Source organism: Haemophilus parahaemolyticus (assembly GCF_002015035.1).
Lineage (GTDB): Bacteria > Pseudomonadota > Gammaproteobacteria > Enterobacterales > Pasteurellaceae > Haemophilus_A > Haemophilus_A parahaemolyticus.
Window position 1 is genome coordinate 115,343 of sequence record NZ_MUXY01000003.1, and the last position, 47,031, is coordinate 162,373.

Annotated in this window: 41 protein-coding genes and 5 pseudogenes (1 of these 46 running past the window's edge); 18 read left to right on the top strand and 28 right to left on the bottom strand. The window is 39.8% G+C overall.

Features of this window, described 5'->3' with window-relative positions; translation table 11 throughout:
* Positions 1-212: the final stretch of a permease-like cell division protein FtsX gene (gene ftsX, locus B0185_RS04915; RefSeq protein ID WP_005706794.1), read on the top strand. It extends 724 nt beyond the left edge of the window; 212 of the gene's 936 nt are visible here — the last part of the coding sequence; the start codon falls outside the window, past its left edge; the stop codon is at positions 210-212.
* A 67-nt stretch (positions 213-279) separates the two neighbouring features.
* Here ftsX and xthA read toward each other — a convergent pair whose 3' ends face one another.
* From xthA to B0185_RS04945, 6 genes are all read right to left on the bottom strand, one after another.
* Positions 280-1,083 carry an exodeoxyribonuclease III gene (xthA, locus tag B0185_RS04920; protein WP_005706809.1) on the bottom strand — a complete coding sequence of 268 codons (804 nt, stop codon included), beginning with the start codon at positions 1,081-1,083 and terminating at the stop codon, positions 280-282.
* An 87-nt stretch (positions 1,084-1,170) separates the two neighbouring features.
* Positions 1,171-2,544, bottom strand: a complete 1,374-nt coding sequence (locus tag B0185_RS04925; RefSeq protein ID WP_005706862.1) for a Na+/H+ antiporter family protein — start codon at positions 2,542-2,544, stop codon at positions 1,171-1,173.
* A 51-nt stretch (positions 2,545-2,595) separates the two neighbouring features.
* On the bottom strand, positions 2,596-3,534 hold the full coding sequence (gene ttcA / locus B0185_RS04930; RefSeq protein WP_005706792.1) for a tRNA 2-thiocytidine(32) synthetase TtcA: 939 nt from the start codon (positions 3,532-3,534) through the stop codon (positions 2,596-2,598).
* 137 nt (positions 3,535-3,671) lie between these two features.
* Complete coding sequence (gene secA / locus B0185_RS04935) at positions 3,672-6,362, bottom strand: preprotein translocase subunit SecA (protein WP_005706870.1); 2,691 nt, start codon at positions 6,360-6,362, stop codon at positions 3,672-3,674.
* 37 nt (positions 6,363-6,399) lie between these two features.
* The gene (gene secM / locus B0185_RS04940) at positions 6,400-6,714 is read right to left on the bottom strand and encodes a secA translation cis-regulator SecM (protein WP_005706831.1); all 315 of its coding nucleotides are present in this window, start codon (positions 6,712-6,714) and stop codon (positions 6,400-6,402) included.
* A gap of 99 nt (positions 6,715-6,813) precedes the next feature.
* Positions 6,814-7,200, bottom strand: coding sequence for a Cu(I)-responsive transcriptional regulator (locus B0185_RS04945; protein WP_005706907.1), 387 nt, complete (start codon positions 7,198-7,200; stop codon positions 6,814-6,816).
* Between the two features lie 86 nt (positions 7,201-7,286).
* Here B0185_RS04945 and B0185_RS04950 point away from each other — a divergent pair, with 86 nt between their 5' ends.
* The 4 genes from B0185_RS04950 to B0185_RS04965 all read left to right on the top strand — a co-directional run bounded on the left by B0185_RS04950 (position 7,287) and on the right by B0185_RS04965 (position 10,684).
* Positions 7,287-7,484: a heavy-metal-associated domain-containing protein gene (locus tag B0185_RS04950; protein WP_005706874.1), complete on the top strand. Its 198-nt coding sequence runs from the start codon at positions 7,287-7,289 to the stop codon at positions 7,482-7,484.
* Between the two features lie 14 nt (positions 7,485-7,498).
* On the top strand, positions 7,499-9,667 hold the full coding sequence (locus B0185_RS04955) for a copper-translocating P-type ATPase (RefSeq protein WP_005706871.1): 2,169 nt from the start codon (positions 7,499-7,501) through the stop codon (positions 9,665-9,667).
* Positions 9,668-9,747: 80 nt separating this feature from the next.
* Positions 9,748-10,356: a 16S rRNA (guanine(966)-N(2))-methyltransferase RsmD gene (gene rsmD / locus B0185_RS04960; protein WP_005706897.1), complete on the top strand. Its 609-nt coding sequence runs from the start codon at positions 9,748-9,750 to the stop codon at positions 10,354-10,356.
* 16 nt (positions 10,357-10,372) lie between these two features.
* Entirely contained in the window at positions 10,373-10,684 is a 312-nt protein-coding gene (locus tag B0185_RS04965; RefSeq protein WP_005706899.1) for an HI1450 family dsDNA-mimic protein, read from the top strand.
* Between the two features lie 199 nt (positions 10,685-10,883).
* Here B0185_RS04965 and nqrM read toward each other — a convergent pair whose 3' ends face one another.
* The 9 genes and pseudogenes from nqrM to B0185_RS05010 all read right to left on the bottom strand — a co-directional run bounded on the left by nqrM (position 10,884) and on the right by B0185_RS05010 (position 18,480).
* The gene (nqrM, locus tag B0185_RS04970) at positions 10,884-11,132 is read right to left on the bottom strand and encodes a (Na+)-NQR maturation NqrM (protein ID WP_005706910.1); all 249 of its coding nucleotides are present in this window, start codon (positions 11,130-11,132) and stop codon (positions 10,884-10,886) included.
* 9 nt (positions 11,133-11,141) lie between these two features.
* Positions 11,142-12,182 carry an FAD:protein FMN transferase gene (locus B0185_RS04975; RefSeq protein ID WP_005706890.1) on the bottom strand — a complete coding sequence of 347 codons (1,041 nt, stop codon included), beginning with the start codon at positions 12,180-12,182 and terminating at the stop codon, positions 11,142-11,144.
* A 230-nt stretch (positions 12,183-12,412) separates the two neighbouring features.
* Positions 12,413-12,595, bottom strand: a pseudogene (locus tag B0185_RS10135) (nucleotidyltransferase substrate binding protein); the annotation flags it as partial.
* 66 nt (positions 12,596-12,661) lie between these two features.
* The gene (nqrF, locus tag B0185_RS04985; protein WP_005706802.1) at positions 12,662-13,891 is read right to left on the bottom strand and encodes an NADH:ubiquinone reductase (Na(+)-transporting) subunit F; all 1,230 of its coding nucleotides are present in this window, start codon (positions 13,889-13,891) and stop codon (positions 12,662-12,664) included.
* A 10-nt stretch (positions 13,892-13,901) separates the two neighbouring features.
* Positions 13,902-14,498, bottom strand: a complete 597-nt coding sequence (nqrE, locus tag B0185_RS04990) for an NADH:ubiquinone reductase (Na(+)-transporting) subunit E (protein WP_005706892.1) — start codon at positions 14,496-14,498, stop codon at positions 13,902-13,904.
* 1 nt (position 14,499) lies between these two features.
* A complete protein-coding gene (locus B0185_RS04995) occupies positions 14,500-15,123 on the bottom strand; it encodes an NADH:ubiquinone reductase (Na(+)-transporting) subunit D (protein WP_005706902.1) in 624 nt (207 codons plus the stop codon).
* Complete coding sequence (locus B0185_RS05000) at positions 15,123-15,896, bottom strand: Na(+)-translocating NADH-quinone reductase subunit C (protein ID WP_005706787.1); 774 nt, start codon at positions 15,894-15,896, stop codon at positions 15,123-15,125. The genes B0185_RS04995 and B0185_RS05000 overlap by 1 nt, the downstream gene beginning before the upstream one ends.
* Complete coding sequence (locus B0185_RS05005) at positions 15,896-17,149, bottom strand: NADH:ubiquinone reductase (Na(+)-transporting) subunit B (RefSeq protein WP_005706906.1); 1,254 nt, start codon at positions 17,147-17,149, stop codon at positions 15,896-15,898. The genes B0185_RS05000 and B0185_RS05005 overlap by 1 nt, the downstream gene beginning before the upstream one ends.
* A 2-nt stretch (positions 17,150-17,151) precedes the next feature.
* A complete protein-coding gene (locus tag B0185_RS05010) occupies positions 17,152-18,480 on the bottom strand; it encodes a Na(+)-translocating NADH-quinone reductase subunit A (protein WP_005706887.1) in 1,329 nt (442 codons plus the stop codon).
* A gap of 198 nt (positions 18,481-18,678) precedes the next feature.
* Between B0185_RS05010 and B0185_RS05015 the strand changes: the two genes are divergently transcribed.
* Positions 18,679-18,906 carry a hypothetical protein gene (locus B0185_RS05015; RefSeq protein ID WP_039863295.1) on the top strand — a complete coding sequence of 76 codons (228 nt, stop codon included), beginning with the start codon at positions 18,679-18,681 and terminating at the stop codon, positions 18,904-18,906.
* A gap of 9 nt (positions 18,907-18,915) precedes the next feature.
* Positions 18,916-19,515 carry a Fe-S biogenesis protein NfuA gene (gene nfuA / locus B0185_RS05020; RefSeq protein ID WP_005706873.1) on the top strand — a complete coding sequence of 200 codons (600 nt, stop codon included), beginning with the start codon at positions 18,916-18,918 and terminating at the stop codon, positions 19,513-19,515.
* Between the two features lie 155 nt (positions 19,516-19,670).
* Here the strand turns inward: nfuA and putP are convergent, their stop codons facing one another.
* From putP to B0185_RS05070, 9 genes and pseudogenes are all read right to left on the bottom strand, one after another.
* Positions 19,671-21,161, bottom strand: coding sequence for a sodium/proline symporter PutP (putP, locus tag B0185_RS05025; RefSeq protein WP_005706775.1), 1,491 nt, complete (start codon positions 21,159-21,161; stop codon positions 19,671-19,673).
* Positions 21,162-21,174: 13 nt separating this feature from the next.
* Positions 21,175-24,626 (bottom strand): annotated as a pseudogene (putA, locus tag B0185_RS05030) (bifunctional proline dehydrogenase/L-glutamate gamma-semialdehyde dehydrogenase PutA).
* A 234-nt stretch (positions 24,627-24,860) separates the two neighbouring features.
* A pseudogene (locus tag B0185_RS05035) lies at positions 24,861-24,968 on the bottom strand (radical SAM protein); the annotation flags it as partial.
* A 152-nt stretch (positions 24,969-25,120) separates the two neighbouring features.
* Positions 25,121-26,278 (bottom strand): NADH:flavin oxidoreductase/NADH oxidase family protein, encoded by a 1,158-nt coding sequence (locus B0185_RS05040; RefSeq protein WP_005706904.1) that lies wholly within the window; start codon positions 26,276-26,278, stop codon positions 25,121-25,123.
* A gap of 73 nt (positions 26,279-26,351) precedes the next feature.
* The gene (locus tag B0185_RS05045; RefSeq protein ID WP_005706844.1) at positions 26,352-26,663 is read right to left on the bottom strand and encodes an ArsR/SmtB family transcription factor; all 312 of its coding nucleotides are present in this window, start codon (positions 26,661-26,663) and stop codon (positions 26,352-26,354) included.
* A gap of 302 nt (positions 26,664-26,965) precedes the next feature.
* Positions 26,966-27,592 carry a TIR domain-containing protein gene (locus B0185_RS05055; protein WP_005706785.1) on the bottom strand — a complete coding sequence of 209 codons (627 nt, stop codon included), beginning with the start codon at positions 27,590-27,592 and terminating at the stop codon, positions 26,966-26,968.
* A gap of 16 nt (positions 27,593-27,608) precedes the next feature.
* Positions 27,609-28,103 (bottom strand): TIR domain-containing protein, encoded by a 495-nt coding sequence (locus tag B0185_RS05060; protein WP_005706882.1) that lies wholly within the window; start codon positions 28,101-28,103, stop codon positions 27,609-27,611.
* Between the two features lie 6 nt (positions 28,104-28,109).
* Positions 28,110-29,507, bottom strand: a complete 1,398-nt coding sequence (locus B0185_RS05065) for an SIR2 family protein (protein WP_005706834.1) — start codon at positions 29,505-29,507, stop codon at positions 28,110-28,112.
* 254 nt (positions 29,508-29,761) lie between these two features.
* Positions 29,762-29,971 (bottom strand): annotated as a pseudogene (locus B0185_RS05070) (modulator protein); the annotation flags it as partial.
* A gap of 1 nt (position 29,972) precedes the next feature.
* Here B0185_RS05070 and B0185_RS05075 point away from each other — a divergent pair.
* Positions 29,973-30,469 (top strand): annotated as a pseudogene (locus tag B0185_RS05075) (GlxA family transcriptional regulator); the annotation flags it as partial.
* Positions 30,470-30,652: 183 nt separating this feature from the next.
* On the opposite strand, the gene B0185_RS05080 reads toward B0185_RS05075, so the two are convergent.
* Positions 30,653-31,231, bottom strand: coding sequence for an NAD(P)H-dependent oxidoreductase (locus tag B0185_RS05080; protein WP_005706824.1), 579 nt, complete (start codon positions 31,229-31,231; stop codon positions 30,653-30,655).
* Positions 31,232-31,341: 110 nt separating this feature from the next.
* Between B0185_RS05080 and yafC the strand changes: the two genes are divergently transcribed.
* The 8 genes from yafC to B0185_RS05120 all read left to right on the top strand — a co-directional run bounded on the left by yafC (position 31,342) and on the right by B0185_RS05120 (position 40,942).
* Complete coding sequence (yafC, locus tag B0185_RS05085) at positions 31,342-32,253, top strand: DNA-binding transcriptional regulator YafC (RefSeq protein WP_005706893.1); 912 nt, start codon at positions 31,342-31,344, stop codon at positions 32,251-32,253.
* 319 nt (positions 32,254-32,572) lie between these two features.
* Positions 32,573-33,877, top strand: coding sequence for an acetyl-CoA C-acyltransferase (locus B0185_RS05090; protein WP_005706828.1), 1,305 nt, complete (start codon positions 32,573-32,575; stop codon positions 33,875-33,877).
* Between the two features lie 14 nt (positions 33,878-33,891).
* Positions 33,892-36,039 carry a 3-hydroxyacyl-CoA dehydrogenase NAD-binding domain-containing protein gene (locus B0185_RS05095; RefSeq protein ID WP_005706863.1) on the top strand — a complete coding sequence of 716 codons (2,148 nt, stop codon included), beginning with the start codon at positions 33,892-33,894 and terminating at the stop codon, positions 36,037-36,039.
* 298 nt (positions 36,040-36,337) lie between these two features.
* On the top strand, positions 36,338-37,492 hold the full coding sequence (mnmA, locus tag B0185_RS05100) for a tRNA 2-thiouridine(34) synthase MnmA (protein WP_005706859.1): 1,155 nt from the start codon (positions 36,338-36,340) through the stop codon (positions 37,490-37,492).
* Positions 37,493-37,513: 21 nt separating this feature from the next.
* Complete coding sequence (trmL, locus tag B0185_RS05105; protein ID WP_005706797.1) at positions 37,514-37,993, top strand: tRNA (uridine(34)/cytosine(34)/5-carboxymethylaminomethyluridine(34)-2'-O)-methyltransferase TrmL; 480 nt, start codon at positions 37,514-37,516, stop codon at positions 37,991-37,993.
* A gap of 88 nt (positions 37,994-38,081) precedes the next feature.
* Positions 38,082-39,452 (top strand): glutathione-disulfide reductase, encoded by a 1,371-nt coding sequence (gene gorA / locus B0185_RS05110; protein ID WP_005706901.1) that lies wholly within the window; start codon positions 38,082-38,084, stop codon positions 39,450-39,452.
* A gap of 64 nt (positions 39,453-39,516) precedes the next feature.
* Positions 39,517-40,368, top strand: a complete 852-nt coding sequence (locus B0185_RS05115; protein WP_005706884.1) for a hypothetical protein — start codon at positions 39,517-39,519, stop codon at positions 40,366-40,368.
* Positions 40,369-40,390: 22 nt separating this feature from the next.
* A complete protein-coding gene (locus B0185_RS05120) occupies positions 40,391-40,942 on the top strand; it encodes a TIGR00645 family protein (RefSeq protein WP_005706852.1) in 552 nt (183 codons plus the stop codon).
* Positions 40,943-40,983: 41 nt separating this feature from the next.
* Here the strand turns inward: B0185_RS05120 and plsY are convergent, their stop codons facing one another.
* Complete coding sequence (gene plsY / locus B0185_RS05125) at positions 40,984-41,577, bottom strand: glycerol-3-phosphate 1-O-acyltransferase PlsY (RefSeq protein WP_005706816.1); 594 nt, start codon at positions 41,575-41,577, stop codon at positions 40,984-40,986.
* An 84-nt stretch (positions 41,578-41,661) separates the two neighbouring features.
* On the opposite strand from plsY, the gene folB reads away from it, so the two are divergent.
* On the top strand, positions 41,662-42,015 hold the full coding sequence (folB, locus tag B0185_RS05130) for a dihydroneopterin aldolase (RefSeq protein ID WP_005706795.1): 354 nt from the start codon (positions 41,662-41,664) through the stop codon (positions 42,013-42,015).
* 66 nt (positions 42,016-42,081) lie between these two features.
* Here the strand turns inward: folB and sohB are convergent, their stop codons facing one another.
* Together sohB and lpxB are read right to left on the bottom strand one after the other, a co-directional pair.
* Positions 42,082-43,134, bottom strand: a complete 1,053-nt coding sequence (gene sohB, locus B0185_RS05135; RefSeq protein WP_005706799.1) for a protease SohB — start codon at positions 43,132-43,134, stop codon at positions 42,082-42,084.
* A gap of 52 nt (positions 43,135-43,186) precedes the next feature.
* On the bottom strand, positions 43,187-44,350 hold the full coding sequence (gene lpxB / locus B0185_RS05140; RefSeq protein ID WP_005706896.1) for a lipid-A-disaccharide synthase: 1,164 nt from the start codon (positions 44,348-44,350) through the stop codon (positions 43,187-43,189).
* 455 nt (positions 44,351-44,805) lie between these two features.
* Here lpxB and glgB point away from each other — a divergent pair, with 455 nt between their 5' ends.
* The gene (gene glgB, locus B0185_RS05145; RefSeq protein WP_005706891.1) at positions 44,806-46,998 is read left to right on the top strand and encodes a 1,4-alpha-glucan branching protein GlgB; all 2,193 of its coding nucleotides are present in this window, start codon (positions 44,806-44,808) and stop codon (positions 46,996-46,998) included.
* Positions 46,999-47,031: the final 33 nt, after the last annotated feature.

Below are 47,031 nucleotides of genomic sequence, written 5' to 3' on the forward strand. Positions count from 1 at the left end.
GTAGTTTATTAGCAATCTTATTTAGCTCAGTTATCATTAGCTATTTAGTCAATATCGTAAAATATGTAACGGATATGTTCACAATGAAATTTACGCTAACAGGTTTAGATTTCAGTGAAATCTTTTTAATTGTCGTAATGTGTATTTTTATTGGCTGGGTCGCAGCAAATATTGCAACGAATAAGCATATTATTACTTTAGGACAGAGATAATATATCTTGAATTATAAAACAGGAGCGTCGCTCCTGTTTTATTTTATCTACTATGCCTAGAAATAGATTACTTAAACACCGCCCAAACAGGAGAATGATCAGAAGGTTTTTCCATTGCTCGTATTTCTAAGTCAATGCCAGTTTCTACGCAACGTACCGCCAATGGTTTTGAAGCAAGTACCAAGTCAATACGTAAACCACGATTGTCGTCAAAGCCTTTTGAACGGTAATCAAACCATGAGAATTTATCATCTACTTCTGGGTGCATTGCTCGAAATGTGTCTACTAATCCATAACCTTGTAAACGCTCTAACCATTCGCGTTCTTCTGGCAAGAAGGAACATTTTCCATCACGCAACCAACGTTTACGATTTACCTCACCAATTCCAATGTCTAAATCTGTTGGACTGATGTTCATATCGCCCATAATAACAATCGGATTTTCAGGTTTCAATTCGGTTTCTAAATAATTTTGCAAATCCGCATAGAATTTTTCTTTCGCTGGAAATTTAGTTTCATGCTTGCGGTTTTCACCTTGTGGGAAATAGCCGTTTAACACAGTAAGTACACCAAACTCTGTCTCAATATCTGCCATAATCATTCGTTTTTGTGCATCTTCGCTATCAGTTGAAAAACCTTTACGCACCGCAAGCGGTTGTTTTTTGGTTAAAAGTGCCACACCGTAGTGTCCTTTTTGCCCATGGTGGAATACGTGGTAGCCTAAGTGATTAACTAAGTCATAAGGGAAATCTTCGTCTGAAACTTTGATTTCTTGTAAGCCAATGACATCGGGTTGATGTTTTTCGATAATAGCTTCAAGTTGATGTGGTCGAGCACGTAAACCATTGATATTAAAAGAGATAAATTTCATAAATAGCCTTTTCGGAATATTTTTATATATTGAACGAAATAAAAGGGCGTGTGCAACACGCCCCAGTAAATGATTACATTATAATAATTACAACGTCATTGCCGCAATCCAACCAAACACTAACAACGGAATATTAAAGTGTAAAAAGGTTGGCACAACTGAATCCCAAATATGGTCGTGTTTACCATCAGCATTTAAGCCTGATGTTGGACCAAGGGTTGAGTCCGAAGCTGGTGAACCTGCATCGCCAAGTGCAGCGGCAACGCCAACGATAGACATTGTTGCAAGTGGTGAAAAACCGAAAGCCACACACAAAGGCACGTAAATAGAGGTAATAATTGGCACGGTTGAGAATGATGAGCCAATACCCATTGTGATGAATAAACCAACAACAAGCATTAGGAATGCAGCAGTACCTTTGCTATCAATTGCACCACGTAAGCCTTCTACTAATTCTGCTACGCCACCTGTTGAGTTTACTACGCTAGCATAACCAGAAGCTGCAATCATTACGAAGCCAATCATTGCCATTAAACGTAAACCATCTTGGAAGATGTCGTTCGATTGTTTAAGTTTGAAAACACCACCTAAAGCAAAAATCACTAAACCAACTAAACCGCCCATAATTGTTGAATTCGTCGCTAATTGCGTTGTACATGTTGCGATGATTGCAAAAACGCTTAACCAAATGTGGAATGGTTTTACATGTGCTACACGTTCGGCAATGTCGTCTGCATTTTTCTCTTGCACTTCAGCATAATTACGCGGTTTGCGGTAAGAGACGAAGAAAGCAAATAACAAGCCTAAAATCATACCAAGCACAGGGATAAACATCGCTTTGGTCATATCAGCAGTGGTTGCGACTAAACCGAATTGCGAGCCTACATTATTGATATTTTTGACTAAAATGCTCTCAATAAAGATTTGTCCGAAACCTGCGGGAATAAGCATATAAGTTGCAGTTAAACCAAAAGTTAAACCACAAGCCACCGCACGGCGGTCAATTTTTAATTGGTTCATCACACCCAAAAGCGGAGGTACAACAATGGGAATAAACGCAATATGAATTGGGATCACGTTTTGAGACGAGATTGCAAAAGCAGTTAATACAAATAAAATAATGTATTTGAACCAGAACACTGAACGACCAGAAGGGCGTTTACCAAAGTGAGAAATCACTTTGTAAGCTAATAAATCAGTTACACCTGAGCGGGATAATGCCACTGCAAATGCACCAAGTATGGCATAGTTCATTGCAGTTTCAGCACCGCCACCTAAACCGCCTGTAAAGCTACCGATGGTCTTCTCTAATGCTTGGAAAAGCGTGGCATTATCGACACCGTAATTGCCGATTGCCCCGCAAACCAAGGCTGCAATAATCAGTGAAACGACCACGTTAATTCGCATTAAACTTAATACGAGTAACGTAATGATCGAAATCACTACTTCGTTTGAAAACATAAAAAATCCTCTTAATCTAAGTTGTTTGCATTTTGCAAAGTTTAATCCAAATTAAACCGCTTTAAATTGGATCAACCCTTCCTGCGCAAATTCGTGTTCGTCTTCATCAATTCCTGCACCAACAGGAATTACAGGCATTTCTTCCTTATCAAAAGCAAGATCGCCTTCTACGCCTTCAATCACTTGTCCGTGTTTGATATTTTTAAAATCAAACAGATTCGGGTCACAAAGATGTGATGGGGTGACATTTTGCAAAGCACTAAACATCGTCTCAATTCGCCCTGGATATTGGCGATCCCATGTTTGTAACATCTCTTTGATTACTTGGCGTTGAAGGTTCGGTTGCGAACCACATAAGTTACACGGAATAATCGGGAATTGCTTTGCTTCCGCATATTTTTCAATGTCCTTCTCTTTGCAGTAAGCTAACGGACGAATCACTATTTGCTTGCCATCATCGCTAATCAGCTTTGGTGGCATCGACTTTAATTTACCACCATAAAACATATTTAGGAAGAGGGTTTCGAGCATATCATCGCGATGATGCCCAAGTGCAATTTTAGTTGCACCAAGTTCTGTGGCGGTGCGATATAAAATTCCACGACGCAAACGCGAACAGAGTGAACAAGTTGTTTTTCCCTCTGGAATTTTCTCTTTTACGATACCGTAAGTATTTTCTTCCACAATTTTATATTCCACGCCGATGCTAGCTAAATATTCGGGCAAAATATGCTCTGGGAAACCGGGTTGTTTTTGGTCTAAATTCACCGCCACCACATCAAAATGGATTGGCGCGTTGAGTTTTAAATTAAGCAAAATATCTAAAAGCGTATAGCTGTCTTTCCCGCCCGAAAGGCAGACCATGACTTTATCGCCCTCTTCAATCATATTGAAATCGGCAATCGCATTGCCCACATTACGGCGTAAACGCTTTTGTAGCTTGTTAAGATTGTAGGCTTGTTTTTTTTCTTTGTCGGTAAGTGTTGTCATAAAGTGAGTTTATAAAATAATAAAAAATGGCATTCAAATATAGAAACTATTTAGCGTAAAGATAACCCGAAATAATGAATGGGCGGGGATAAACCCCGCCTATACAATATGAAAGTCAATCTAGCTCAAATTAATGCTTACGCATATTTCGCTTTACTACCGTGGCAATGTTTGTATTTTTTGCCTGAACCGCAAGGGCATGGATCGTTGCGACTAATATGTAAGTTCGCTAATTGCTCTTCAGTCAGGTTGTCCATATCTACTGCTTGTTCAGCCTCTGTTGCTTCTTGTGCTTGTTGAGCAGCTTGTTGCTCTGCAGCAACCTCTTCTTGACTACGCACTTGAATACGGCTTAATACGCTGATGACGTTGGTTTTAAGCAGATCTAACATTTCAGTAAACATAGCAAACGACTCTTTTTTGTACTCGTTTTTCGGATCTTTCTGACCATAACTGCGTAAGTGAATCCCTTTGCGGAGGTAATCCATTGCAGAAAGGTGCTCCTTCCAAAGTTCATCGAGAGTTTGTAATACGATACCTTTTTCAAAGTTACGCATCACTTCTTCGCCTACAATGGCTTCTTTCGCTTTGTACTCTTCTTTCGCAATGTTCAGAATACGTTCACGTAAGGTCTCTTCGTGCAGATCTGGTTCTTCTAACCAATGTTGAATTGGTAATTTCATTCCGAATTGGCGATCTAAACGCACTTCTAAGCCTTCAATATCCCACATTTCTTCGATAGATTGTGGAGGAACGTACTGGCTAATGATTTGGTTGAAAACATCATCGCGGATGGTGTCCACCATTGGCGAAACGTTGTCTGTTTCAAGTAAATAATTACGTTGTTCGTAGATGACTTTACGTTGTTCATTCGCTACATCATCGTATTGAAGTAAGTTTTTACGACCATCAAAGTTATGTGCTTCTACTTTCGCTTGCGCAGAAGCAATCACTTTAGTCAGCAGTTTTGACTCCATCGCTTCACCTTCCTCAGTAAAGGCTTTACGCATCATATTGAGCTTGCCTTCGTTGAGGTAAATGCGCATTAAAGGATCGTCCAATGATAAGTAGAAACGTGATGAACCAGGGTCACCTTGACGGCCTGAACGACCGCGCAATTGGTTGTCGATACGACGTGATTCGTGGCGTTCTGTCCCGATTATATGTAAACCACCTGCTGCCATTACGGTTTCATAGCGTTCTTTCCACGTTGCTTTGATTGCTTCGATTTGCTCTTCGGTTGGGTTTTCTAGTTTCGCCACTTCAGCTTTCCAGTTACCGCCCAACACAATATCCGTACCACGACCAGCCATATTGGTTGCGATGGTTACCGCACCTGGTAAGCCTGCATCAGCAATAATTTCCGCTTCTTGTGCGTGGAATTTCGCATTTAATACGTTGTGTTTAATACCTGCTTTGTCTAATTCGCGAGAAAGTAGCTCTGATTTTTCAACCGATGCCGTACCCACCAATACAGGCTGATTACGAGCGATACAATCTTGAATATCTTTGATTACCGCTGAAAATTTTTCTGGCTCACTTTTGAACATTAAGTCTGTATGGTCTTTACGTAAGATTGGTTTATTAGTTGGAATCACCACCGTGTTCAAGCCATAAATTTGTTGGAATTCAAAGGCTTCTGTATCTGCTGTACCTGTCATCCCCGCTAATTTTTCATATAAACGGAAGTAGTTTTGGTAAGTGATAGAGGCAACAGTTTGGTTTTCGCCTTGAATATTTACGTGCTCTTTGGCTTCGATCGCTTGGTGTAAGCCATCAGACCAGCGACGTCCTGCCATTGTACGGCCTGTATGCTCATCGATAATCACGATTTCACCATTTTCAACGATATAATCCACATCTTTTTCGAACAATTTATGTGCACGTAACGCCGCATAAGTGTGATGTAACAACGCAATGCGAGCTGGCTGGTAAAGGCTTTCGCCCTCTTGCATTAAGCCCATTTGCGTTAAAATGTTTTCCACTTTCACCATACCGCGTTCGGTTAAATGTGCTTGTTTGTTTTTTAAGTCAAGCGTGTAGTCGCCTTCACCCGTATATTCATCGCTATCTTCTTTTTCTTGGAAAGTCAGATGTGGGATCACTTGGTCAATCGCTTGATAAATTTGGGTCGCATCTTCCGCAGGCCCTGAAATAATTAATGGCGTACGTGCTTCATCGATTAAGATTGAGTCCACCTCATCTACCAACGCATAATGCAATTCACGTTGGAAACGCTCATTTTTATCGTGGGCGAGGTTGTCGCGTAAGTAGTCGAAACCTAATTCACTATTGGTTGAATAAGTAATGTCAGCTTTGTAAGCTTCACGTTTATCCACTGGCAACATACCTGGTACGTTCACGGCAACGCTCATTCCCAAAAATTCAAATAATGGGCGGTTAGTTTCCGTATCGCGTCGTGCTAAGTAATCGTTCACGGTCACGACATGTACGCCTTTGCCTGTTAATGCGTTTAAGTAGCAAGGCAATGTCGCCGTTAAGGTTTTACCTTCACCTGTACGCATCTCTGCGATATTGCGGTCAGTCAATACCATCCCGCCAATCAATTGCACATCAAAGTGACGCATTCCCATCACACGCTTACTCGCTTCACGCACGGTTGCGAACGCTTCTGGCAAAATCGCTTGTAAGGTTTCGCCTGCACTTAAACGCTCTTTAAACTCAGTGGTTTTCGCTTGTAATTGCTCATCTGAAAGTTGCTCAAAGGCAGGTTCTAATTTGTTGATTTTTGCAACAATTTTGCGCAAGCGTTTTAATGTACGATCGTTGCTTGAACCGAAAACTGCGGTTAATACTCTTGAAATCATTGTTTATCCTTATTTTGTTTGAGTGAATACATAAAAATTAAGCGATAAACAACATAGGACCTGCTCGAATAGGATGGTTTAAATCACCATCAAAATGGAAAGCTTTTGCAAAAAATAGGGGGATTTCGACCGCTTGCACTGCATTTGTAAGGCTTTCAGGTTTAATTTCTGCTAGAAACAAGTGCTGTTCTTGCTTAGTTTCTTCAGTAATAGCTTGAACAAGCGGTTGATTTAGGATGGTTTGTTCACTTTCAGGGTAAGGCTGAATTTCAGGCAACGAAAAAATCGCAAGAATTCCTAAAAGGAACTGCGACAATAATGGTTTGCGATGAAAGTGATTAAATAAACTCATTAAAAATACCTAAAAAATCAGGTGGTATTATATGTTAATTTGCCTAGAAAGGCTAAGTTAATGCGGTCAAGTTATGTAAATTCAAGTTAATTTTAGCGGTTATTTGTGCAATCCGCTTAAAATGGCACATTCTGGATTGTCATTTCCGCAACAAGTTTTGTTCCAACCTTTCAATAACGTCAGCATCTGCTGTAAATCTTGGATTTTCTGTTCCAACGCTAAAATATGTTGCTCGGTAAGCTGTTTTACTTCGCGACTGGTACGATGCGGGTCATCATTTAATGCCAATAAATGTGTGATTTGAGCCAAAGAAAACCCTACTTTGCGCGCATTACAAATAAAATGCAATCGTTCCAAATCGGCTTCGGTATAAATACGATAGCCTGATTCACTTCGACAAGCTCTCGGTAATAAGCCCGCTTTTTCATAATCACGAATTTGTTTGGCGGAAAGCCCCGTTTTTTTCGATGCTTGACTAATATTCATTTTTCTTCTTGACTTTAACCTATGGTTAAGGTTTAGCATATACCCCATCTTTTGATTTGTCATTCACTATTTAACAGGAGTTTATTATGGCTATCATCTTAAAATTAGACGGTTTACATTGTGGAAACTGCGTGAAAAGCGTAGAAAAAGCCTTGCGTGAAGTTGCAGGCGTGGAAAGCGTGAGTGTTTCTCTCGAACCACAACAAGCGATTGTTGAAGGCAATCCTGAACCAAAAGCATTGATTGATGCAGTAGATGAAATGGGTTTTGAAGCGACTTTGTAATAAGGAGGGAGACAATGTCTAACTCAGAAACCCAACTTTTAATTAGTGGCATGCATTGTGCCGCTTGTGTTCGCCGTGTTGAAAAAGCACTTGGCAAAGTTGAAGGAGTCAATTTTGCCTCAGTCAATCTTGCCGATCAAACTGCCTTCGTAGAGGGGAATGCCGATCCTCAAGCGATGGTTCAAGCAGTCGAAAAAATGGGCTTTGGTGCAGAAATGTTGGAAAGCGAAGAAGAACGTCGTACTAAACAACAAGCCCAAACCAAAGCCATTTTAAGTCATAAAAAATGGCAGTTTGCTTTGGCGTTAATTGTTGGTTTTGACTTAATGGTTGTGGGAATGTTTATCGGTATGATGGTCACTGAACGCAATCATCTTACTTGGTTTGCACTTGCCTTTGTTAGCCTTACGACAATGTATTTTTCAGGTAAAGATTTCTTTATCGGTGCGTGGAAAAGCCTACAAAATCGAGCAGCAAATATGGACACGCTCGTTGCGGTGAGCACAGGTGTCGCGTGGTTTTATTCGTTCGGTTTGTTGCTTTTCCCGCAAGTACATGCCCACGTCTATTTTGAAGCCAGTGTGATGATTTTAGGCTTTATCAATTTAGGCAAATTTTTAGAGCTGAAAGCAAAACAACGCTCATCGCTTGCCCTTGAGAAATTGCTTGATTTAGCCCCAAAACAAGCGGTCATTTTTGAAGAGAGGATTGCAAAAACTATTCCCGTGAAAGGTATTAAACCTGAAATGTTGGTGCAAGCCTTGACGGGCGACCGACTTGCGGTTGATGGCATATTAACCGAAGGCGTGATTTGGGTGGACGAATCGATGCTCACGGGCGAAGCCTTTCCTGTTGAGAAAAAAGTAGGCGATAAAGTCCACGCTGGTACGCTGATTCAAGACGGTTCTGGTATTTACAAAGCCGAGCAAGTAGGCTCGCAAACCGCATTGGCACGGGTCATCAATGCCGTTCGCCACGCACAAAGTAGTAAACCGCCATTAGCACACTTGGTAGATAAAATAGCATCTATCTTCGTGCCTGTAGTTGTGATAATTGCCCTAATTAGCAGTCTGATTTGGCTTGCACTTGGCAAAGATTTTGCCTTTACGTTATCAGTCTTTACTACGGTGCTGATTATCGCTTGCCCTTGTGCTCTTGGTTTGGCGATTCCGCTGTCTACCATCGCAGGCGTTGCACGTGCAACAGAAATGGGCGTATTAGTCAAAAATATTGATGCTTTGCAAGCCAGCAGTGAAATCGATACGCTCGTGTTTGATAAAACAGGAACGCTTACCACAGGTGAGATGACTGTCACCCAATTTACCGCCTTGCAAGGAAATGAAAACGAAATATTGGGCTTAGCCAAAAGTTTGGAACAGCAGGCTTCTCATCCAATTGCTAAAGCCATTGTGCGATTTGCCGAACAAGCAGAAAACCTTGAAATCAGCAATATCAATGTGGTGAAAGGCTTAGGTATTGCGGGTGAATGGAATGGTCAGATGGTCAAAATGGGAAATTTAGCGTTCTTGGAACTTGATGAACGGTTGATTTCTTCACTTAATTTGCAAGCCCATAATGGTTCAACTCAAATTTATTTACGCGTGAACAACCAGCTCGCGGCAGTCTTCACACTTGCGGATGAATTGCGAGTGGAAAGTAAAGCAGTCATCGCCAAATTTCAGTCGGAAGGCTACCAATGCTATATGCTCACAGGCGATAGAAAATCGACAGCTGATTATTTCGCCAAAGAGTTAGGCTTAAATGGTGTAATTGCAGATGTCTTGCCAGAGCAAAAAGCAGAGAAAATCCAGCAGTTACAACAACAAGGCAAAAAAGTTGCGATGGTGGGCGATGGCATTAACGATGCTCCTGCTCTTGCCCAAGCCAATGTGGGAATTGTGATGCATTCAGGCTCAGATATTGCGATTGAAACCGCCGATCTTTCACTCTTACGAGCAGGGCTTGAACCAATTGCAGAAATTCTACCATTCTCAAAACATGTACTTCGCAATATGAAACAGAGCCTGACAGGGGCATTTTTCTACAATGTGATTGCCATCCCTGTTGCTGCAGGTGTGCTTTATCCCTTTACGGGCACATTACTCAACCCAATGATCGCCGCTGTTGCGATGACGATGTCATCTATTACGGTGGTGTTAAATAGCCAACGGTTGTTAAGATAGTTCATAAGGTCTAGTTAAGAAACTAGACCTTTCTACGTTCTCTAGGCTAAAATAAACCTCTTTTTACTTTCAATTTTATTATGCGAAAAACACCAAATTCAAAACCGCAAAAACAAACCTCAAAAGCAATGGGCGAAGTGCGTGTGATTGCTGGCTTATGGCGTGGTCGGAAATTACCCGTGCTCAATGCGGAGGGGTTACGCCCGACAACCGACCGCGTAAAGGAAACGTTATTTAACTGGTTGATGATGGATGTGGCGAATGCTCGATGCTTAGATTGTTTTGCGGGCAGTGGTTCGCTTGGGCTTGAAGCCCTTTCTCGTCAAGCACAAGCGGTCGTTTTTTTAGAAAAATTTGCTAATGCTGCTCAGCAATTAAAGAAAAATTTAGCCAGTTTAAAAACGGATAAAGGTACAGTGATTAACACCGATACGCTCACTTATTTATCGCAAAAAAACAGTACTGAGCCTTTCAAGATTATTTTTATTGATCCGCCATTCCATCACAATTTTGTCCCACATGTATTGACTTTGCTCCAGCAAAATAATTGGTTGGCAGAAAATGCGTTAATTTATGTAGAAACCGAGAAAAATCATCCACCTTTACTTTTAGCCGAAAATTGGCAAATCATTAAAGAAAAATCAGCGGGAATGGTAACCAGCCGTTTAATTCAAGTAAATTCTATTTAAACCTAAAGAGAACCTTATGAAAAGATTAACTCCAGATGAGGCAATTGATATTGCTTACGATATTTTCCTTGAAATGGCAGGAGAAAATTTAGATCCTGCCGATATCTTATTATTTAATCTACAATTTGAAGATCGCGGTGCAGTTGAAATGGTAGAAACTGCCGATAATTGGGATGAAGAAATTGGTACACTCATCGATCCTGATGCTTTCGCAGAAGTATGGGTTGGTTTGGTCAATGACCAAGATGAAATGGATGATGTATTTGCGAAATTCTTGATTTCTCACGAAGAAGAAAACCGAGAATATCACGTTGTGTGGAAAGAATAATCGTTAATACCGTATATAAAACTAACTTAATTTTTCATATTAACAGGAATGCTCTCCTATTAGGGGAGCATTCCTGCATAAGAAATATAAAGAAAAAGGCATAGTAGACAAAAAAGTTTCTAATCTGTCAAAAACTATGCCAATAACGAGCAAATTCACAGTAACGAAATAGCTCTAATTTACTCTAGATGAATAATACCTATTTTACTTCATAAAACTGTGGTTCGTTTTTATTAAAACGTGCCACCTCTTCTGGATCTGCGGTACCATCTGCGATTTTTGCTTTTAAGTTATCACAAGGCTCTTCACAGTCACACATTTTTTTCATACCTAAGGCCGTAATACCTCCACAGCTACCTTTGATAGTTTTACCTTTGATAATAAAGCCGATAGACATAGCAAAAATCACGGCAATGAAAAAGCCGAAAGTAATTAAAAGGGTTTCCATTATTCACTCCTATTTAGATTCGATAAGTTTTTGAAACTCGCTCGACATTTGGGTTTCGAAATTATCACCTTTTTTGAAGATTAAAAATACTGCTAATTTCTCTTTTTCAGCGATTGCTAATGCCTTTTCTGCACCAAGCACAAATAAACCTGTAGATAAGCCATCAGCGGTCATTGTAGTTGGCGCAAGAACAGTTATCGAAGCAAGATTATGACTGACAGGGCTAAGCTTTGCGGGGTCGATAATATGAGACATACGGCTACCATTTTCATCTTCGAAATAGTTGCGGTAGTTGCCTGAAGTTGCCATTCCTAAATTATGCAATGGAGCGATGATTTGCACTGATTCACCTTGAACTAAAGTCGGTTGCTCAATTGCAATTCGCCACGGCTCATTTTGTAAATTGTTGCCTTTGCCACGCAATTCTCCCCCTATTTCAACTAAGTAGTTACTTATGCCCAACTGCTCTAAATATTCGGCAAGTTTATCTACGCCAAAACCTTTGGCAATCGAAGAGAGATCGAGATAAAGCCCTTTTACGCTTTTAGTGAGCATTGGCTTTTCACTGGTCATATCAAGATTGAATTTATCAATCCCTACCAAGGAAGCCCGTTCTGCAATTTGTGCTTCGCTTGGTACTTTGTTTAAACGTTTATCTGGCCCGAAGCCCCATAAATTCACAAGAGGACCGACAGTCACATCTAAGGCTCCATCAGTCACTTTATTCAGTCTAATTGCTTCTTGCACTACTTTGGCAAAATCTTCAGAAATCGCAAAAGATTGATTGGCTTCAGTATTGTAATTAAACTGACTGATCTCCGAATCTTTTTGGTAAGTAGACATTTCGTCATTTACCGTTTTGAGCAAACCATCAAGTTGCTTTTGCACTTCTTCAGCTTTTGGGAGTTGTACCTTACCATCATCAATATATTTAACATGATAGGTCGTTCCCATCGTTTTACCTTCAAAAGAAATTTGTTCTGGGGCTTTTTCGCAAGCGGTTAAAAAAAGTGAACCGACTGCAAGAAATAAAAGGGATTTAAGTTTCATTATTCTACTGTCTTGGTTGATAAAGGTTTATCCAACAAAGGAAATTCTTCGTAATGAACTGAAATAATTTGTTTAAAATTGTCACTACAACTTGTCCAATCAATCAGATCCACTTTAAACGGTAAATCTGAATCTGAAAAAGCGTCTTATAATTCTCTCTGCTGGTGAATCATTCATGGTGTTTTCGTAAGCAATGCAAAATTTAAGTTAGATGAGAAGTGATGTTTTGCATATTGCATAGAAAGGCATAGCACATCTCTAAAATCAGCACTATCAATATCTAAATTATTTAAGGAAAAACGTTTTAATTGCCGTTTGAGAATTTTTATGTCTAATTCATAGACAAACTCAAATTTTTGAATTACTCCTGCGATCCAAATGCAGTTGTATCTAATATCTCTGTCATTGCTTATATGTAATAAGCGGTGCGATTTGCAAAACTTTTTACAAATCGAACCGCTTTTATGGATTAAGTGAGATTAACCACCGAAATCATCTAATAAGATGTTTTCGTCTTCCACACCTAAATCTTTCAGCATCTTGATTACCGATGCATTCATAATTGGTGGGCCACACATATAGTATTCACAATCTTCTGGTGCCTCATGATCTTTTAAGTAGTTTTCATAAAGTACATTGTGGATAAAGCCTGTGTAACCTGTCCAGTTATCTTCAGGTAATGCGTCTGACAACGCCACATGCCATACGAAATTATCGTTTTCAGCTTGGAGTTGGTCGAAGTCTTCTTGATAGAAAATCTCACGTTTAGAACGCGCGCCATACCAGAATGACATTTTGCGTTTTGAGTGTAAACGTTTTAACTGGTCGAAGATGTGTGAACGCATTGGTGCCATACCTGCACCACCACCGATAAATACCATTTCTGCATCGGTTTCTTTCGCGAAGAATTCACCGAATGGACCAGAAATAGTCACTTTATCGCCCTCTTTTAATGACCAAATGTATGAAGACATTTGACCTGGAGGTGCATCTGGATTACTTGGTGGTGGTGTTGCAATACGCACGTTAAGCATAATGATGCCTTTCTCTTCTGGGTATGAAGCCATTGAGTAAGCACGAATGATATGCTCATCCACTTTAGACACATAACGCCATAGGTTATATTTGTCCCAATCCTCATGATATTCTTGTGGAACATCAAAGTCTTTATAAGCCACTGTGTGAGGATCTGCTTCGATTTGAATATAACCACCTGCACGGAATGGCACTTCTTCACCTTCAGGAATCGCCAATTTAAGCTCTTTGATAAAGGTTGCTTTGTTATCGTTAGATATAACCGTACATTGCCATTTTTTTACGCCGAAGATTTCTTCTGGAAGTTCAACGTCCATATTGCCTTTTACATTTACTTGGCAAGATAAACGATAACCTTCTTTTGCCTCACGTTTGGTGATGTGAGAAAGTTCAGTTGGAAGGATTTCACCACCGCCTGATTTTACTTTCACGATACATTGACCACATGAGCCACCACCACCACAAGCCGATGAGACGAAAATCCCTTTGCTCGCTAAAGCACCAAGTAATTTTCCGCCCGCTGGAAGGGTGATTGATTTTTCAGGATCGTCGTTAATGGTAATGGTGATGTCACCTGAATCCACTAACTTAGATTTTGCTAAAAGGATAAATACTGCAAGCACTAATACAAGGGCAGTAAATACCACGATACCGAAAATAAAATTACTATCCACGATATGCTCCTTATAATTGAATGCCTGAGAATGACATAAAGCCTAATGCCATTAAACCTACAGTGATGAAAGTGATCCCCAAACCACGTAAACCTGCTGGCACATCTGAGTATTTCATTTTCTCAGTTAAACCTGCAAGAGCTACAATAGCCAGCATCCAGCCTGTACCAGCCCCAATACCGTAAACCACTGATTCTGTGAAATTATATTCACGTTGAACCATGAATGATACGCCACCGAAGATCGCACAGTTTACGGTAATCAATGGTAAGAAAATACCTAGCGCACTATAAAGTGCTGGGAAGAATTTATCTAAAATCATTTCCAACACTTGAACAAGTGCTGCAATTACACCGATAAATGTAATGAAGTTTAAGAAACTTAAATCAACACCTTCGATTAAAGCACCATCTTTTAATACATGAGTATAAACTAATTGGTTTGCTGGTACGGCAATACCTAATACAACGATTACCGCAATCCCTAAACCGAAAGCTGTCGAAACTTTCTTAGACACCGCAAGGAATGTACACATACCAAGGAAGAAAGAAAGTGCCATATTCTCAATGAATACGGATTTTACAAAAATACTGAGTAATTCTTGCATCTTATTTCTCCACTTGTTCTGGTTTCCATGTTCTGATACCCCAGATCACGAAACCAATGATAAAAAACGCACTCGGTGCTAAAAGGAATAAACCATTTGCTTGATACCAACCACCATCTTGGATAGTTTGGAAGATAGTCACACCAAAGAGTTTGCCTGAACCGATAAGCTCACGTAAGAAAGCGACAATAATTAACATTGCACCGTAACCTAAACCGTTACCGATACCGTCGACAAAGCTTTCTACAGGACCTGATTTCATTGCAAAGGCTTCTGCACGCCCCATTACGATACAGTTAGTAATGATCAAACCAACGAATACCGATAATTGTTTTGAAAGTTCGTAAGCATATGCACGTAATACTTGGTCAACCAAGATTACTAATGATGCAATGATCGCCATTTGCACAATAATACGGATACTATTTGGAATATAGTTACGGATCATTGAGATGAACATACTAGAGAAAGCGGTTACTAAACTTACCGCAATCGCCATTACCACCGCTGTTTGTAGCTGTGTGGTTACCGCAAGTGCAGAACAGATACCTAAGATTTGTAATGCAATTGGGTTGTTATCAACCACTGGCGATAACAAGAGTTTTTTAAGGTTGTTGCCTGCCATTAGTTAGCTCCTGCTGTTGCTTTAAATTTCGCTAAGAATGGACCAAAACCATTTTGACCGAACCAGTATTTGAATGAACCATCCACACCTTTTGAAGTTAAGGTAGCACCTGAAAGACCATCAATACCGTGTTCTTTATTTGCTGATGCACCTTTACCGATGGTTAAAGCCACATTGCCTTGTTCGTCAAATAATTTTTTGCCTACAAAGTGTTTTTGCCAGTTCGGATTTGCAATCTCACCACCAAGACCTGCGGTTTCACCTTGTTCATAGTAGGTAATACCATTGATGGTATTTGCATCTGGTTGAACTGCCACAAAGCCGTACATAATTGACCATAAACCATTACCATACATTGGTAATACGGCTTGGGTCACTTTACCTGTTTCATCTTTTACAAGATAAATTTCAGCATATTTTGCACGCACTTTAATGTTTGCTTTGTCATCTGCTTGGGCAATTTGCACGTTTTGTGCAGGATCTTTTGCTGCTGCTTTTGCATCAAAGTTAGTGATATCATCAGCATAATCACCTGTTGCTAAATCCACAATTTTTGGCTCAATGAATTTTGCGTAAGTGTCTTGCACATTGGTATTTTCTTGCATTAAACCAGCCGCTTGTAAGATGTTTTTCTGTTTATCAAGCTGTTTTTGGATCTCTTGGGTTGGTTTTAACAACACCGCAGCACCCGCTACGATAAGAGAACAAACTAAGCTCAACAACACAACGATAGTTAAAGTACCGCCAACGCTATCTTTATTAAATTTAGCCATTATGCAGTTTCCCCCGTTTTTACAGCAGTTCTCGCTTTTCTGCGTTTAATGTTACCTTGAACCACTAAGTAGTCGAAGATTGGTGCGAACAAGTTAGCGAATAAGATTGCTAGCATCATACCTTCTGGATACGCAGGGTTTACGACACGAACAAGCACCGCCATGAAACCGATTAAAATACCGTACCACCATTTACCTTTATTGGTAAATGATGCAGATACTGGGTCGGTTGCCATAAAGAACATACCAATTGCGAAACCACCTAACACGAAGTGCCAATGCCATGGCATTGAGAACATTGGGTTAGTATCTGAACCAATAATATTAAACATCGTTGCAGTTGCCGCCATACCGATCATTACACCAGCAATAATACGCCACGAAGCAATACGTGCAAATACAATGATTGCTGCACCAATGATTAAAGCAAGAGTTGAAACTTCACCCATTGAACCAGGTAAGTTACCTAAGAATGCATCCATCCAAGTAATAGGTTCGCCTGTTGCAACATGTTTTAATGCTGTTTCACCACCTGCAGCCCATTGTGAAAGTGCAGTCGCACCTGAGAAACCATCCGCAGCCGTCCAAACTAAGTCACCCGAAATTTGTGCTGGATATGCGAAGAATAAAAACGCACGACCTGCTAATGCTGGGTTCATAAAGTTTTTACCTACACCACCGAAGACTTCTTTCGCAACAACTAAACCGAAAGTAATACCAAGAGCAGCTTGCCATAATGGTAATGTTGGTGGAACGATTAACGCGAATAAAATGGTTGTTACGAAGAAACCCTCATTCACTTCGTGACCACGCACGATAGCAAATAATAATTCCCAGAACATACCCACTGTGAATGCGACGATATAGATAGGTAAGAAGAAAATCGCACCCAGTGCCATTTTGCTTCCCCAACCTGCTGCAGAAGTTAAGTCAATTCCGACCGCTTGTGCTACAGCATAGTGCCAGTCGTTTGCAATTACTTGTTGCAAGTTGCCTAAACTAGTAATCGCTTGAATTGATTGATGCCCCACGTTATACATACCGTAGAATAACGCTGGGAACAATGCTAACCAAACGATAATCATCATACGTTTTGAGTCTAAAGCATCACGTACGTGAGTCGTTTTTTGCGTTGCTGTACCTGGTGTATAGAACAAAGTAAATACCGATTCAAATAAAGGGTATAATTTTGCGTATTTACCACCAGGAAGAAACGCGGGTTCCATTTTTTCAAAAAGATTTTTCAAACCCATTTCTAACCTTCCTTCTCAATCTTGTCTAATGCTTGACGCAAGAAGAAACCGTAATCGGTTTTACCTGGACAGACGAAAGTACATAACGCCAAATCTTCTTCATCTAACTCTAATGCACCTAATAATTGTGCTGAGTCTGTATCGCCCACTTCTAAATCACGAAGCAAGTGTGATGGAAGAATATCTAACGGCATTACACGCTCATAGTTACCGATTGGTACCATCGCACGGTGACCACCATTTTCAGCTGTAGTGAAGTTAAATAACTTACGGCCGAAGTGACCTAATACCGTACGCGTAATTGAGAATTTGTTTGGCTGTGGAGAAATCCAGCCCATAAATTCTTTTGTTGTATCTTCAGCAACTACAGAAACTTGTAATGCATAACGACCTAAATAATCGTGAGCACCCGCGGCTTTCGCTCCATAAAGCACAGAACCTGAAATCACTCGATTGTTACCTGCATTTAATTCATTTGCAGTTAATTGTGAAAGATTCGCACCAATGCGAGTACGGATTAAACGAGGGTTTTTCACCTGCGGACCAGCAAGAGCCACCACTCGGTCTGTGAATAATTCACCAGTGGTGAATAATTTACCGATAGCGATCACATCTTCATAGTTCAAGTGCCATACTTGTTTGTTAATGCCTACTGGATCGATAAAGTGGATATGTGTACCCACAAGACCTGCAGGGTGAACACCTGCAAATTCGTGTACATTCACACCTGAAACAGATGGCACATTACTGCCTGTTGCTTTAACAAGGTTGATTTTGCCTAATTTGGTTAACACAGTTAAACCGTGCTCAAAATCTGCTTTATATTCGTTAATAATCACAGTTGGATCTGCCGCTAATGGGTTGGTATCCATTGTATTAACGAAAATAGAAGATGGCGTTGCATCTAATGTTGGCACCTTACTAAATGGACGAGTGCGTAACGCAGTCCATAAACCAGATTCCACTAAATTTTGTTTTACTTGCTCAGCTGTTAAAGAAGCTAATTGAGCCACTTCATAGCGAGTAAAGGTAACTTGTTCATCACCCTCAACATTGATCACTACAGACTGAAGAACACGCTTCTCACCACGGTTGATTGCAACCACAGTACCGCTTGCAGGAGAGGTGAATACCACGCCAGCGTTCTTTTTGTCTTCAAAAAGTACCTGACCTTTTTTCACCACATCGCCTTCACGCACTTTCATTGAAGGACGCATACCCACATATTCTTCGCCAAGGATCGCAACTTCCGTCACGGTATTGCCGTTATGGATTACTTGTGCTGGAGCACCTGCAATAGGTAAATCCAAGCCTTTTTTGATTGTAATCATATTATTTGCACTACTTCTCTTGGGTTAAAAAATGATTGCGAACAATCGCAATCGCGTATTGAGTCGTAACTAATTTAATCATAAGCGAATTCCCCCACTGATAATTAAAGGTTACAAAAAGTTCTCAAATCGTTTCTGCATCCTCTCGAAAATCAATCTCAAAGATGCAAAATAAAACGCCCCCCCATTCTACCTAAAATGGCAAAAACTTTCTATAAAATCCCTACTTTTTTACATTTTACTCTTGAAAAGTTTGAACTTTATCAACATTTTACTCAGAAAATTTTAACAAATACCTCAAACAAGGTATGCGTTTTTGAAATAAAAGCAAGTAAAACTATCAAAGAAATTGACCGCTTAACTAGCCTAAAACCGCTTTTAGGCGTAGAATATCCAATAGTTTTAGTCAAATATTTAGCAGAGTAGAGAGAAAAAATGGAACAAGAACAACTTACTCACATCACCATTTCTGAAGATGCCCAAGCCCACTTCCGCCGCTTATTGGAGCAGCAAGAAGAAGGCACAAATATCCGTATTTTTGTAGTTAATCCAGGCACACCTGGTGCAGAATGTGGCGTATCTTATTGCCCACCAAACGCAGTAGAAGAAACCGATAGTCAATTTGACTACAATGGCTTTTCTGCCTTTGTGGATGAAATTAGCTTACCATTCTTAGATGAAGCGGAGATAGATTACATCACCGATCCAATGGGCTCACAACTGACCCTAAAAGCCCCCAATGCCAAAATGCGTAAAGTGGCAGACGATGCACCATTTATTGAGCGTTTAGATTATGTAATTCAAACCCAAATCAATCCACAATTAGCTAGCCACGGTGGTAAAATTACCTTGATTGAAGTTACCGACAACAAAATCGCTATTCTACAATTCGGGGGCGGTTGTAACGGTTGCTCAATGGTTGATGTTACCTTAAAAGAAGGTATTGAAAAACAATTGCTTGCAATGTTCCCAGAAGAACTTGTAGGCGTAAAAGATGTGACCGAACACCAACGCGGAGAGCATTCTTATTACTAAAAATAAATAGAAATTCTGTAAATTGATCTGCCCCAAAAAGTTAGACTGTTATTTAAAGGACTGCTTTCGATCTTGTATTGGACTCAGTTCTTTAAATAACAGTCTAACTTTTTGGGGCAGATCACGTTTTGTTTAGTTTTTTTTGTTAAATGAAGTTAGCATCTTGTTTCAAATTCTGCTAGGGCTTCATCAAATTGTTGTAGCACTTTTGGATGAACAGGTGCAAAGACAGATGATGTCAAAGTAATAAATGAGCAAACTAAGAAACCAGGAATAATCTCATAAAGTTTGGATAAATCATCCCAGCCTAGATAGCGCATGAGTGGGCTCCATGCAACGACAGTGATAGCACCAGATAGCATTCCCCATAATGCAGCTTTTGAGCTAATGTTACGGTTAAAGAGAGAAAGAATTACAACTGGTCCAAATGCAGCACCAAAGCCAGCCCAAGCATAGGAAACTAATCCCATCACTTTTGAGTTAGGGTCATGTGCGATAATGATAGCAATGACAGAGATGAGTAATACCATTAAACGACCAACCCAAACTAATTCTGTGCTAGAGGCATTTTTACGGAAGAAACCTTTATAGAAATCTTCTGTAATGGCCGCAGAACACATCAATAATTGCGCAGATAAGGTACTCATAATTGCGGCAAGAATTGCAGATAATATGATGCCAACAATCCAAGGGTTAAACATAGCTTTGGATAATTCAATGAATACAGCTTCTGCATTCACAAGGTCGATATTTCTTTCAGTGAAATAAGCTAATCCAAAATAACCGACTGCAACTGAACCACCTAAGCAAAGGATCATCCAAGTAATACCTATTTGGCGTGCTTTATTTAAAGAAGCAACAGAGTCTGCAGCCATGAAGCGAGCCAAAATATGTGGTTGCCCGAAGTAGCCTAACCCCCATGCCAAGGCAGACACTACACCAATACCAGAAACGTTGTGCAACCAGTTACTATAAGGAATACCTGTTACAGCAGATTTTGCTTCAAGTGCCATTTTGAGATCATCCCAACTGATCGTGAGAATAACCATCACAGGCGCAAGAATTAGAGCAAAAATCATCAATGAAGCTTGAATGGTATCACTCCAAGAAACTGCTAAGTACCCACCAATAAAGGTGTAGCTAATAGTCGCAATCGCACCAAACCAAAGCGCGGTAGTGTAATCCATGCCTAATAGGCTTTGGAATAATTTTGCACCAGCCACTACTCCAGAAGCACAATAGATGGTGAAGAAGAACAAGATAATGCCTGAAGAGATGATTTTCAGTGCCTTTTTCTGACGTGGAAAACGTTGTGCAAAGAACTCTGGTAACGTTAAGGCGTTGCTATATTTTTCAGTAAAAATACGCAAGCGACCAGCAACAACACGATAGTTCAAATAAGCACCAATAGATAACCCAACAATAATCCAGGCTTCAGATAAACCAGAGAGAAAAATTGCTCCAGGTAATCCCATTAATAACCAGCCAGACATATCTGATGCACCAGCAGACATAGCAGTAACAAAACTGCCCATTTTGCGCCCACCTAGAATATAGTCGTCAAAATTCTGCGTGGAACGGTAAGCATATAATCCGATGCCTAAAATAACGAGCAAATAGAGCCCAAAGGTAATGTAGATTTGCATAAATCACTCCTTCTTAATGTTCTTCAGAAGACATTAACGAGGTGTTCCCGCCAGCAGCTGTGGTGTTGTAACTGCGAGAGAACTCATCGTATAACGGTAAAATATCTTGGGTAGTTTGCCAATCATAGCATTTAAAAATAGCTGAGCTGTTTTCTGCTAACCATTGGCGTCGTTCTTTACTTAATTCCGCTAAGTAGAACCTTTTTGGCAGTAGTCTAATTTAGTATCAACTCTTACGCCTGCTTTACCAGATTTAGCTAATGGATGACTTGGCTCAACTAAAATCGTAAAGCCTTTTGCCAATAGTTTATTTGCCGCTTTTTCTGATGCAGCTAAATCGCCATTTAAAATTGCTACTTCAGAAGGCAGGTAAGCTAATGAGTTGCGTTCACCAGTAATACTGTCTAAAACAGGTTGTGCATTACCTAGAGTGTTTTCGTCGCCAAATTGGCTGTAGTAGCGGTCTGTTTTTGTTAAACGTTGCAAATAGAATTCGCCACCGGCTTTCGGACCTGTACCAGATAAACCATGACCACCAAATGGTTGTACGCCCACAACTGCACCAACAATATTACGGTTAATATAGAAGTTACCGCAGTGGAGGTGTTTTTCAACTAAGTCCATCTGTTTACGGATACGGCTATGGCAACCACCAGTTAGCGCATAACCTTTCGCATTAACTTCATTGAGTACGTTAACCAAGTTCTCTTTTTTATAACGCACGATGTGTAAGATAGGGCCAAACACTTCACGTTGTAATCGGTTAAGATTATCTAAAAGATAGACTGCTGGTGCGACAAAATGACCATTGGTTGGTGCCTCTAATTCGACATAAGCACGAGCGACTTTCCGCATATTTGCTTTATGGTTTTCTAGATTTTGTTTTGCTTCTTGATCAATTACAGGCCCAATGTCTGTTGAGAGTAAACGAGGGTCACCAAGGCTAAATTCATTAATCGCTTCTGTAATCATTTTATAGTAATGATCTGCGACATCTTCTTGCAATAACAAGACACGTAACGCAGAACAGCGCTGACCAGCAGAGTCAAATGCAGAGCTTAAAACGTCTGCAACAACTTGTTCTGGTAATGCAGATGAGTCAGATACTAATACGTTTTGTCCACCAGTTTCAGCAATTAAAACAGGATCGTTATCCGCTTGTGCAATTCGTTTTTCAATCAATTTTGCAACTTCAGTTGAGCCAGTAAACACAACGCCATCAAAAGCTTGTTGTACTAATGCCGCCCCTAAATCGCCTGCCCCAAGCACCAATTGTAATGCCTCTTTTGGTACGCCTGCTTGGTGTAAAAGTTTTACTGCTGCATATGCAATAAGAGAAGTTTGTTCTGCTGGTTTAGCAATTACCGCATTTCCTGCTGCAAGGCTTGCAGCGACTTGTCCGGTAAAGATAGCTAAAGGGAAGTTCCAAGGCGAAATACAGAGAACTTTTCCGCGTGGTGCACCCAAGTGTTGATCTTTAGCGAGATATTCAAGCTGATTTGCATAATATCTGAGAAAATCGACCGCTTCTCGTAGTTCTGCAATGGCATTTGGTAATGTTTTACCCGCTTCAACAATGGCAAGTTTCATCAATAAGCCGAAGTTTTCTTCATATAAATCGGCGGCTTTTCGTAATACATTTGCTCGTTCAGTTGCACTTTGTGCTGCCCATGTCTCATTATTTGCCGCGTTAAACACAGCTTGTGCTTCAGTTGGGTTTAAGAAAGCAACTTCTGCTAAGTTCTCTTTCAGATTAGCTGGATTGACCACGGTATGTGCAACTAAGTTTTCTGCATTAGCCAGCACCGTGAGTGATTGCGCATTTTCGATAAGTGCTTCGTTTAATGCTTGTTCTAATTTAGCTAATTCAAATTCGTTGCTTAAATCAAAACCTGCAGAATTTCTACGATCATTAAATAGTTCAAGTGGATTGCGTACTAATTTATTCGGTTCACCATTAGATTTCTCATAGAGTTTCCAAGGCGGAATCACTAATTGTTCTACCGGAATATTTTCATCGACCAATTGATGAACAAATGATGAGTTTGCCCCGTTTTCTAATAAACGGCGAACTAAGTAAGCTAATAAGGTCGCATGTGTACCTACAGGTGCGTAAACACGGACTTGGCGATTGAAATTCTCTTTGCCAACAATGTTGTCGTATAAGCTTTCACCCATGCCATGTAAGCATTGGAATTCAAATTGTTTGCCTTGACCTAATTCGTGGATCGTACACATGGTTTGTACATTATGAGTCGCAAATTGTGGGTAGATCACATCTTGAGCAGCAAGTAATTTTTTCGCACAGGCAATATAAGAGATATCAGTATGATTTTTTCGAGTATAAAGCGGGAAACCATCTAAGCCATCCGCTTGCGCCCATTTTACTTCGCTATCCCAATAAGCTCCTTTTACAAGGCGAATCATTAAGTAACCGTCTTTTTCTCGGGCAAGATTGATTAAGTAATCCAACACAAATGGGCAACGTTTAGAGTAGGCTTGAACAACATAGCCAATACCTTTGTAACCTTTGAGTTCTGGCTCATCTAATAATTTTTCTACTAAATCCAGAGATAGCTCTAAGCGGCTAGCTTCTTCTGCATCAATGTTTACGCTGATGTTATATTTTTGGGCGAGTAAAAAAAGTGCTTTTACGCGCGGATAAAGCTCGTCGATAACACGATCATATTTCGCACGCCAATATTTTGGATGGATAGCAGAAAGTTTAACGGAAACACTGTTACCATTATAGATAGTGCGACCTGTAGCATCTTTCCCCACACTTTCAATAGCATGGAGATAATCATTAAAATAACGATCTGCATCCGCTTGGGTCATGGCTGCTTCACCAAGCATATCAAAAGAGAAGGTAAAGCCTTTTTCATAACGAGGTTTAATGTTCGTTAGCGCTTCTTGCATGGTAACGCCAGTTACGAATTGTTTCCCTAAGATTTGCATGGATTTTACAATGAGCGTACGCATAATCGGGGCAGAAAAGCGAGCAAAGCTACGGCTTAACGCATTTGCGAGGCTTTTTTCGTCTAAATTTTCACTAATTTTTTTACCGAAAACTAAGCCATAACTAGCTGCGTTGATAAAAAATGAGTTAGCGTTACCAATGTGTGATTTCCAGTTGCCATCACGTAATTTTTCATAAATCAAATCATCACGGGTTTCTGCATCAGGAATACGTAACAGCGCTTCAGCTAAGCACATTAGTGCCACACCTTCTTCACTGCTTAATGAAAATTCTTGCATTAAGGCATCTGCACCATATTGTTTTTGTTTAAGATGGCGAAGTTTGTTAATAAGTTTGATCGCATTGTCAGTAATGCGTTTTTCTTGTTCTTGGGTAAAATCTAAGGTTTTAAGCAAGTTATCCACTGCCGTTTTCTCATCTAAGCGATAGTTTTCGGTGATGACTTGGCGTTCAGGACGGTAGGTTTTAGAAAGTTGGAAGGACATGATAATCACCCCTTGTTATTTGTTACAAGATTGTTAATGAAAATAAAATCAACAGAGGAAAAAGTAAATGCTTTTTTCTCGAATTTGTGAATCACTTCACAGAATTGTGTGAAAATAATGTGAAATTCACGAAAATACTGAATAAATAGCAATATTTTTTAGTTTTTAAAGAAAATAGAAAAGCAAATTTGACAAGAATCGTCTAATTGTTCTCAGAGAGATGTTAATAAAATATTACTTGATACCAATAATCTTATGAGTTTGAAGGCTTAACTGCCATTTAGGTTTATTAACACAAAGATTTAATTGACCTAATTGAGTGATTGTTTCTAATAGATTCATTGTTTTAAATAGCAAGAATGTATTGTACAAATACAAAAGTGCAGTCAAATTTGGGGATGTTTTTGCAAATGCTCTTCAAAATCTGACCGCTTACCCCGTTAAGATCTACCTGTACTTAACCCCGCTTTACCGTTTTCCCACAAGGTTTTCAGCTATACTTTCCACGCCGACAATTTAGGATTGGGCTGTTTACCTTGCCCAATCAAGTCCATTTGCCTCATATACCAGTTCATTTCCAGCATCGCGCCTGCTTTTTTATCAACCAACGCCACGCTCGTTTGGATGCGGTCGGTTTGCACGGTCTGATAAGTGCCGTTTTGCATTTGGTTCGCCAAATCAGGCACTAAGGCAAGCGGGCGGGCGACGCCGACCAAATTTAAATGGCTGCTGGATAAGGTGTCTTCCATGGCGGTTTGTGAACGGACGCCGCCGGTAATAATCAAAGGAACTTGGCTGACTGCACGGGCTTTTTCAGCGTAATCGATAAAGAAGGCTTCGCGTTTGCGGGTGCTGTCTTTGGTGGCGAGCATTTGCGGGCTTTCGTAGTTGCCACCGGAAACTTCAATAAAATCAATGCCCATTTCTGACAGTTTTTGTACCACTTGCACCGATTCGTTTTCATCAAATCCACCTTTTTGGAAATCCGCCGAATTGAATTTTACGCCCACCAAGAAATCTTTGCCCACAGCGGCGCGGATGGCGGTGTAGGTTTCCAAAAGGAAACGCATACGATTTTCCAAGCTGCCGCCCCATTGGTCTTCGCGTCGGTTGTGGTGCGGTGAGAGGAATTGGCTGATGAGATAGCCGTGCGCGGCATGAATTTGTACGCCTGAAAAACCTACCTGTTTGGCAATTTTGGTGGTTTGCACGAATTGCTGAATCAGCCCGTTGATTTCATCGGCAGTCAATTCGCGTGGCGGATTGATGAAGCCGTCCATGCCCACCAACGGCACGGCGCTCGGCGCAAGTGGCGTTTTATTGACCACCGCAGGCGACTGTTTGCCCGCATGATTGATTTGCATGATGAGTAATGTGTCATTCTGTGTGCCAGCTTTCGCCCATTTTTTCAGCATCTCAAGGCTGCGACCGTCTGAAATAACCACATCGTTTATCGAACCTTTGCCGCTTTCGGCAACCATCACATTGCCCGTAACCAAAACGCCCGCGCCGCCTTGCGCCCAAGTGCCGTAGAGGCGGACAAGTTTTTCAGACGGCTGGTCGTTTTGGGCAAGTTGTTCTTCCATGGCGGATTTGAAGATACGGTTTTTAGCGGTTTTGCTGTTTAGAAAAGTGAATGGAGTGAATAACATAATCGTTACTTTAAGTTGATAAGTTTAAAAATATAAACGCATTTGAGTGAAAATAAAGGGTTAATGGATAACCCTATTTTGAAAGCGGGCAATTTTGAGCCATCAAATCAGCAAGTTGTTTCAACTTCGCCACCGCATCCGCCATGGCGATACTGTAAAACCGCTCTTTGCCGACCTGCTCCACCGCCACCGCCCCGGCTTGCAGCATGATTTTCAAATGATGCGACACCGCAGGGCGAGATAAATGTAGATGCTCGGTCAGTTCATTGACATTAATCTTGCCGTATTCCCACAGCACGCGCAGGATTTGATGGCGGTTTTCATCGCTCAACACGGTAAAGATGGGAATGCACTCACGCATTAAATTCATCGTTTGTTGCGGCATATTCGACGGCATATTCGACGGCATATTCGACGGCATATTCGACCTTTTAAGTTTATATGTTTAAAATCTTAAACGTATTTTAGAGGGAAAGATGGGGAATGTCAAAGGGGATTTTTAGAAGGTGGTTTTTTAGCGCTCCATTCGGGGCAACTGGTTGAGCTGTTGCCCGAGTACGCCATTACTTACGATCCGCTTTACCTTTATTACCCCAGCTGCCCCGGGTATTCAAATGTGTTTAAGTTGATTGTCGATGCGCTAAAGGTAAAAGCCGTCTGAATTTTCAGACGGCTTTTGGATATGCACTAAGGTCTTACTACGATATTATATTTGTCTCCTTTATCTCTAATTTCTATTGCAGCGGCTATCCAAGCATTTGGATTAGAAATAAACTGATCCCAATTACACTGCAACATATATGAATTAGAACAACCATTTCTTAGTTTATATGGAATATATGATGTGTGAAGATTATTTAAGTTCTTTTGAATAATATCAAAATAAAATCCGTATGAATTTACATAACCATAATTTCCACACCGATCAGGTAAGACTACTAACAAAATTGCATTACGCTTGCTCCTATTATCTAAACGTCGTTTACTTTTTAATGAATAAGCAATTTCCCAAGGTATCCATTGATCTTTCTCTGCTTTCCAAGAATCTTTCATATTAAGGGAGAGAAGAACAATGGTAACAGAACTATCAAAGATTTTATCTGCCAGCTTTGAGCGGATAGTTTCACTTTTAAAGTCCGCTAAGCTCTCATTATCCTTTTCACCTTTATTAATATGGATTCCATCACGATCAAATTTACTTTGAATAATATCCACATAATCACGGGCAGTTGTTACATGAAAAAATTCATATGGACTTAATTGTTGCACTGAATTATCAGAATACTTGTATGAAATAAATACTTTATTTCCCATAATAAACTTCCTAAAATTATTTATATTCTTCCCTAACAGAAATTGCTTTTTCAACTAAATCTTCAATATTCTCTGCTATATCATCATATACATATTTGCTACTAAGGTATGAAGATTTAAATACTGGAGCTATCTCAGATAAATTTTTATCGCCTATTGTAAAATAATCAAATGGGTTATTTCCTTCATCTGATTGTTCTCCATTAGCATCTTTTAATTTATGAACGTATATACCGCATACAGCTTTTCCTAGTTTCCAAGCAGTTTCGATTTCATACTTTATCCATTTCCTTTCTGATGTTTCTGAACCAATTAAAACAACAAGGCAAGATTTGTCTTTTAGATTATCATTAATCCATTTCTCAATCTCTTTGTCAGATTTAGCTTTAACATCTTCCCAACGATTACCTTTTAACGGTTCGGAACCATCAACTACACCAATATTACGCACTTGACCAGCTCGCCAGGCATCATTATCAAAGTGAAAACTATAAAAAACTTTTCTAACCATAGTAATTTAATCTTTTTTTAAAATGGATAAAATATTAGATTTTAATTTATCTAAAGTTACATTTTCTTTAGATAATGCTTGCATTTCAGTTTCAATATTTTTAGAGCATTCCTTATTCATATCCTTCTCCCAAAGTTTTTTTGCCATATATCCTGTACTGGCAACAGGAATCAAGACATTATTGTTTCTTTTGGAGATATCAAACTCTTCTTGCATGCCATTGGATAGAATTATCTCTCCATTTTGTGATTTATTTCCAAATAGAAATATAGAGATACCAGCATAAGAAATCATATCTTCACGCCAAGCAGACCACAACTCTTTTCCTTCTTTGTTTTGGGGAAATGGGCGAAGTATCAAATAGTCCTCATCTATTTTTAAATTTTTTTCCGTAAGATATTTTATCGATCCTGAAATAACTGAACTGCCTATTCCCAATCCAAAACCTGTAACAATACGATACCCCAGTTTTAAAATCTCTTGAGAAAGAGAAGAAACAAATTGTTCAACCTCTTGCTGAGAATAAGGAGAATAATCTTCTGCAGCACCTGAGACAAAGACAGTTTTACGTTTTTGTGCTTGCTCCACTTCACGTAAAATCTCTGTAATTTCCTCATATTGATTAACCAATAAAACGCTAATTCCTACTCTTTTTAAATCATTGATAAATAGCTCTTGTTTACGCTTTCTGTATTCAAAATCAGCTTGATTTTCTTTAGGTAATTGCTGAACTTTACGAAGAATACAAAAATGTTCTTTCTGGTTTTCATTATATGACGAGCGAATTCTACTTAAAATATAATCAATATTAGGATCGGAAAAACTAAATCCTAAGAAAAGAAATCGCTTGGTTAATAAATCTCCACGCAATGCGGTAAAGAAATCATTTCTTGTTAAATGAAATTTTTCATAATCATCTTTAATTAAGACCGTTTGGTCTGGAAGAGAAGCATCACCATGCATTTTATACACTACAGCGTCTCTTTTATGAATAGAGATAGGGAGTTGACCTACACAATGTTTGATATCTACAACTTTCCCCACATCTTTTAAAGCATTCTCTATCATTGAATCATAATTGGTTGTCCAAAAAGTATCTATAGGTAACCTAGCTAAAATTTTATGGTTCTCCGTTAGAACTGCTTGGTGAGAAAATTCATTCAAAATAATTTGATTTATTTTAGAACGATTACCCTGTTTTTCGTTGATGTAGTATTGTGCTAAGGAAATGAGATCATTTTCTTCCTTATCAATATCCAAATCTAATTCTTCAGCTAAATCTTTAAGCAACCCTTTCCAATCCACGAATCCAGCAGCAACAGATAATCCAGCTCCCGCAAAAATTGCTAAATTATTTGCAGATAGTTCATTAACTAATTCTCGTATAAACTGTTTTTTGTTCATAAAATCTCTTCATTCTTCTGTTTTTATAGCTTTTGTTGAAATATGGGGTAATAGGATTTTTTCAAGTACAAGTAAATAAAATATGCATATACAACGGCATATTCACCAGTCAATCTTGTTTTAGACAATCCACTATCAAAAACCATAATACCTGTTCAGGCAAATAATATACTTAATATAAGAAAGGTGGGCAAAACTGCCCCCCCTTAAAAATCGATATTTTGTAATTAACCAAACACTTTTTCCAAATGTGCCTAATAGTCTGCCAAATATTCTTCCATTTGCGGGTTTTTGATTACATCGTTGCACAAGAATGTCGGCAGACGGATCAAGCCGATGAACTCGTTGAGTTTGTAGAAATGCATATACACAGCATTCACACCTTTGCCTTCAAAGAAATCGCCTTTACGGGTGAACGCTTCAATCGGCGCATTCCAAGTAAGTGAAAGCATGTATTTTTTGCCTGTTACCTCCGCAGGAACAGCCGCATCCATGGATTGTTGTCTTTCTATTGTCCGTAAATTATATGGTGTGAAAATTGCCAATCATATTGCCCGAATACTGGTTATCCCCCTTATCGTGAAGGCGGACAAGCACAATTTATCGAACGCCCTATTTCTCGCTCCACACCTAATCATAATATCAATGCGTTGTTTGCTTATTTAAATGAAAATCTGACCGCACTTCATTCGACTGATAGTCTTACTGAACGTTTGTCAATGAGTCGTAGCACTTTCACCCGACATTTTCGCAAAGCAACCGGAATGTCATTAAATCAATGGTTAATTGAAGCAAGGCTACAGCGCGCAAGAGAGCTTTTGGAAAGCACAGATTTATCTATTACTGATATTGCAGAACAAAGTGGATTTCATAGCGATACCGCCTTTCGTCAGCATTTCTTGAAGAAACATAAAATTTCACCGAATCGCTGGCGTAAGCAATTTCAAATTAAGGATGTTTAGATCTTTTTATTTTAAAGTGCGGTCAGATTTTGGGGTGTTTTTGCAAATTCAATTTAAAATTAGATCGCTTATTTTATCTAAACTCAGTCTATTCATTTTTTCCCCTCCCTATCAAAAAGTTTGATAAGCGTGAAATAAAAAAGATGAGCAAAAATGCTCACCTTCTAAACTCATATTTTGTAATTAACCAAATACTTTTTCTAAGTGTGCTTGGTAGTCCACTAAGTATTGTTCTACTTGTGGATTTTTAACCACATCATTACATAAAAATGTCGGCAGACGGCTTAAGCCGATGAACTCATTGAGTTTGTGGAAATGCATATACAAAACATCTACGCCTTTGCCTTCGAAGAAGTCGCCTTCACGAGTGAACGCTTCAATCGGTGCATTCCAAGTAAGTGAAAGCATATGTTTTTTGCCTTGCAACAAGCCTCCTGTGCCATAGCCTTCGGTCGGGCTGACGCTGTGTCTGCCATCGCTGTGATATAACTTGCCGTGTCCGGCGGTTAATACTTCGTCTATGTATTTTTTCACTGTCCAAGGCTCGTGCATCCACCAGCCTGGCATTTGCCAAATCACAGCATCCATCCACAAGAATTTTTCGATTTCTGCTTCAACATCGTAACCAGCATCAATCATGGTTTCTTGAACATTGTGTCCAAGTGCGGTCAAAACTTCTTTCGCTTTTTTGTGAAGTGTGTGGTTTAACTCGCCATGTGAATGTCCGAAATCTTTACCACCGTCTAATAATAAAATATTCATCTTTTTGCTCCTAAAACAATAATCCAAAGAGGACTTTATTATGCTGTTTTACTTTATACTTAAAAAGTGCAAAAATAAAAAAACTCTTTTGCGTTAAACAGAATAATAAAATGAAAACAACTTCTGAAGAATTAACGGTATTTGTGCAAGTTGTCGAAAATGGTAGTTTCAGCCGTGCAGCCGAACAGCTAGCGATGGCAAATTCTGCTGTCAGCCGTGTGGTGAAAAGGCTAGAAGAAAAATTAGGCGTTAACCTAATCAACCGCACCACACGACAGCTAAGACTAACAGAAGAAGGTTCACAATATTTTCGCCGAGTACAGAAAATTCTGCAAGAAATGGCTGCAGCAGAAGCTGAAATGTTGGCTGTGCACGAAGTACCACAAGGCGTACTACGCGTAGATTCCGCCATGCCGATGGTGTTACATCTGCTAGTGCCATTGGCAGCGAAATTCAACGAACGCTATCCGCATATCCAACTTTCGCTCGTTTCTTCCGAAGGCTATATCAATCTGATTGAACGCAAAGTCGATATTGCCTTACGAGCTGGAGAATTGGATGATTCTGGGCTGCGTGCACGCCATTTGTTTGATAGCCACTTTCGCATAGTCGCCAGTCCAGACTACTTGACAAAACACGGTACGCCACAATCAACAGAAGATCTTACCAACCATCAATGTTTAGGCTTCACAGAACCTAGTTCTCTAAATACATGGGCAGTTTTAGATGCACAAGGAAATCCCTATAAAATTTCCCCGCACTTTACCGCCAACAGCGGTGAAATCTTACGCTCATTGTGCCTTTCAGGTTGTGGTATCGCTTGCTTATCAGATTTTTTGGTAGACAACGACATCGCTGAAGGAAAGTTAATTCTCCTACTTGCTGAACAAACCTCCAATAAAACGCATCCCTTTAATGCCGTTTATTACAGCGATAAAGCCGTCAACCTCCGCTTACGCGTATTTTTGGATTTTTTGGTGGAGGAATTAGGAAAAAATATGAGTAGAATGAATACCAAATAGGACATTAAGTGACTTATTTTTCATCATCAACCAAACAAGCCAATTGTTTAATCAGTCCATTGAAAAAGGTTATGATGATTTACAAATGACCACTGTAGTGAAAGTGTTAGAAAAATAACAAAGAACAGATGAATAAAGATGAAATTTTGACAGCATATCATTTCCGTCATTCAACAAAAGTTGGATGGCTTTATCTTCCATGTTACTTACAAAGATAAGAATATAATATCAGCGAAGAGGGTCGCTTTCTGTTCCTGCACTACCGTGTTAAAATGCTTACCTTTGTAGCCTCACATTTCTCATTATCTACAGGAACGCTATGCCTAAACAACGTCTTTTAACTGCCCAAGGAGATCGTATTGCGATAGTCAGTGGGCTTAGAACGCCATTTGCTCGTCGTGATACAGGCTTTAAAGATGCCTATGCTACTAGTTTGGGAACGATGGTAACTAATGAGCTTTTAAGCCGGTTAGCTATCGATCGTAATGAAATTGAACAGCTCGTTTTTGGGCAAGTTATTCAACAACCAGACATTCCAAATCCAGCACGTGAAATTGCCCTCGCATTAAATATGCCACGACTGCAAACTTATAGTATTAGTAGCTCTTGTCTTTCTGGCTTGCAAGCGATGGTTAATGTGGCTGGAAGTATTCTGTCTGGTTCGATTTCTGCAGGTATTGCAGGTGGTGCAGATTCCATTTCCAATGCTCCAATCAGTCTAAGTCCTCGTGTAATTTATAAATTCAAATCTATTTTCAAAGCTGAAACACTCGATGAAAAATTTCGCCGTTTTCGTGATTTTTCTTGGGGTGATTTCAAACCGCACGGGGTGAATTTAAAAGATTTCACGACACAACTTTCCGTAGCTGAACTCTCTGAACAGATGGCACAAGACTACAATATCAGCCGTGCTGAACAGGATGAATATGCTCGCTTTTCAAATGAAAAAGCATCAAATGCGTGGAAATTGGGCTTGTTTAAAGAGGAAGTTATGCAATCTGTACCACGTCCTTACACCGATTTTGTGGTGGCAGATACTTTAATCAACGCGGCTACTCGCTCACAATATTACCAACGCTTTTCACCGATTATGCACAAGCCTTATGCGACCGTAACTGAAGCGAATATTCCTCAACCTGTAGACGGGGCAGCGGCGGTGTTGTTAATGAATGAGAGCCGTGCCAAAGCATTGGGACTTGAGGTATTAGGCTATATTCGCAGTTATGCGATTACGGGCAATGATATTTGGCACAATATGTTTGCTGGAGCAACGATTTCTAGCTCAATTGCCCTTGAACGTGCTGGCTTAACGCTTGCTGATATGGATTTTATTGATATTCACGAAACCTCAGCAAGCCAAATGCTGATGAATATTCGTTTGTTTGAGTCGGACAATTTTGCAAAATCTCAGCTAAATCGCACCGCTTGTTTGGGCAAAATTAATCTCCATAAGCTCAACCATTTGGGCGGTTCGATTGCCTTTGGTAACCCACGAGCAGTCACCAGTCTTCGCACCGTGATCCAATCGCTTTTCGCCCTCAAGCGTAAAGGCGGCGGCATATCGCTGGTGGCTTCAAGTGGCTTGGGCGGTTTAGGTGCGGCAATGGTGTTAGAAACGGAATAGAAAGTGAGGATGATATGACAGATCAAATTGAACAAGCACAAAGCGAAATGAACGAGTTAAACCGTCCTACTTTCCAAGTTGAAGTTGATGATAATCGCATTGCCGTAGTAAACATTTTAAGCCCAGAAAATGATGCAAACTGGTTGCCAGAAAATTGCGTAGAAGAACTGCGTAACGTGATTGGAAAAGCGATTTATCAACAAGTGCGAGGCATTTTATTTATTTCAGCACGCCCGAAAAACTTTATTCAAGGCTTTAAACTTTCAGTTTTACAAGGCAAAACAGAAGCCCAGCTCAAACAATTTTCGCAAGAAATGCAATTAGTAATGCGTGAACTAAATGTGCTTAAAGTGCCAGTGGTTGCGGCTATTGATGGTAACTGTTTTGGTGCAGGTTTGGAGCTCGCTTTAGCCTGTGATTATCGCATCGCCTCCGATGAAGTTTACACACAATTTGCAATGCCACAAATTCGCTCTGGTATTTTGCCATTTGCGGGTGGCACTCAGCGTTTACCTCGTTTAATTGGCTTAAATCAAGCAGCTAATATGCTCAGTTCAGGCAAAAAAGTTGATGTAGAACACGCACTCAAGCTCGGTTTAATAGATATGGCAGTGCCTGCGAACCGCTTGTTTCAAGTCGCTTATCAGCTTTTGCTAGAGAACCAAATTGCCAAAGCAGATTATAAGAAACCTAAAAACTGGCTAGACAAATGGCGAAAGAAATTGGAAGGTACGCCATCGTTACGTAATAAATTACTCGATCGCTTGGAAAATCATCTCTGGCAAAAAACGTTTGGCAACTATCCTGCTGTGATTGAATTGATTGAACTACTCAAAGAACCACACTTCAAACAAGGTTTAGCTTTTGAACAAGATGCATTGGTTAAATTACTCAACACCGAAACCTCAAACGTATTGGTGAATTTGAAGAAAACTGAGCGGGCAATGAAAGACAAATACGCCATTCGTGGTAACGTGCGTGATGTGTTGCAGGTCAGTATTCTGGGATCTGGCTATATGGGAGCGGGCATTGCTTACTTAACCGCAAATAACGCTCGCATTCCTGTACGAATTAAGGATATTCACCCTTCTGAAATCCAAAAAGCACTACGAACTTGCTACGACTTAATGCGACAAGCGGTACAAAAAAAACAGCTACGTGAAGGCGAAATGATCCAACGAATGAATTTGATCACAGGAGGCGAACGTTTAGTTGCCGCGAAATCGACTGATTTTATTATTGAAGCCGTATATGAAGATCTCAAGCTTAAGCAACGAATGTTGCAAGAAAGCGAAAATTACTACGAGGAACATGCTATTTTTGCGACAAATACTTCCACGTTTTCGGTCAAAGAGATTGCATCCGTGGCGAAACGCCCAGAAAATGTGATCGGCTTTCACTATTTTAGTCCTGTAACCAAACAGCAGTTAGTGGAAATTATCCCCCACGAAGGCACGTGCGAACACACCATTGCCACCGCCATCCATTTTGCGATCCAGCAAGGTAAAGTGCCTTTGTTGGTTTCTGATACGCAAGGTTATTTTATCAACCGCTTGCTCACGCCATTATTGCTTGAAGCGATGCAATGCGTGATTGATGGTGAAGCGATTGAATTTATCGACCGCTCATTGCAGGAATTTGGCTTCAAAATTGGACCGCTTGCAATGATGGATGAAATGGGCTTAGACGTGCTAAACAAAGCCATACCTGCCTTAGTAAAAGCCTATGGCGAACGTTTCGAAATGCCAGCTAAAGCAGAGCTGCTCATTCGCAACGAACGAAAAGGCTGCAAAAACAAACGTGGCTTCTATATGTATGACAAGTACGGCACACGCTTGCAAGAGGATAAAAGTATCTATCACGTGATGGAAACCATCACACAAAATGACTTGGAAGCAGAAGAGATCGCCCGTCGGTGTATTTTACGAATGATCAACGAAGCCGCTTGGTGTTTGCACGAAAAAGTAATCCAATCTCCTGAAGAAGGAAATGTCGCTTCTGTGCTCGGCACTGGCTTCCCACAATTCAGAGGTGGTATTTATGCCTATATGGAAAAAGTGGGGGCCAAAGAGATTGTGAAACAGCTTCAAGTTCACCAGCAAATTTACGGGAATAGATTTAAGCCTTGTCCGTGGTTGGTTGAACAAGCAGAAAGAGACTAAAGTATGGCTGAATATCCGCTAGAAACAACGTTTTCAAAACTATCAAAAATCTATTACCTATTTAACTGATGAAGTGCAGAAATATGGAGACACAGGTTTGGATGTCATCAAATCAATAATCCAGATTTAATTGAAAATATAAAACAAATAGGCAACATTTTTTATCAAAAATAGAAAGTATATAGCAGAAGTTTAACCTTCAAGGTTTTCATATTGACAATATATAGGCAAGGGCGTAAAGTCCTTTAACTTTAATAAACCAAATGTGCTTCGCCTTAACCGAAGTTACGGGAGAACTATGTTAAATTCAAACACTTACAACCAACACTTTCCAACCTTAACCCCCGAACAATTTGCCGAAAATGCCAAGAAAAAAGTGATTATCGGTATGTCGGGCGGGGTAGATTCTTCAGTTTCTGCTTTTATTCTGCAACAACAAGGCTATCAAGTCGAAGGCTTGTTTATGAAAAACTGGGAAGAAGATGACAACACGGATTACTGCACCGCCGCGGCAGATTTAGCCGATGCGCAAGCAGTAGCGGATAAACTTGGTATGAAGCTACACAAAATCAATTTTGCAGCGGAATACTGGGATAATGTTTTCGAGCATTTTTTAAGTGAATATAAAGCAGGTCGCACGCCGAACCCTGATATTTTGTGCAACAAAGAGATCAAATTCAAAGCCTTTTTAGAGTATGCGGCTGAAGATTTAGGGGCAAATTATATTGCTACTGGGCATTATGTTCGCCGTAGTGGGGACGATGTCAATGCACAATTATTGCGCGGTTTAGATGAAAATAAAGACCAAAGTTACTTCCTCTATGCGTTAAATAAAAAACAGATTGGACAAAGTTTATTTCCAGTGGGAGAAATTGAAAAGCCGATTGTGCGTAAAATTGCTGAAGATCTTGGTTTAGCTACGGCGAAGAAAAAAGATTCCACGGGAATCTGCTTTATCGGCGAACGCAAATTTAAAGACTTTTTAGCTCGTTTTCTGCCTGCTCAACCTGGTGAAATCCGTACCGTAGAAGGTAAAGTAGTTGGTCGTCACGATGGTTTAATGTATCACACCCTAGGGCAGCGCAAAGGTTTAGGTATTGGCGGTGTGAAAGGCTTAAGCGAAGATCCGTTCTATGTAGTTGAAAAAGATTTAATCAATAATGTATTAGTAGTTGCACAAGGTCATGATAATTCCGCCTTGCTTTCCACAGGTTTAATTGCTTCACAATTGACGTGGGTAGATATGCAACCGCTGCGTGAAAACTTACGTTGCACGGTAAAAACTCGCTACCGCCAAGCGGATATTCCGTGTGAAATTCAACCGCTTGATGACAACACCATCAAAGTGATTTTTGATGAGCCACAAATCGCTGTAACCCCTGGCCAATCCGCCGTATTCTACTTGGGCGAAGTTTGCTTAGGTGGCGGCATTATTGAAACGCAAATTAAATAGCGAAAAAAAAGTGAGAAGAAAATGTTAGATATTGTTTTATATGAACCCGAAATTCCACAAAATAGCGGGAATATTATTCGACTTTGTGCAAACTGTGGCTTTCGCTTACATATGATTGAACCACTTGGTTTTACGTGGGACGATAAAAAGTTAAAACGTTCAGGCTTGGATTATCACGAGTTTGTGGACATCAAAAAATATAAAAACTTTGAAGATTTCTTAGCAACGGCGAAGCCAAAACGTCTTTTTGCTTTGACCACAAAAGGAGAACCGAATCATAGTGATGTGCAGTATGAACTAGGCGATTTTTTGATGTTCGGCCCTGAAAGTAGAGGGATTCCTAAAGCAATTTTAGACATGCTACCGATGTCTCAAAAAATTCGTATTCCGATGTGTAAAGATAGTCGCAGTATGAATTTATCGAACTCAGTTGCGGTGGTCGTTTATGAAGCATGGCGACAATTCGGCTACGCCAACTCTGTGCCTCGTCAGAATATTTAGGCTGGTAACCTATCACAATAATTCAATACATTTTTGCAAAAAGCGGTTAAAATCAGACCGCTTTTATTTTATCAATAAGGAATAAAAAATGACTAAACATTACGATTATGTTGCTATCGGCGGCGGTTCAGGCGGTATTGCTTCTATCAACCGTGCGGCAAGCTATGGTAAAAAATGTGCGATTATCGAAGCGAAACACTTAGGCGGAACTTGTGTAAACATGGGCTGTGTGCCGAAAAAAGTGATGTTCTACGGTGCTCATATTGCGGATGCAATCAACCAATATGCACCAGATTATGGCTTTGATGTGGAAGTGAAAGGCTTTGACTATGCGAAATTGGTAGAAAGCCGACAAGCGTATATCAGCCGAATTCACGCATCATACAACAATGTATTATTAAAAAATAACGTGGATGTGTTAAACGGCTTTGCACGTTTTAAAGATGCGAAAACGATTGAAGTGACTTATGCAGATGGCTCAACTGAATTAGTCACCGCAGATCACATTTTAATCGCAACAGGCGGTCGTCCAAGTATTCCTGCCATTGAAGGGGCAGAATATGGTATCACTTCAGATGGTGTCTTTGCATTAAATTCGTTGCCAAAACGCGTAGCGGTTGTAGGTGCGGGTTACATTGCGGTAGAAATCGCAGGCGTGTTTAATAGCTTAGGAACAGAAACGCATTTGTTTGTCCGCCAACATGCACCATTACGTAATCAAGATCCTTATATTTTAGAAGCCTTGATGCAAGTGATGGAACAAGATAGCATTCATTTACACACACATGCACTGCCAGAAAAAGTAGTGAAAAATGCCGATGGCTCACTCACATTAAAACTCAAAGATGGTCGAGAAACGATAGTAGATAGCCTTATTTGGGCAATCGGTCGTGAGCCTGCAACAGATGTTATCAACCTTGAGGTAACAGGTGTGAAAACAAATGAGCGTAGTCAAATTATTGTCGATAAATTCCAAAACACTAATGTAGAAGGCATTTATGCGGTGGGTGATATTATCGAAGGTGGTATTGAATTAACGCCAGTTGCAGTAGCTGCGGGTCGCCGTTTATCTGAGCGTTTATTCAACAATAAACCGAATGAACACTTAGATTACAACCTGGTGCCAACCGTGGTATTTAGCCATCCGCCAATTGGTACAGTGGGTTTAACCGAACCACAAGCGATTGAGCAATATGGCGCAGAGAATGTGAAAGTGTATAAATCATCGTTCACTGCGATGTACACAGCGGTTACGCAACATCGCCAACCTTGCCGAATGAAGCTAGTATGTGTTGGACCAGAAGAGAAAGTCGTCGGTTTACATGGTATCGGCTTTGGGGTTGATGAGATGATCCAAGGCTTTGCGGTAGCAATCAAGATGGGAGCAACCAAAGCAGACTTTGATAACACCGTGGCGATTCACCCAACAGGTTCAGAAGAATTTGTTACAATGCGTTAAAAAATATTATAAAATGAGTCATCTTTGGCTCATTTTATTTTTTTACAGTTTATAAGGATATAAAATGAAAAAAATGTTAGTTTTAGGCGGAGTGGGGATAGCCTTGCTTGTTGCTTGTGATCGTTCAATTGAATCAAGATTACAACAGAATCCTTCAGATACACAACAATCTGTAACAACGAATGCAGAAGAAAAAACGTTGCAAGCGGTAGAAAAAAACGAAGAAGATGTAAAATCTCAAAAAGATCTGTTGTCTAAGGAAACTAAAGATATAGAAGAAACTAAACCATCCAAAGAGGCTATTCATAAAGAAATAGTGAATGAGTCGATCTCTGTTAATCAATCAATATCAGAAAAAGAACCAAAAAAATCCCCAATAACATCTAAAACCAATATTGCACCTGTAGAAAAATCTTCTGAAATAAAAAAAGAAAATCCTAATAAAGTAGCCCAACTAGAAACAAAACTTTCTGTTAAACCAGAAATAAAATCGGGTGCTAAAGTTAGTGCATTAGTGCAAAAAACTGAACTGACCAAAAATACTCAAAAAATAACTAAGCAATCTAAAAAAGATGCTGTAAAAAAAGAAACTATAGACAAAAACACCAAATTAAAAGATAAGAATCAGCCTGATAAAAAAATAGCAGATAAACATATTGATACAACAGAAAATAAAGAAAACCATTCAGTTGAGAAAATATCTAAAAATAATCGCACGGGTATTTATGAGAATGGTCAACTCGTCAGTAATTTTACTGAAGAAGAATTACGTTTAGGGGCTCAAAGACCCTTAACGAAAGATGAAATCCAATACTATAAAAGTCTTTGTCGTTATGCTTATATGTCTGACCAAGATGTAATAGAAAACCGCTGTGAAGCGAAAAAAATACGCTTTTCAAGAAAAATATATTCTTAATTAATGATGTAAGTAGGAACTTATGGAAGAACAGAAAAACAATGATCCTTATGTAAAATATAATGCTCAAGCTAATTCAATTAGTAAACTTATTTTTATGAGTCGCTGGTTACAATTACCCATTTATTTAGGATTAATTGTAGTGCAAGGCATCTATGCCTATAAATTTATGAAATCGCTATGGCAATTAATTACAAATATTAACGAAATGGATTCTAACACCATTATGTTAGCAGTCTTAAATCTAATTGATGTAGTCATGATTGCGAATTTATTAGTGATGGTAACAATAGGTGGTTATGAAATATTTGTTTCAAAATTGAGAACAAGAAATCACCCTGATCAACCAGAATGGTTAAGTCACGTAAATGCAACGGTATTAAAAGTAAAACTTTCAATGTCGATTATCAGTATTTCTGCTATTCAGCTTTTACAAACATTTGTAAATGCCAACAATATACCTGAAAAAACAATGATGTGGCAATTACTCCTACACTTAGGTTTCTTAGTTTCTGCAATTGCATTGGCCTATACAGATAAAGTACTTTATAGTACAAGTCATAAAACACACTAACTAAAATCTTGTTAGACGGGAGAAATCCCGTCTTTTTATTATTAAGTAGATTTAAATCTAATCCTATCTTCCTGACCTCTCCATAAACGTTGAATATTATCATGATGACGATAAACCAATAAGCAACAAACCAGTGCAACAGGGAACGTAAATTCAGGTTTATACCACCACACGAAAGCAGGCAAAATAAGAGCTGTAATAACAGCACTTAATGAAGAGTAGCGAAAAACGAGGAAAGTTATCAGCCAAGTTGCAAGTGATAACCCTGAAATTTCCATTCCAAAAGGAATCAGTGTTCCTAATGCAGTTGCAACCCCTTTTCCACCACGGAAACGGAAAAAAATAGGAAAAACATGCCCTAAACAAGCCGCTAATGCAATAAAACCTATTTCGCTTGGTTCTAATCCAAAACGTAAAGCAAGGGCAACAGGCAACATGCCTTTTAACACATCAAATAGCAGCACCCCAAGAGCAGAAAGACGCCCCCCTATGCGTAGTACATTTGTTGTACCAGGATTTCTCGAACCATTTTCACGCGGATCAGGCAAGCCTGCTAATTGGCAAAAAATAATCGCACTTGATACTGAACCGAGCAGATAAGTCCCGAAAATCATTAAATACGCAGTAAGTGTCATATTTTTCCCTATCTTTGTGTTATATTGTCGCTATTTTACCGCATTATCTACATAATAAAAGTAGAATAAAATAAGGAAAATCCAATGCTTGATAAAGTTTTTATCCACGAACTTACCGCTTTTGCATCCATCGGTGCTTATGATTGGGAGCACACCATCAAACAACGCCTTGTATTTGATATTGAACTCTATTGGGATTTCAGCAAAGCGGTGGAAACCGATGATGTGCAATATTGCTTAAATTATGCCGAAGTCTCAGAGCGTATTTTACATTTCGTGGAAGGAAGACCTTTCAAACTAGTTGAAACAGTTGCTCATCAAGTGGCAAATTTATTACAAGAAACTTACGGCATTCAAAAATTACGAATCAAATTGCACAAGCCTAAAGCCGTAGCACAAGCAAGTAGTGTTGGTGTAATTATTGAAAGAGGGGTTTAAATTTAATTGGACGTTTCAACGATGTTAGCATTTTGAAACGTCCAACTATTCTAATCCAATAAAAGACTACATTACATTTACTCGTTTATTCACGAGCTTAGTAATCACATTACTAATCGATTCTTCCATCTGTAAGCCAATGCGTTTGGTCAGATTTTTCTTCTCTTTATATTTGATTTCAATAATTTCTTTGTTTTCAACTGCTTTCACAAGCAAATCATCACTGGTTGAAATCTCATCAATCAAATTCAACTCAAGTGCTTGCTTGCCGAACCAGTGCTCTCCCGTTGCAATTTTTTCAATATCTAATTGTGGGCGGTTCTCACGTACAAATTGCTTGAATAACTGATGGGTTTCTTCTAACTCTTGTTGGAATTTTTGTTTACCTTTTTCGGTATTTTCCCCCATAAAAGTCACGGTACGTTTAAATTCGCCCGCCGTCATTACATCTACATCGACATCGTGTTTTTTGAGCAAGCGGTGAATGTTTGGCACTTCAGCCACTACACCCACAGAACCGATAATCGCAAAAGGTGCAGAAACAATTTTATTCGCCACACACGCCATCATATAGCCACCACTTGCAGCAACTTTATCAACGGCTACGGTCAGCGGAATATTACGCTCACGCAAGCGTTGTAACTGCGACGCAGCTAATCCATAGCCATGTACAACACCGCCAGGGCTTTCGAGTTTAAGCAACACTTCATCTTCTGGTTTCGCAATCGAAAGCACAGCAGTAATTTCACGGCGTAAAGCACTTACAGCGTGAGCGTGCACATCTCCGTTAAAATCTAATACGAATAAGCGAGGCTTTTTCTCTTCATCTGACTTTTTTTCGCCCTCTTTAATGCGTTTTTTCTCTGCCTTCGCTTTCGCTTTTGCCTCTTTTTTCTCGGCTTTCTCTTTTTGTTTTAGCTCTTCTCCACTAAGGAAAAAAGCTTCAAGCGATTCTTTCTCTTCTTTATATTTTTCAGAAAAATCAGTTAGCACGATTGTGCCGTTTTCTGGATGCTTTTTGCTTTCTAAAATAATCATCACAATCACAGCAACTACGCCGAAGATAGTGAGAAGTTCTAATAAGAAAATGCCGTAGTTAAGTAAAATATCTTTCCACATTGAATGGGTTCCTTTGTTAATTTGTAAAATAATGAATAAATTTGACCGCTTGTTATTTTTGTTCCAACACATCAACCACAGCTTGTGCTGCCTGTGCATCGGCGTCGCATTGGATCAGTTTATGTAAGTCCGTAAAACTGTGCTTGAGTTCATTTTTTTGTTTTAAACTCTCTACATCATTGCTCAAATAGTGATTGAGCGACCACGCAAGGTTATCAGGATTACACTCTTCTTGAATCATCTCTGGCACAAGCGGTGCATTTGCGAGTAAATTTGGCAAAGAGATATAATCAGTTTTGACCAATTTTTTCGCAAGCCAATAGGTCAGTGGTTTCATTTTGTACCCCACCACCATCGGCGATTTGCAGAGCATTGCTTCTAATGCTGCCGTGCCAGAAGCCAGTAACGTACACTCTGCAGCGATCATCGCTTGGCGAGCCTGCCCTTGCAAAATATGCAGTTCCAACTCAGGGGCTATATTTGCCTTCATTTCTTCTAGCTGTGCTTGTCGTTTTTTATTGACCATCGGCACAAGAAATTCCAAATCTGGATGCTTCTCTTTTAACAGTTGAGCGGTTTTTAAAAAAGGCTCTGCCAAGAATTGGATTTCGCTACCACGACTACCTATCAAAATAGCCACATAGCGTTTGCTTTCATCTAAACCGAGCTTTTCACAAGCCTCTGTTCGGTTAGGTTTTAAGGCTATCGCATCTGCCATCGTGTGCCCGATAAAACGACAAGGCGTGTCGAATTTGTCGTAAAAGGCTTTTTCAAACGGTAAAAACGCCAACACTAAATCAGTCGCACGTTTGATTTTATGTACCCGATTTTGTCGCCACGCCCAAACAGAAGGGCTAACATAGTGAATGGTTTTGATACCGTTTGCCTTGAGTTTTTCCTCCACGGTGAGGTTAAAATCAGGGGCATCAATGCCGATAAATACATCAGGTTTCATTTCAAGCATTGTTTCAATCACTTGTTTTCGGCGTTTGAGTAAGCGAGGTAGATGCTTCAACACTTCTGCCAAGCCCATCACGGAAAGCTCTTCCATCTCAAATAAAGTTTCACAACCCGCTTTTTTCATCTGCTCGCCCGCTACACCAATAAAGCGTGCATTTGGGTAGTGCAATTTTAATGCATTGATTAAGCCAGCACCTAGAATATCGCCTGAGACCTCACCTGCAACGAGTGCGATTAAAGGAGATTTTTGTTCCATTTTCTCTAATTTTTCTGTCGTTTTCTAAAGTTAAAAATGGTTTCATTATATTGTGATTAGCACGAATAGCAATCTATGCCGAAAATTTATACGATATTCCAAAAATTTCTTGACAGAGATCACGCTTTTTAACAAAAGTCGTTGTATTTATTTTGTTTAAGCCTAGAATTCAAATTAACTAAAAATTGGTAAATTTTTAAACGCATGACACTGGAAAGCATATTTTTTGATAGGGATGTTTCCACAAAGCCACTTAATGAGGAAGGCGGATTCTCTTTTTCTGGTTCTTTTAAGCAAACGTTTTCGTCATGCTTGTTTGCTCAAAAACCGCCATCCAATGAAGGCAATGTTTCTCAACCTTTTGCAAGTTTGTTGCAAACTTTGACCGCTTGCCTTCATTTCTATCTTCCCTATCGTGTTTTTCGTTCATGCCACTCGTCTATTGTGAGGTTTTTATGACTCAACTCGTTACCCAATCTGTCATTGATGCTTTTTTTGATGGGGTTAATTCTGATCCCTTTTCTGTTCTCGGTATGCACGAAACCGATCTCGGCATAGAAATTCGCACCTTATTGCCAGATGCCAATCGAGTAGCGGTAATAGAGCGTGAAAGTGGTAAAACGATAGCGGAATTAGACCGCTTGGACGAGCGTGGTTTCTTTGCTGCGGTGATCCCCAATTGTCGTCAATTTTTTGCTTATCAATTACAGGTTTTTTGGGGAAATGAATCGCAAATAGTCGAAGATCCTTATCGTTTTCATCCTATGATTGATGATTTGGAACAATGGCTACTTGCTGAAGGTTCTATGCTTCGCCCCTATGAAGTACTTGGTGCGCACTTTATGGAATGTGATGGTGTGAGCGGGGTAAATTTCCGTTTGTGGGCACCCAATGCCAGACGTGTTTCTATTGTGGGCGATTTCAACTATTGGGACGGTCGCCGCCACCCAATGCGTTTCCACCCGAAAAGCGGTGTATGGGAATTGTTCCTACCGAAAGTTAGTCTTGGTCAGCTTTATAAATTTGAATTGATTGATTGTTTTGGAAACTTGCGTTTGAAAGCGGATCCTTATGCGTTTAGTTCACAACTTCGCCCTGATACGGCTTCTCAAGTCAGTGCCTTGCCAAATGTAGTGGAAATGACGGAAGCACGCAAAAAAGCCAATCAAGCGAACCAACCGATTTCCATTTATGAAGTACATTTAGGATCTTGGCGTCGTAATTTAGAAAACAATTTTTGGCTAGATTACGATCAAATTGCTGATGAATTAATTCCTTATGTCAAAGATATGGGCTTCACCCATATAGAATTTTTACCGCTTTCTGAATTTCCGTTTGATGGTTCTTGGGGTTATCAACCACTTGGACTTTATTCGCCAACCAGTCGTTTTGGCTCGCCTGAAGCATTTCGCCGTTTAGTCAAACGTGCTCACGAAGCAGGCATCAACGTGATTTTAGATTGGGTGCCGGGGCATTTCCCAAGTGATACTCACGGCTTGAGTGCTTTCGATGGCACAGCACTTTACGAATATGCTGACCCACGCGAAGGCTATCATCAAGATTGGAATACCTTGATCTATAACTATGGACGTAATGAAGTCAAAAATTTCTTATCCAGTAATGCACTATATTGGCTTGAACGCTTTGGTGTAGATGGTATTCGCGTGGATGCTGTGGCTTCAATGATCTACCGCGATTACAGCCGTGCGGAAGGGGAGTGGATTCCAAACCAATACGGCGGACGTGAAAATTTAGAAGCCATTGAATTTTTAAAACACACTAACTGGAAAATTCACAGTGAAATGGCGGGGGCAATTTCTATTGCGGAGGAATCGACTTCTTTTGCAGGCGTAACTCACCCAAGCGAAAACGGTGGATTGGGCTTCAATTTCAAATGGAATATGGGCTGGATGAACGACACCCTTGCTTATATGAAGCTCGATCCAATTTACCGCCAATATCATCACAACAAAATGACCTTTGGAATGGTGTATCAATATAGCGAAAATTTTGTTTTACCACTTTCTCACGATGAAGTGGTTCACGGTAAATATTCACTTCTTGGCAAGATGCCGGGCGATACGTGGCAAAAATTCGCTAACTTGCGTGCATATTACGGTTATATGTGGGGGTATCCAGGTAAAAAATTGCTCTTTATGGGGAATGAATTTGCCCAAGGCAGAGAATGGAATTTCGAAGAAAGTTTGGACTGGTTCTTGCTTGATGAAAATATTGGCGGAGGCTGGCACAAAGGCGTGTTGAAGCTGGTTAAAGACCTCAATCAAATTTATCAACAAAATCGACCGCTCTTTGAACTTGATAACTCCCCAGAAGGTTTCGATTGGATTGTCGTTGATGATGCAGCAAATTCTGTGTTCGTCTTTGAGCGTCGCAGTTCAAACGGAGAACGCATTATTGTTATCAGTAACTTTACCCCTGTGCCTCGCCACAACTACCGTATCGGTGTGAATATTGCGGGCGAATATGAAGAAATTTTGAATACCGATTCAATGTATTACCAAGGATCAAATGTGGGCAATTTTGGTTGTGTTGCAAGTGAAAAAATCGAAAGCCACGGACGAGAAAATTCGATTTCAGTGTCCATTCCGCCGTTAGCAACGGTTTATTTGAGATTGAAGGCGAAATAATCCGAATAGATAAATGTAGATACTGTCTCCCAA

Excerpts from the sequence above, each read along its gene's own strand:
- B0185_RS05060 (WP_005706882.1), bottom strand. The coding sequence starts at position 28,103 with ATGGTTAGAAAAGTTTTTTATAGTTTTCACTTTGATAATGATGCCTGG.
- B0185_RS05000 (WP_005706787.1), bottom strand. The coding sequence starts at position 15,896 with ATGGCTAAATTTAATAAAGATAGCGTTGGCGGTACTTTAACTATCGTT.
- putP (WP_005706775.1), bottom strand. The coding sequence starts at position 21,161 with ATGCAAATCTACATTACCTTTGGGCTCTATTTGCTCGTTATTTTAGGC.
- secA (WP_005706870.1), bottom strand. The coding sequence starts at position 6,362 with ATGATTTCAAGAGTATTAACCGCAGTTTTCGGTTCAAGCAACGATCGT.
- B0185_RS04955 (WP_005706871.1), top strand. The coding sequence starts at position 7,499 with ATGTCTAACTCAGAAACCCAACTTTTAATTAGTGGCATGCATTGTGCC.
- secM (WP_005706831.1), bottom strand. The coding sequence starts at position 6,714 with ATGAGTTTATTTAATCACTTTCATCGCAAACCATTATTGTCGCAGTTC.
- B0185_RS04950 (WP_005706874.1), top strand. The coding sequence starts at position 7,287 with ATGGCTATCATCTTAAAATTAGACGGTTTACATTGTGGAAACTGCGTG.
- B0185_RS04925 (WP_005706862.1), bottom strand. The coding sequence starts at position 2,544 with ATGTTTTCAAACGAAGTAGTGATTTCGATCATTACGTTACTCGTATTA.
- B0185_RS05095 (WP_005706863.1), top strand. The coding sequence starts at position 33,892 with ATGACAGATCAAATTGAACAAGCACAAAGCGAAATGAACGAGTTAAAC.
- nqrM (WP_005706910.1), bottom strand. The coding sequence starts at position 11,132 with ATGGAAACCCTTTTAATTACTTTCGGCTTTTTCATTGCCGTGATTTTT.
- B0185_RS05045 (WP_005706844.1), bottom strand. The coding sequence starts at position 26,663 with ATGCCGCAACAAACGATGAATTTAATGCGTGAGTGCATTCCCATCTTT.
- mnmA (WP_005706859.1), top strand. The coding sequence starts at position 36,338 with ATGTTAAATTCAAACACTTACAACCAACACTTTCCAACCTTAACCCCC.
- plsY (WP_005706816.1), bottom strand. The coding sequence starts at position 41,577 with ATGACACTTACTGCGTATTTAATGATTTTCGGGACTTATCTGCTCGGT.
- B0185_RS05090 (WP_005706828.1), top strand. The coding sequence starts at position 32,573 with ATGCCTAAACAACGTCTTTTAACTGCCCAAGGAGATCGTATTGCGATA.
- ttcA (WP_005706792.1), bottom strand. The coding sequence starts at position 3,534 with ATGACAACACTTACCGACAAAGAAAAAAAACAAGCCTACAATCTTAAC.
- B0185_RS05055 (WP_005706785.1), bottom strand. The coding sequence starts at position 27,592 with ATGGGAAATAAAGTATTTATTTCATACAAGTATTCTGATAATTCAGTG.
- xthA (WP_005706809.1), bottom strand. The coding sequence starts at position 1,083 with ATGAAATTTATCTCTTTTAATATCAATGGTTTACGTGCTCGACCACAT.
- B0185_RS04975 (WP_005706890.1), bottom strand. The coding sequence starts at position 12,182 with ATGAAACTTAAATCCCTTTTATTTCTTGCAGTCGGTTCACTTTTTTTA.
- B0185_RS05120 (WP_005706852.1), top strand. The coding sequence starts at position 40,391 with ATGGAAGAACAGAAAAACAATGATCCTTATGTAAAATATAATGCTCAA.
- B0185_RS05005 (WP_005706906.1), bottom strand. The coding sequence starts at position 17,149 with ATGGGTTTGAAAAATCTTTTTGAAAAAATGGAACCCGCGTTTCTTCCT.
- B0185_RS05115 (WP_005706884.1), top strand. The coding sequence starts at position 39,517 with ATGAAAAAAATGTTAGTTTTAGGCGGAGTGGGGATAGCCTTGCTTGTT.
- sohB (WP_005706799.1), bottom strand. The coding sequence starts at position 43,134 with ATGTGGAAAGATATTTTACTTAACTACGGCATTTTCTTATTAGAACTT.
- folB (WP_005706795.1), top strand. The coding sequence starts at position 41,662 with ATGCTTGATAAAGTTTTTATCCACGAACTTACCGCTTTTGCATCCATC.
- B0185_RS04945 (WP_005706907.1), bottom strand. The coding sequence starts at position 7,200 with ATGAATATTAGTCAAGCATCGAAAAAAACGGGGCTTTCCGCCAAACAA.
- gorA (WP_005706901.1), top strand. The coding sequence starts at position 38,082 with ATGACTAAACATTACGATTATGTTGCTATCGGCGGCGGTTCAGGCGGT.
- B0185_RS05040 (WP_005706904.1), bottom strand. The coding sequence starts at position 26,278 with ATGTTATTCACTCCATTCACTTTTCTAAACAGCAAAACCGCTAAAAAC.
- B0185_RS04995 (WP_005706902.1), bottom strand. The coding sequence starts at position 15,123 with ATGGCAGGCAACAACCTTAAAAAACTCTTGTTATCGCCAGTGGTTGAT.
- glgB (WP_005706891.1), top strand. The coding sequence starts at position 44,806 with ATGACTCAACTCGTTACCCAATCTGTCATTGATGCTTTTTTTGATGGG.
- trmL (WP_005706797.1), top strand. The coding sequence starts at position 37,514 with ATGTTAGATATTGTTTTATATGAACCCGAAATTCCACAAAATAGCGGG.
- B0185_RS05080 (WP_005706824.1), bottom strand. The coding sequence starts at position 31,231 with ATGAATATTTTATTATTAGACGGTGGTAAAGATTTCGGACATTCACAT.
- lpxB (WP_005706896.1), bottom strand. The coding sequence starts at position 44,350 with ATGGAACAAAAATCTCCTTTAATCGCACTCGTTGCAGGTGAGGTCTCA.
- B0185_RS05015 (WP_039863295.1), top strand. The coding sequence starts at position 18,679 with ATGGCAAAAACTTTCTATAAAATCCCTACTTTTTTACATTTTACTCTT.
- B0185_RS05010 (WP_005706887.1), bottom strand. The coding sequence starts at position 18,480 with ATGATTACAATCAAAAAAGGCTTGGATTTACCTATTGCAGGTGCTCCA.
- B0185_RS04965 (WP_005706899.1), top strand. The coding sequence starts at position 10,373 with ATGAAAAGATTAACTCCAGATGAGGCAATTGATATTGCTTACGATATT.
- nfuA (WP_005706873.1), top strand. The coding sequence starts at position 18,916 with ATGGAACAAGAACAACTTACTCACATCACCATTTCTGAAGATGCCCAA.
- nqrE (WP_005706892.1), bottom strand. The coding sequence starts at position 14,498 with ATGCAAGAATTACTCAGTATTTTTGTAAAATCCGTATTCATTGAGAAT.
- yafC (WP_005706893.1), top strand. The coding sequence starts at position 31,342 with ATGAAAACAACTTCTGAAGAATTAACGGTATTTGTGCAAGTTGTCGAA.
- B0185_RS05065 (WP_005706834.1), bottom strand. The coding sequence starts at position 29,507 with ATGAACAAAAAACAGTTTATACGAGAATTAGTTAATGAACTATCTGCA.
- rsmD (WP_005706897.1), top strand. The coding sequence starts at position 9,748 with ATGCGAAAAACACCAAATTCAAAACCGCAAAAACAAACCTCAAAAGCA.